52 protein-coding genes and 1 tRNA gene are annotated in these 55,865 nt (G+C 56.3%); 13 read left to right on the top strand and 40 right to left on the bottom strand.

Annotated features, from left to right (window positions below):
* Nucleotides 1-639: UDP-N-acetylmuramate dehydrogenase (murB, locus tag QZL71_RS01180; RefSeq protein WP_294647403.1), on the bottom strand; the 639-nt coding region annotated here is incomplete at its 3' end.
* A 28-nt stretch (nt 640-667) separates the two neighbouring features.
* Nucleotides 668-1,603, bottom strand: coding sequence for an HPr(Ser) kinase/phosphatase (gene hprK, locus QZL71_RS01175; RefSeq protein ID WP_120079314.1), 936 nt, complete (start codon nt 1,601-1,603; stop codon nt 668-670).
* A gap of 297 nt (nt 1,604-1,900) precedes the next feature.
* Between hprK and QZL71_RS01170 the strand changes: the two genes are divergently transcribed.
* Genes QZL71_RS01170 through QZL71_RS01160 form a run of 3 tightly spaced genes read left to right on the top strand, consistent with a single transcriptional unit; the run spans nt 1,901 to nt 5,720 of the window.
* Nucleotides 1,901-3,688, top strand: a complete 1,788-nt coding sequence (locus tag QZL71_RS01170) for a Na/Pi cotransporter family protein (protein WP_294647401.1) — start codon at nt 1,901-1,903, stop codon at nt 3,686-3,688.
* Nucleotides 3,685-4,374, top strand: coding sequence for a response regulator transcription factor (locus QZL71_RS01165; protein ID WP_097775630.1), 690 nt, complete (start codon nt 3,685-3,687; stop codon nt 4,372-4,374). Before QZL71_RS01170 ends, QZL71_RS01165 begins: the two co-directional genes overlap by 4 nt.
* Nucleotides 4,371-5,720 carry a sensor histidine kinase gene (locus QZL71_RS01160; RefSeq protein ID WP_294647399.1) on the top strand — a complete coding sequence of 450 codons (1,350 nt, stop codon included), beginning with the start codon at nt 4,371-4,373 and terminating at the stop codon, nt 5,718-5,720. The genes QZL71_RS01165 and QZL71_RS01160 overlap by 4 nt, the downstream gene beginning before the upstream one ends.
* A gap of 1 nt (nt 5,721) precedes the next feature.
* Here QZL71_RS01160 and QZL71_RS01155 read toward each other — a convergent pair whose 3' ends face one another.
* From QZL71_RS01155 to QZL71_RS01145, 3 genes are read right to left on the bottom strand one after another with little or no spacing between them, the layout of a single operon-like run.
* Nucleotides 5,722-6,693, bottom strand: coding sequence for a hypothetical protein (locus tag QZL71_RS01155; protein ID WP_294647398.1), 972 nt, complete (start codon nt 6,691-6,693; stop codon nt 5,722-5,724).
* Nucleotides 6,690-7,490: a hypothetical protein gene (locus tag QZL71_RS01150; RefSeq protein WP_294647396.1), complete on the bottom strand. Its 801-nt coding sequence runs from the start codon at nt 7,488-7,490 to the stop codon at nt 6,690-6,692. Before QZL71_RS01150 ends, QZL71_RS01155 begins: the two co-directional genes overlap by 4 nt.
* On the bottom strand, nt 7,487-8,947 hold the full coding sequence (locus tag QZL71_RS01145) for a spore germination protein (RefSeq protein WP_294647394.1): 1,461 nt from the start codon (nt 8,945-8,947) through the stop codon (nt 7,487-7,489). Before QZL71_RS01145 ends, QZL71_RS01150 begins: the two co-directional genes overlap by 4 nt.
* Nucleotides 8,948-9,025: 78 nt before the next feature.
* On the opposite strand from QZL71_RS01145, the gene QZL71_RS01140 reads away from it, so the two are divergent.
* Entirely contained in the window at nt 9,026-9,718 is a 693-nt protein-coding gene (locus QZL71_RS01140) for a DUF421 domain-containing protein (protein WP_294647392.1), read from the top strand.
* Between the two features lie 9 nt (nt 9,719-9,727).
* Entirely contained in the window at nt 9,728-10,096 is a 369-nt protein-coding gene (locus QZL71_RS01135) for a DUF4363 family protein (protein WP_005941949.1), read from the top strand.
* A 52-nt stretch (nt 10,097-10,148) separates the two neighbouring features.
* On the opposite strand, the gene nrdR is transcribed toward QZL71_RS01135, so the two are convergent.
* The 34 genes from nrdR to QZL71_RS00965 form a co-directional block, all read right to left on the bottom strand.
* The gene (gene nrdR / locus QZL71_RS01130; protein ID WP_044953681.1) at nt 10,149-10,619 is read right to left on the bottom strand and encodes a transcriptional regulator NrdR; all 471 of its coding nucleotides are present in this window, start codon (nt 10,617-10,619) and stop codon (nt 10,149-10,151) included.
* 38 nt (nt 10,620-10,657) lie between these two features.
* On the bottom strand, nt 10,658-12,994 hold the full coding sequence (secF, locus tag QZL71_RS01125) for a protein translocase subunit SecF (RefSeq protein WP_294647391.1): 2,337 nt from the start codon (nt 12,992-12,994) through the stop codon (nt 10,658-10,660).
* A 180-nt stretch (nt 12,995-13,174) separates the two neighbouring features.
* Complete coding sequence (locus tag QZL71_RS01120; protein WP_223387563.1) at nt 13,175-14,458, bottom strand: aminotransferase class I/II-fold pyridoxal phosphate-dependent enzyme; 1,284 nt, start codon at nt 14,456-14,458, stop codon at nt 13,175-13,177.
* Nucleotides 14,459-14,688: 230 nt separating this feature from the next.
* A complete protein-coding gene (clpX, locus tag QZL71_RS01115) occupies nt 14,689-16,011 on the bottom strand; it encodes an ATP-dependent Clp protease ATP-binding subunit ClpX (RefSeq protein WP_120020215.1) in 1,323 nt (440 codons plus the stop codon).
* A 41-nt stretch (nt 16,012-16,052) separates the two neighbouring features.
* A complete protein-coding gene (gene clpP / locus QZL71_RS01110; RefSeq protein ID WP_294647389.1) occupies nt 16,053-16,649 on the bottom strand; it encodes an ATP-dependent Clp endopeptidase proteolytic subunit ClpP in 597 nt (198 codons plus the stop codon).
* 146 nt (nt 16,650-16,795) lie between these two features.
* A complete protein-coding gene (tig, locus tag QZL71_RS01105; protein ID WP_118527348.1) occupies nt 16,796-18,112 on the bottom strand; it encodes a trigger factor in 1,317 nt (438 codons plus the stop codon).
* A 209-nt stretch (nt 18,113-18,321) separates the two neighbouring features.
* A complete protein-coding gene (locus QZL71_RS01100) occupies nt 18,322-19,005 on the bottom strand; it encodes a metallophosphoesterase (RefSeq protein WP_005941928.1) in 684 nt (227 codons plus the stop codon).
* Nucleotides 19,006-19,039: 34 nt separating this feature from the next.
* Nucleotides 19,040-20,500 (bottom strand): threonine synthase, encoded by a 1,461-nt coding sequence (gene thrC / locus QZL71_RS01095; protein WP_294647388.1) that lies wholly within the window; start codon nt 20,498-20,500, stop codon nt 19,040-19,042.
* A gap of 99 nt (nt 20,501-20,599) precedes the next feature.
* The gene (locus tag QZL71_RS01090; protein WP_005941923.1) at nt 20,600-20,962 is read right to left on the bottom strand and encodes a YraN family protein; all 363 of its coding nucleotides are present in this window, start codon (nt 20,960-20,962) and stop codon (nt 20,600-20,602) included.
* Nucleotides 20,959-21,606 carry a ribonuclease HII gene (locus tag QZL71_RS01085; RefSeq protein WP_097782137.1) on the bottom strand — a complete coding sequence of 216 codons (648 nt, stop codon included), beginning with the start codon at nt 21,604-21,606 and terminating at the stop codon, nt 20,959-20,961. The genes QZL71_RS01090 and QZL71_RS01085 overlap by 4 nt, the downstream gene beginning before the upstream one ends.
* Nucleotides 21,603-22,526 carry a ribosome biogenesis GTPase YlqF gene (gene ylqF, locus QZL71_RS01080; protein WP_005941918.1) on the bottom strand — a complete coding sequence of 308 codons (924 nt, stop codon included), beginning with the start codon at nt 22,524-22,526 and terminating at the stop codon, nt 21,603-21,605. Before ylqF ends, QZL71_RS01085 begins: the two co-directional genes overlap by 4 nt.
* Nucleotides 22,523-23,071 carry a signal peptidase I gene (gene lepB / locus QZL71_RS01075; protein ID WP_097775640.1) on the bottom strand — a complete coding sequence of 183 codons (549 nt, stop codon included), beginning with the start codon at nt 23,069-23,071 and terminating at the stop codon, nt 22,523-22,525. The genes ylqF and lepB overlap by 4 nt, the downstream gene beginning before the upstream one ends.
* Before the next feature lie 170 nt (nt 23,072-23,241).
* On the bottom strand, nt 23,242-23,583 hold the full coding sequence (gene rplS, locus QZL71_RS01070) for a 50S ribosomal protein L19 (RefSeq protein ID WP_022257134.1): 342 nt from the start codon (nt 23,581-23,583) through the stop codon (nt 23,242-23,244).
* A 215-nt stretch (nt 23,584-23,798) separates the two neighbouring features.
* Nucleotides 23,799-24,443, bottom strand: coding sequence for a TIGR03936 family radical SAM-associated protein (locus QZL71_RS01065; RefSeq protein ID WP_294647387.1), 645 nt, complete (start codon nt 24,441-24,443; stop codon nt 23,799-23,801).
* The gene (locus tag QZL71_RS01060; RefSeq protein ID WP_294647385.1) at nt 24,418-26,280 is read right to left on the bottom strand and encodes a TIGR03960 family B12-binding radical SAM protein; all 1,863 of its coding nucleotides are present in this window, start codon (nt 26,278-26,280) and stop codon (nt 24,418-24,420) included. Before QZL71_RS01060 ends, QZL71_RS01065 begins: the two co-directional genes overlap by 26 nt.
* Before the next feature lie 65 nt (nt 26,281-26,345).
* Nucleotides 26,346-26,831, bottom strand: coding sequence for a peptidase (locus QZL71_RS01055; RefSeq protein WP_294647383.1), 486 nt, complete (start codon nt 26,829-26,831; stop codon nt 26,346-26,348).
* Entirely contained in the window at nt 26,828-27,250 is a 423-nt protein-coding gene (locus tag QZL71_RS01050; RefSeq protein ID WP_294647479.1) for a M23 family metallopeptidase, read from the bottom strand. Before QZL71_RS01050 ends, QZL71_RS01055 begins: the two co-directional genes overlap by 4 nt.
* A 202-nt stretch (nt 27,251-27,452) precedes the next feature.
* Nucleotides 27,453-29,840 (bottom strand): polyphosphate kinase 1, encoded by a 2,388-nt coding sequence (gene ppk1, locus QZL71_RS01045; RefSeq protein ID WP_044953673.1) that lies wholly within the window; start codon nt 29,838-29,840, stop codon nt 27,453-27,455.
* A 41-nt stretch (nt 29,841-29,881) separates the two neighbouring features.
* Nucleotides 29,882-30,241: a ComEA family DNA-binding protein gene (locus tag QZL71_RS01040; protein ID WP_005941875.1), complete on the bottom strand. Its 360-nt coding sequence runs from the start codon at nt 30,239-30,241 to the stop codon at nt 29,882-29,884.
* A gap of 66 nt (nt 30,242-30,307) precedes the next feature.
* Nucleotides 30,308-31,138 (bottom strand): HAD family hydrolase, encoded by an 831-nt coding sequence (locus QZL71_RS01035; RefSeq protein WP_294647382.1) that lies wholly within the window; start codon nt 31,136-31,138, stop codon nt 30,308-30,310.
* Nucleotides 31,135-32,067 (bottom strand): RluA family pseudouridine synthase, encoded by a 933-nt coding sequence (locus QZL71_RS01030; protein ID WP_005941869.1) that lies wholly within the window; start codon nt 32,065-32,067, stop codon nt 31,135-31,137. Before QZL71_RS01030 ends, QZL71_RS01035 begins: the two co-directional genes overlap by 4 nt.
* A gap of 3 nt (nt 32,068-32,070) precedes the next feature.
* A complete protein-coding gene (lspA, locus tag QZL71_RS01025) occupies nt 32,071-32,556 on the bottom strand; it encodes a signal peptidase II (RefSeq protein ID WP_294647380.1) in 486 nt (161 codons plus the stop codon).
* Nucleotides 32,557-32,646: 90 nt separating this feature from the next.
* Nucleotides 32,647-35,442 (bottom strand): isoleucine--tRNA ligase, encoded by a 2,796-nt coding sequence (ileS, locus tag QZL71_RS01020; RefSeq protein ID WP_294647379.1) that lies wholly within the window; start codon nt 35,440-35,442, stop codon nt 32,647-32,649.
* A 39-nt stretch (nt 35,443-35,481) separates the two neighbouring features.
* Nucleotides 35,482-36,315 carry a DivIVA domain-containing protein gene (locus QZL71_RS01015; protein WP_242959295.1) on the bottom strand — a complete coding sequence of 278 codons (834 nt, stop codon included), beginning with the start codon at nt 36,313-36,315 and terminating at the stop codon, nt 35,482-35,484.
* A 21-nt stretch (nt 36,316-36,336) separates the two neighbouring features.
* Entirely contained in the window at nt 36,337-37,155 is an 819-nt protein-coding gene (locus QZL71_RS01010) for a S4 domain-containing protein (protein ID WP_120020207.1), read from the bottom strand.
* The gene (locus QZL71_RS01005; protein WP_118527374.1) at nt 37,139-37,603 is read right to left on the bottom strand and encodes a cell division protein SepF; all 465 of its coding nucleotides are present in this window, start codon (nt 37,601-37,603) and stop codon (nt 37,139-37,141) included. The genes QZL71_RS01010 and QZL71_RS01005 overlap by 17 nt, the downstream gene beginning before the upstream one ends.
* 110 nt (nt 37,604-37,713) lie before the next feature.
* Nucleotides 37,714-39,027: an HlyD family efflux transporter periplasmic adaptor subunit gene (locus QZL71_RS01000; RefSeq protein ID WP_242961906.1), complete on the bottom strand. Its 1,314-nt coding sequence runs from the start codon at nt 39,025-39,027 to the stop codon at nt 37,714-37,716.
* A gap of 5 nt (nt 39,028-39,032) precedes the next feature.
* Entirely contained in the window at nt 39,033-39,977 is a 945-nt protein-coding gene (gene miaA, locus QZL71_RS00995) for a tRNA (adenosine(37)-N6)-dimethylallyltransferase MiaA (protein WP_223387553.1), read from the bottom strand.
* Nucleotides 39,961-42,102 (bottom strand): DNA mismatch repair endonuclease MutL, encoded by a 2,142-nt coding sequence (gene mutL / locus QZL71_RS00990; protein ID WP_294647377.1) that lies wholly within the window; start codon nt 42,100-42,102, stop codon nt 39,961-39,963. The genes miaA and mutL overlap by 17 nt, the downstream gene beginning before the upstream one ends.
* 43 nt (nt 42,103-42,145) lie before the next feature.
* The gene (gene mutS, locus QZL71_RS00985; protein WP_154255719.1) at nt 42,146-44,761 is read right to left on the bottom strand and encodes a DNA mismatch repair protein MutS; all 2,616 of its coding nucleotides are present in this window, start codon (nt 44,759-44,761) and stop codon (nt 42,146-42,148) included.
* Nucleotides 44,762-44,873: 112 nt separating this feature from the next.
* The gene (locus QZL71_RS00980; RefSeq protein WP_097775655.1) at nt 44,874-45,281 is read right to left on the bottom strand and encodes a YlbF family regulator; all 408 of its coding nucleotides are present in this window, start codon (nt 45,279-45,281) and stop codon (nt 44,874-44,876) included.
* Between the two features lie 53 nt (nt 45,282-45,334).
* A complete protein-coding gene (gene miaB, locus QZL71_RS00975) occupies nt 45,335-46,714 on the bottom strand; it encodes a tRNA (N6-isopentenyl adenosine(37)-C2)-methylthiotransferase MiaB (RefSeq protein ID WP_005941726.1) in 1,380 nt (459 codons plus the stop codon).
* Nucleotides 46,715-46,848: 134 nt separating this feature from the next.
* Nucleotides 46,849-47,241, bottom strand: coding sequence for a Fur family transcriptional regulator (locus QZL71_RS00970; RefSeq protein ID WP_097777727.1), 393 nt, complete (start codon nt 47,239-47,241; stop codon nt 46,849-46,851).
* A gap of 48 nt (nt 47,242-47,289) precedes the next feature.
* The gene (locus tag QZL71_RS00965; RefSeq protein WP_044953659.1) at nt 47,290-48,564 is read right to left on the bottom strand and encodes a replication-associated recombination protein A; all 1,275 of its coding nucleotides are present in this window, start codon (nt 48,562-48,564) and stop codon (nt 47,290-47,292) included.
* Between the two features lie 183 nt (nt 48,565-48,747).
* Here QZL71_RS00965 and nth point away from each other — a divergent pair, with 183 nt between their 5' ends.
* From nth to QZL71_RS00940, 5 genes are all read left to right on the top strand, one after another.
* On the top strand, nt 48,748-49,437 hold the full coding sequence (nth, locus tag QZL71_RS00960; protein ID WP_044953658.1) for an endonuclease III domain-containing protein: 690 nt from the start codon (nt 48,748-48,750) through the stop codon (nt 49,435-49,437).
* A 21-nt stretch (nt 49,438-49,458) separates the two neighbouring features.
* On the top strand, nt 49,459-49,698 hold the full coding sequence (locus QZL71_RS00955; protein WP_005941717.1) for a GlsB/YeaQ/YmgE family stress response membrane protein: 240 nt from the start codon (nt 49,459-49,461) through the stop codon (nt 49,696-49,698).
* Nucleotides 49,699-49,863: 165 nt separating this feature from the next.
* Nucleotides 49,864-49,939 (top strand) — tRNA-Thr (locus QZL71_RS00950).
* Nucleotides 49,940-50,495: 556 nt separating this feature from the next.
* On the top strand, nt 50,496-52,358 hold the full coding sequence (locus tag QZL71_RS00945) for an ABC transporter substrate-binding protein (RefSeq protein ID WP_294647375.1): 1,863 nt from the start codon (nt 50,496-50,498) through the stop codon (nt 52,356-52,358).
* A gap of 131 nt (nt 52,359-52,489) precedes the next feature.
* Complete coding sequence (locus QZL71_RS00940; protein ID WP_294647477.1) at nt 52,490-53,221, top strand: MBL fold metallo-hydrolase; 732 nt, start codon at nt 52,490-52,492, stop codon at nt 53,219-53,221.
* A gap of 46 nt (nt 53,222-53,267) precedes the next feature.
* Here the strand turns inward: QZL71_RS00940 and QZL71_RS00935 are convergent, their stop codons facing one another.
* Nucleotides 53,268-54,089 carry a helix-turn-helix domain-containing protein gene (locus tag QZL71_RS00935; RefSeq protein WP_294647373.1) on the bottom strand — a complete coding sequence of 274 codons (822 nt, stop codon included), beginning with the start codon at nt 54,087-54,089 and terminating at the stop codon, nt 53,268-53,270.
* Between the two features lie 532 nt (nt 54,090-54,621).
* On the opposite strand from QZL71_RS00935, the gene QZL71_RS00930 reads away from it, so the two are divergent.
* The 3 genes from QZL71_RS00930 to QZL71_RS00920 are packed head-to-tail and all read left to right on the top strand — an operon-like array spanning nt 54,622 to nt 55,441.
* Nucleotides 54,622-54,807, top strand: a complete 186-nt coding sequence (locus QZL71_RS00930; protein ID WP_044930770.1) for a hypothetical protein — start codon at nt 54,622-54,624, stop codon at nt 54,805-54,807.
* On the top strand, nt 54,808-55,149 hold the full coding sequence (locus QZL71_RS00925) for a DeoR family transcriptional regulator (RefSeq protein ID WP_055262365.1): 342 nt from the start codon (nt 54,808-54,810) through the stop codon (nt 55,147-55,149). It abuts the gene before it with no gap.
* Nucleotides 55,142-55,441 (top strand): DUF3847 domain-containing protein, encoded by a 300-nt coding sequence (locus QZL71_RS00920; RefSeq protein WP_294647371.1) that lies wholly within the window; start codon nt 55,142-55,144, stop codon nt 55,439-55,441. The genes QZL71_RS00925 and QZL71_RS00920 overlap by 8 nt, the downstream gene beginning before the upstream one ends.
* Nucleotides 55,442-55,865: the final 424 nt, after the last annotated feature.

The raw sequence follows: 55,865 nt of genomic DNA, 5'->3' as shown, positions 1-55,865 counted from the left end.
CTTTTCCACACGCTTGGCCATCAATTCATCCATTTTTGCACGGATGTCCGCTGCGTTTCCGGGCTGCAGATGGAACTGTGCCGAGAGGATGCAGCCGCTGTTCTCTTCAAAAATGCTGTGGCGATAGCGGAGATCCAGCTCTGCGGCAGGCACTTCTCTGACCTCGCCTTCTGCCGCCAGATACCGCACTGTGGTGAGCACATCCTTCATCTCGCCGCCGTAGGCACCCGCATTCATATACACTGCACCGCCCACCGTGCCGGGGATACCGTAGGCAAATTCCAGCCCGGACAAGCCATGCTTCAGTGCCGCCTTACACAGTGCCGCAAGGCGGACACCTGCGCCTGCGGTCAGGACTGTATCTTCCACCGCGATCTCTGCGTCCAGTGCCGAAACATCGATCACCACGCCGGAAAAGCCTTCGTCCGCAAACAGGATGTTGCTGCCGTTGCCCAGCAGGTAATAGCGGACAGCCAGCTCTTTGCAAAGCGCAACTGCACTGCAGAGCTGCTGCTCGTTTTCCGGCATGACAAACAGCTGTGCCGGGCCTCCGATTTTAAAGGTACAGTGCGCCGCAAGCGGTTCGTTCTCCCTGAACGGGATTGCCGCTGCCTGCAGTTTCTGCTTGAATCGTTCCATGATAACTTGCTCCTTTTGCGGTGTGGGATCAATCCATTTTATCGTCCAGCCCCAGACGGATCAGCAGTTCACGCGCTGCGTTGTAACCCATCTTCTTCTGGCGGTTGTTGATGGCTGCAGTTTCCAGCACGACAGCCAGATTGCGGCCCGGTGAAACCGGAATGCTGGTGCTGGGAATGCTGACGCCCAGAATGTCGTAGTATTCGTTTTCCAGACCGGTGCGCTGGTAGTTCTTAGTGGGGTCCCATGCTTCCAGCTGAACCACAAGGTCAAGGCTTTCGCTCAGCTTGACCGCGCCCACGCCGTACACACGGGCCACATTGATGATGCCAATGCCGCGCAGCTCAATGAAGTGGCGGATATTCTCCGGGGCAGTACCCATGATCTGGCGGTTGGACACCTTGCGCAGCTCCACCGCATCATCTGCCACAAGGCGGTGGCCGCGCTTGACCAGCTCGATGGCAAGCTCGCTTTTGCCAATGCCGCTGTCGCCCAGGATCAGGATGCCTTCGCCGTACACTTCCACCAGCACACCATGGCGGGTGATACGCGGTGCCAGTTCCAGATTCAGCACACTGATCAGGCTGCCCATCAGAGTGCAGGTGGTCTCATTGGAGCGCAGCAGTGCAACACCATGCTTCTGGGCCAGCTCCTGCATCTCCGGGAAAGGAGTCAGTTCTTCGCTGCGGCAGACGATAACAGCCGGCGGCTGCTGACGGAACAGCTGATCCAGCGCCTCGTAGCGTTTTTCCGGTGAAAGGCCGGACAGAAAGTTCATCTCGGCCAGACCCATGATCTGCAGACGCAGCTTATCAAAATAATCATAATAGCCCGCCAGAAACAGACCCGGGCGGTTCACTTCGGCGATCTCCACACAGATCTGATCCAGTTCCTTCGGCGTATAGACAACTTCCATACTGACACGGTCGGTCAGCGTTTTGAGCGAGACATTGAATGTGCCCATTCTTGTTCCTCCTGTGCTCCCTTTTGCTGCACAGCCCTGCCTGCTGTCAGGTACCGTGCAGGATTCCTTCTTATTATTATAATAGAACGATCGGTAAAAAACAATATTGTGCGGGCGGCTTTTTCGCAGCCCGGCAAGAATGCACGCAGCAGCGCAGCCATGTACTGATTTTTTACATTTTTCTTACCTTTACACGGATTTTACATTCCCTCGATTTTGGATTTTACATTGCATCTGTATACTCAAAATCAGGAGAAACACATCAAAAACACGTCAAACAAAAGTGAGGAAATCTTTATGACCATCTTCAATGTCTTTTCCCTGCTTGGAGGTCTTGCCCTGTTCCTGTTCGGCATGGACATCATGGGCAAAGCACTGGAAAAGCAGGCCGGCGGCCAGCTGCAGAAGATCCTGAGCAAGCTGACTGACAACCCCCTTAAAGGCTTTTTCCTTGGCCTGTGCGTCACCGCTGTGATCCAGAGTTCCAGCGCTACCACGGTCATGGTGGTCGGCTTTGTCAACAGCGGCATCATGGAGCTGCATCAGGCCATCGGCGTGATCATGGGCAGCAATGTGGGCACCACTGTCACCAGCTGGATCCTGAGCCTTTCCGGCCTGCAGGGCGACAGCCTCCTCATCAATCTGCTCAAACCCACTTCTTTCAGTCCTTTGCTTGCATTTATCGGCATTTTGCTGTATATGTGTAAGAGTGAGAAGAAAAAAGGCGTGGGCACCATCCTCATCGGCTTTGCCGTGCTGATGACTGGCATGACCACCATGTCTAACGCCGTCCTGCCCCTGCAGAACGAGGCATGGTTCACCAGCCTGTTCACCCGCTTTTCCAACCCCCTTCTGGGCGTTCTGGTGGGTGCCCTTGTTACCGGCATCATCCAGAGCTCCAGCGCCAGCGTGGGTATTCTGCAGGCGCTGAGCGCCACCGGCGTGATCACCTACGGCAGTGCCATTCCCATTATCATGGGTCAGAACATCGGCACCTGCGTTACCGCGTTGATCTCCTCTGTGGGTGCCAACAAGAATGCACGCCGTGCTGCCATGGTCCATCTGTACTTCAACATCATCGGTGTGACCATCTTCCTTGTCGGCTTTTACGGCCTGAATACGGTCTGCCACTTTGCTTTTGTGAACACCACCATCGAGGCATGGGGCATCGCTGTGGTGCACTCGGTGTTCAATATCGTGGCAACGCTGGTGCTGCTGCCCTTTGCAAACCTGCTGGAAAAGCTTGCCATCCTCACCATTCCGGATTCGCCGGAAAAGGAAAGCTTTGCGCTGCTGGATGACCGCCTGCTGAACACCCCTGCCGTGGCCGTAGAGCGTGCACGCTCTGCAACTGCTGAAATGGCAGAGCTTGCCCGTGTGGGCGTGATGCAGGCCATGAGCCTGACTCATGATTGGAACGACATACTTGCGCAGAAAGTCCGCGAGGAAGAGACGCAGGTAGACCGTTACGAGGACGCTCTCGGCACCTATCTCGTCAAGCTTTCCAGCCGTGAGTTGAACCATGCCGACAGCCAGAGCGTAAATACCCTGCTGCACACCATCAGCGATTTTGAGCGCATCAGCGACCATTCCGTAAACCTGATGGAATCTGCCGAGGAGATGCACACCAAAGAAATCCAGTTCTCGCAGGATGCCCGCGACGAGCTGCAGGTGCTGGAGGATGCGGTGCAGGATATTCTGAACCGCACCACTGATGCTTTCCGCAAGGGTGATCTGCATCTTGCCAGCAAGGTGGAACCGCTGGAAGCCGTGGTCAACGAGCTGGTACGTGCCATCAAGGCCCACCACATTGCCCGCCTGCAGGCCGGCAGCTGCTCCATTGAATATGGCTTTGTGCTGGACGACCTGCTGACTAACTATGAGCGTGTGTGCGACCACTGCAGCAACGTAGCCGTTGCACAGATCGAGGTTGCACAGGACAGCTTTGATACCCACGCATACCTCAACGAGCTGCGTCACGGCAATGACACCAAGGAAAGTGAGGAATTCCATCGCCGTCTTGACCGTTACCGTGAACGCTATCTCTTCCCTGAAAATCAATCTGCGGAGGATTTTGACAAATGATCTATATTGTTGAAGACGATGCCGCCATCCGGGAGCTGGAACAGTATGCCCTGCAGTCCAGCGGATACGAAGTGACCAGCTTTGAAAGCTCTGAGCCGTTCTGGCAGGCCATGCACGCTGCAGAGCCGGAACTGGTGATCTTAGACGTGATGCTGCCCGGTGAGGACGGTTTTTCCATCCTGAAAAAGCTGCGCAACACCCCTTCCCTGCGCAGGCTGCCCATCATTATGGTCACGGCTAAGTCCAGTGAGCTGGACACCGTGCGCGGGCTGGACTGCGGTGCCGATGATTACATCTCAAAGCCTTTTGGCATCATGGAATTTTTGAGCCGGGTGCGCGCCGCCTTGCGCCGCTCGGCTCCGGAAGCACGTCCCAACGTACTCAGCTTTCACGAGATCCTGCTGGACAATGCCCGTCACAACGTGACTGTGAGCGGAACGCCGGTGGAGCTGACCTACAAGGAGTACAGTCTGCTGCGTTTGCTGCTGGAGAACACCAATCTGGTGGTGACACGCGAGACCATTCTGCAGGTGGTGTGGGGCACCGACATTTCGGTGGAGAGCCGCACTGTGGATATGCATATCCGCACCCTGCGCAAAAAGCTGGGGGATGCCGGCAAATACATTTGCACTGTGCGCAAGGTGGGTTACAAGCTGACCGATGAAGAGGAGGCCGGTGAAGAATGAAGCTGCGCAGCATGGAAGAAAAGATCAGCTACCGCCTGTTCCTGATGGGCTTCCTTGGTCTGCTGTTCACGGCGGCGCTTTGCATCTTTGTTTTTCACAAGGCATTCACGGCTCAGGCATGGACCAGCCTTGAGCGGGAAGCCGATCTGGTAAGCGCCGGTTATGATCTGGTGCAGGACCCGCAGCAGCTTTCGTCCTTTGTTACCAATGATCTGCGCATCACCCTGATCTCGCAGGACGGCAGCGTGCTGTTTGAATCTGCTACCGATCAGCCCATGGAGAACCATCTCTCCCGCCCGGAGATCCGTCAGGCCATGACCGAAGGTGTGGGCCGGGACATCCGCGATTCCCAGACCATGGGCTACGAGACCTATTACTATGCCGTACTGTTACCCAACGGTGAGATTTTGCGCATGGCACAGGATGCAGAAACGGTCTGGTCTATTTATGATTCGACCCTGCCTGCCATCGTGCTGAGCTGCGTTGCACTCATGCTGGCCGCCGCTGTGCTGGCAGCTCTGCTCACCCGTGCATTGGTCTTCCCTGTGCTGAGCATGACCGAAGATCTGGATCATATTCAGGACAATGTTCCCTATAAGGAGCTTGTCCCCTTTGCCGAAAGCATCCACTCTGACCGCATCCTCCGTGAGAACAATGAAAAGATGCGGCAGGAGTTTACTGCCAATGTCAGCCATGAGCTGAAGACCCCGCTGACCAGTATTTCCGGCTATGCGGAGCTGATCGAGACCGGCATTGCAAAGCCTGAGGATGTGCCGGGCTTTGCCCAGAAGATCCATGTGGAGGCCAGCCGTATGATCCAGCTGGTGAACGATATCCTGCAGCTTTCCAGTCTGGACAACGCCAGCGAAGCCGGTTCTGAGCCAGAGATGGAGACAGTGGATCTGCTTACCGTTGCCAAGGACTGCGTAGAGCGCCAGAAGCTGAATGCCCGCCGGGCTTACATCTCGCTGAACTGTCTGGGCGAAAGTGCTCTTGTGCACGGCAACCGTGCCCTGCTGGACGAGCTATGCCAGAACCTGTGCGATAATGCGATCCGTTATAATCGTCCCGGCGGTAAGGTACAGATCACCACAGCCTGCAGCCGCGACGGACACTGCACCCTGACTGTGGCCGATAACGGCATCGGCATCCCGAAAGAAGCACAGTCCAGCGTATTTGAGCGCTTCTATCGTGTGGATAAGAGCCGCAGCAAGGCTACCGGCGGTACCGGTCTGGGCCTTGCCATCGTCAAGCATATCGCACGCATCCACAACGCACGCATCAAGCTGGAAAGTCAGGTGGATGTGGGCACTACCATTACTGTCACCTTCCCCACTGCCAACTGAATCACATCGGTAAAAATCTCACGTCTGCCTGCAATTGCGGGCAGGCGTTTTTTATTGTGATCTTTTCTCTGCCCACACCGTTCTGCAATGCACTGCGCTGCTGCAGATGCACAAGGTCGATGCCCTGCTGCCAGAAAGACTGCACCGTCTGCGTGCACAGTTCTGCCAGCTGTTTGCACTGTGCGGCGCTGGGCTGCGGCGTATCATAGCTGCGCTGACAGTCCAGCCGCAGACTGGCAGTTTCTTCCCGCAGGGTGACAGACACGCTGCATCGGCGGACCGTTACCGGCTCACCTTCCAGCCAGAAAGTATGCACGCCGCCCATTTTCATCAAAAGCCGCGCTGTTTCCGCCTGCCGGGCCTCCAGCTCAATGCTGTTTTCCACTCGCCAGAGGATGCTTGTATCTGCAAGTGCCACTTCCTGTTTCTCTGCCCGCAGCTGCGGCAGAAGCATTCCGTCCTGATACTGGTAAAGCCTCGGCATCTGGTCTGCGCACTGCTTGAGCTGCTCAAGCAGTTTGTTCGGAAATTCCTGCTTTTCCGCTGGAAGTTCCTCCAAAAATCCATCGTCCATTTCCAGCACAGAAACTTTTGCCGATACCCTGCCCTGCCTGTTTTCCAGCACCGTACGCTCATACGCTGCAAGCAGCTCTGCCGATGCATCTTGATCGATCAGCAGATAATCGCACAGGCGGTAATCCGCTTTTTGCGGCAGTTGCTTTTGCGCCGCCGCCAGCGCTTTTGCCAGCGTGTCCGCCTGCGCCAACTGCAGCTGCACAGCCCCAGAAGCCTCGGATGCATCGGCGGCAGCTTCCGGAGCCTGATACAGCAGCCCTACGGTGATGGACTGTTCCTTCTGAGCAAGATACAGCGCACGAACCATGCTTTTTTCGGTGGTCTCGCAGCGCAGAAAAATCAGGCACCACCCGATCAAAAGCATCGCACTGAGAGAGCGCAGTTTCTTCTGCTTCATTTTGCCGCTCCTTTCCCGCACTGCACCGCGCGCTGCCACACGGTACGCACTGCCGCGCAGAGAAAGCCGGTGCGGAAGATCGCGCAGGTGAGCCAGATGAGCAAAAGCAGCGCATCCATGCGGGAGAAAACATCTGCACTCCATGCCCGCAGCAGTTCCTGTTCCGGGTAATCCGCTGCGCCAAATACGAGGCACATCCCGGCAGTAAGACCCGCCTGTGCCAGAAAGGTGAGCCATGGCAGCCAAGACATGCTGCGCGGCTCTTCATAACCTGCAAGAAGCGGCCAGAACAAATACTCCGCATACAGCGGAACACGCGGCCAGCGGGCCAGTTGCACAGCATCTGCCGTCAGCAGGTGCGCCCAGTCCATCTGCCCGGCAAGCCCTGTCAGACAGACCAGCCCACCCAGCAGCACGAACCACCATAGCACCCGTGCCGGAGCATCCCAGCCGGAAGGCGGAATACACCACCCTGCCCAGAGCAAAAGCGGCAGCAGGCCGATCAGCGCCATGGAGCGGAACTCCTGCTGGCAGATGTTCTGGGCCTGCATTACGGTTCCAAACAACTCTGCCAGAAACCATGCTCCTGCGGAAAACAGCCAGACCCCCTGCATGGCTGCCCGCTGCCAGCAGGCAGAGAACACCCCACTGATGCATGTGAGCAAAAGAGCCTGAACCGCCCCATGAATGATCATCCCACGCGGAGAGATACCGGTCTGCATTTCTTCTGCCAGCGCAGCTGTCCACACGCTCAGTGCCAGCACGGGAGCAGAAAAGCCTTTCTGTTTTTGCATCATTTTCCCTCCCGTTTCTGCCAGATATTAAAGTCGTGCGCTGAAAGGCGGCGGTAGTTGCGGCGGATGATGCCATCCTCTTCCATGGGCCGCTGCGGGAACGGATGCGCCGCCAGATATGGCACCTGCAGGCAGGCTGTGCCGGAAAGACTGAGCAGAACTGCAAAAAAAGCCCCCGCAAGGCCCACCGGCCCGGCAAGACCTGCAGCCAGCACCACACCCAGACGCAGCAGCGTAGCAGGCTCGTACAAAGAGGGCGTGACGAACACCGCGATGGCCGTGATGCTTGCCACAAAGATCACCGGCGTGCTCATAAGCCCGGTGGCAATGGCAGCATCGCCGATGATCAACGCGGACACCAGACTGACCGAATGCCCCAGCGACTGCGGCATCCGCAGACCTGCTTCCCGGATGACCTCCAAAATGAGTATGACCAGCAGCATTTCCGCAAACAGCGGCAGCGGTGTGGCCTTCTCCGCCGCTTCGATCTTGTACAGAAGCTGCGGTGGAATCAGCTCCGGCAGGTAAACCGCCAGACAGACGAACACACCCGGCAGAAATACTGTGAGGTAGAACGAAACATATTTGAGGATGCGCAGAAAAGAGGAAAACACGGCGGTGGATGCATAATCGTCCAAGCACTCAAAATTTTCGCAGAAAAGAGCCGGAAGCACCATGGCAGAGGGACTTCCGTTGACCAGCACCACGATCTTGCCCTCACAGATCTTTGCCGCCGCCACGGCAGGCCGCTCGGTGTAGCTTACCGGCGTGAACAGCCGCGCCTTGCCCGGCAGAAGCCACGGCACAAAGTAACTGGAATCCAGCAAAAGCTCCGGCTTTGCAGCGGCAAGCGCTTTGCGCACACGGATCACCATGGCGGAGTCCGCCCTGTTTTTGCAGTAGCAGATGGCGTATTCCGTTTGCATTTCGGTATCGGCCTGCGCCACCTCCTGCACCAGATGTTCGGTACGGATGAGCCGCCGCAGCAGGCTCAGATTGACCCGCAGCAGGTCGGCAAAGCCTTCGCGGGAGCCGCGCAGATTGCCCTCCCCGGAAGGCTCGTCTACCGAGCGGAACTTCAGTCCCTGCACTGAGAAGGCAATGCCCTTTGCGCAGCCGTCCAGCAGTAAGACCGCCATGCCTGCCGTCATTCGTTTGATCAGATCAGCCAGATCTGTTACCGGCTCACTTTCTGCCGGAAAGGCTGAGCCGTGCAGGATCAGCTCAAAGACCTGCGGCCCGGTGCAACGCTGGCCTGCCTGCTGCGGCGGTGCCTGACGGCTGGCCGCATCCAGTAAAAGCTCCCACAAAGAATCCAAGCTTGCCATGCCGTCAAACAGCAGGATGCTTCCCCTGCAATGATAAATCGTGATCTCCTTGGCATAATAATCCGCAGAGGTGCCAAACATTTTGTCCAGCACCGCAAGATTTGCCGCAAGGCTCTGTGATAACTGCCGCATCCAACCACTCCTTTGCACAGCAGTATGCCCGGCTGCAGCGGCATCCATTCCGCCAGAAACGACAGGAGGTCTTGTTACTTGAAGCTTCTGATCTGCCGCACTATCATCATTTATCTGTGCGTTCTGTTTGCCATGCGGCTGATGGGCAAGCGCCAGCTGGGCGAACTGCAGCCCGAAGAACTGGTGTCTACCATTCTCATTTCCAATCTGGCATCCATCTCCATTGAATCGGAAGAGGTGCCCATCACATCCAGCCTGATCCCGCTGTTTCTCATTGCAGCGCTGGAACTGCTGGGCTCCGTGCTGAGCTTCCGCAGCCAGAAATTCTTCAACTTTCTTTCCGGCAGACCAAAGACGGTGATCTTGGACGGGCAGATCGATCAGAATGCATTGCGGATGCTACGGCTGACCACAGCTGACCTGATGGAAGCGCTGCGCGGTAAAAATATTTTTGACCCACGGGAGGTCTCCTACGCGGTGATCGAGACGAACGGCACCCTTTCGGCAGCACTGCGGCCAGAAAAAGAGCCAGCCCGTCTTGCTGACCTGCAGCTGAAGGTGACCCATACCAACGCCACCATTCCCTTTGTGCTGGACGGACAGGTGCTGGAAGACAACCTGCGCTGGTGCGGCAAGGACCGCGCGTGGCTGGAACGCACGGCGCAGGCCAACACCCTGCTGCCGGAAGAAATTTTGCTGCTGATCGGCAACGAGACCGAGGATTATTTTTTGCTAAAAAAAGAGAACCGCCGTGCCGGCGGCTCCCATTGAGGTGAGCGGATGAAGCGGATCTATGCATGTATCGCCATTGTGGCCGTACTGCTGAGCGTGGCCTTTTACAGCAGCTGGAAGGTGCAGAGCTTTGCGGATGTGATCTCGGCAGACCTTGACACCGCCGCCGAAGCCATCCGCAATGCCGACTACCCTGCCGCCCGGCAGGCGCTTGCTGATGGTGCCGACCGGTGCGACCAAATGCGCACCAAAATGAACCACCTGCTGCGCACAGCAGATTTTACCGAGCTGGAAGCTGCGCTGCGGGCGGCGGACGGACACCTGGAAATGGGTGCCCCAGAGGAAGCCTTTGGTGAGCTGCGCCGCGCACAGGTACAGGTGGAAACACTGGAATGGCTCTCGCACCGGCTGGTATAAACAAAACCACCGGCCCTGCCCCATTGGGCGAAAGCCGGTGGTCTGATGCAAATTATTTCTGTGGTTCCTTGCGGTCGCCCATCAGCTTTTTCAGCTCATTGAAAAAACTTTCCACGTCTGCAAACTGACGGTAGACCGATGCAAAGCGAACATATGCCACTTCGTCGATCTTTTTCAGTTCCTGCATGGTCAGCTCACCGATGCGCACGCTGGGGATCTCACGGTCGTAGGAGCTGAGCAGCGTCTGCTCAATGCTGCTTACCGCACGCTCCAGCGATTCGTAGCTGACTGGCCGCTTGGCGCAGGCACGCACCATGGCGTTGAGCAGCTTCTGCCGGTCGAACGGCTCACGGGAGCTGTCCTTTTTGATGACCACAAGCGGAACAGTCTCCACGACCTCATAGGTCGTAAAGCGCATATGGCAGCTCAGGCATTCGCGGCGGCGGCGGATGCGCTCACTGTCTTCGGTGGGGCGGGAATCGATCACTTTGGATTCCTCGGCTCCGCAATAGGGACACTTCATGTTCTGTTCCTCCTGTCCGGTCTGACCGGGCTGTGTTTTTAGGCTTTGGTCTTGGGCTTGCGCTCACTCCACAGCACCCACGCAGAGGTGGAAACGCACAGCGAAGTGTACACGCCGCTGATCATGCCCATCATCAGCGGGAACGCAAAGGTAAAGATGCTGTCCAGACCATACAGCTTTGCCACGATGCACATAACGCCCAGCGCCATCACCGTGGTAATGGTGGTGATCAGGGTGCGGCGGGCGGACTGGTTCACCGAATGGTTCACCAGCTCTTCAAAGGATGCCTTTTTGCCCATCAGGGTGCGGTTCTCGCGGATACGGTCGTAGACCACAACGGTATCGTTGATGGAGTAGCCAAGGATGGTAAGCATGGCGGCAATGAAGTTGCCATCCAGCGCAGTGCGCAGCAGCACGAAGGTGCCAAACACCACCATCAGGTCGTTCACAAGCGCCAGCACTGCCATCATGCCGCCGGTCAGGCCGCCGATGTTCTTGAAGCGCAGGGCGATGTACAGCAGAATCAGCATCAGTGCAAACACCACGGCAACCAGACTCTTCTGCAGGAACTTGGTGCCCATGGCAGCGCTGACGTTGCTCAGCGACAGCTGTTCAAAATTGTTGTCCGGGCAGCTTTCGTTCAGGCTGTCCAGCAGCTTGGCCACCTGCTCGGTAGTCACTGTTTCGGTACCGGGCATCGAGATTTTCAGGGTCTGGCCACCGGTAGCAACATTCTCGCCGGTCTGCAGGGTCAGGCCGTTATTCTCCAATGCAGAGGATGCAACCTTCTGCACATCCGACATGGTAAAGCTGCCCTCGTAGCTCAGGGTGATCATGGCACCGCCGGTGAACTCGGTATCCAGATGGACACCCAAAACCACAGCGCACAGCACGATGGCTGCCATCAGGCAGGAGGAGATCGTCAGGAAGCGCTTGCGCAGGACCACAAAGTCGATGGGCTTCTTCTCGGTTTTTTCCTTGCCGGGCTTTTCTGCACCGTAGAGCCAAGGGTTGCGCAGAGCCTTGATGGATGCCGCACCGCGGATCATCACACGGGTTGCGAACACGCCGAACACAAAGTTCAGCAGCACGCCGGTGAGCAGCGTGTAACCGAAGGCATAAATAGTGCCTGCGGTGGAGGGACCAAAGGCAAAGAACACAAAGTGGAGTGCCTTTGCAAACATGCCGTCCGAGGGGCCAAAGGCACCCATCAGCACGATGGCCACGATGACGATGGTCACGTTGCCGTCAACGATGGGGGTCAGGCCGCGGGCAAAACCGCTCTTGAGCGCGCCATCCAGAGACTTGCCGTTTTTCAGCTCTTCCTTGATGCGTTCTGCCGTGATAACATTGGCATCCACGCCCATGCCGATGGCAAGGATGATGCCTGCGATGCCGGGCAGGGTCATGGTAAAGCTTTCAAACACCGGGAAGTAGCCGGAAACGAACGCCAGCGTTGCTGCCACCTGACCAGCCAGTGCAATACATGCAAGGAAGCCCGGCAGACGGTACAGCATCGTCATGAACACCACGATCAGTGCAAAGGCGATCAGGCCGGCCAGAACCATGGCGCTCAGGCTGTTCTCGCCCAGACTGGGGCTGACGGTGGAATAGCTGTCCACCGTCAGTGCAAAGGGCAGTGCGCCGGAGTTGATCTGGCGGGCCATCTTGACGACCTGCTCCTGCGTGAAAGGATTGGAAGCCGAGCTTGTAATGATGGCAGAGCCATCGGTAATAGCGGTGTTGACCGTGGCCGTGCTCACGTTTTCATCGTCCAGCCAGATGCTGATGGTGCCGCCCGATGCAGCCAGCTTTGTGGTAGCATCGCCAAATGCCTTGGCACCGTCATCGGTGAACTTCAAGGAGACGAAATATTCCGAAGCACCGCCATTACTGACGGGGCCATACTGAGCTGCGGCGCTCTCGATCATGGAGCCGTCCAGGATCAGCTCACCGTCCGCACTGCTTCCCTCGCGGAAGGTCAGATAGGCAGTGGTGCCGATCTCATCGATCGCCGCTTCCGGGTCAAAATCTGTCTCACCGGACTGCCACGGGAATTCCAGGATCAGGCTGTCGGAATTGTTGTCCACATACAGCTCATAGTCGGTCACGTTCAGCGCCACGAGACGGTTCTCAATGACGAGCTGGGCTGCTTCCAGCTGTTCTTCGGTAGCATCGTAGCCATCCGACGGCACAAAGGTGACGTTGACACCGCCCTTAATATCCACACCGAAGCGGATATCCTTTGCACCTTTGATATAGGTCGTGGTCGTATCGCCATACTTGGCATACACACCGAAGAACGCAGTATACACAAATACCACGATCAACAGCACTGTGGCGATCAGATGCCATGCTTTTCCTTTTGTTTTCATAAAATTCAGGGAACCTCCAAAAGCAGCAGTTCTTGCAGCTGCCGCCCGTATTCTAGTGCGGACCGCCTGCTCCGGCGGGCCTTATCATTTCCGCAAGGGGGCCGTCGTGCCGGCTTTCTTGCGACAAAACTCCCCTGACGGCCCAGACGGGCCGCACAGAGGAGATAAAATCAAAAAATGTTAGTCTGCCTTGTCAGCCAGCAGTTTTTCTGCCACAGCCAGACGCACACAGATGCACAGCAGTTCGGAAGCGGTTTCCACCTCGTCCAGACTGGGATAGGTGGGCGCAATGCGCAGGTGAGAATCCTCGGGGTCCTTGTGATAGGGATATGCAGAACCGGCACCGGTCAGGGTCAGGCCCGCATCCTTGCACAGACCCGCCACGCGCTTTGCACAGCCGGGCATCACATACAGGCTGATGAAGTAGCCGCCCTTGGGGTCCGTCCAGTGGGCAATATCCCCGCAGGGGATGAGGTTGTTCTTGAATGCGGTCTTGACGGCATCAAAGCAGGGCACCAGACGACGACGGTGCTTTGCCATGTGGGCCAGCACACCTTCTTTGTTCTTCAGGAAGCGGACGTGGCGCAGCTGGTTCATCTTGTCGTAGCTGATGATCATGACCGAGAAGCGCTTGCAGATATACTTCATGCTGCTCTCGCTGCAGGCAATGGCAGAGACACCTGCGCCCGGGAAGGTGATCTTGCTGGTGGAAGTGAACATGAACACACGGTTTTCGTTGCCGTACTTCTTGCTCTCGTTCAGCAGCACCGGAGTCTCGATGATCTCATCGGTCAGGTGATGGACGATATAGGCTTCATCCCAGAAGATTTTGAAATCAGGCGCAGCGGTCTTCATCTTGGCAAAACGCTCGATGGTCTCATCGCTGTAGGTGTAGCCATCGGGGTTGGAATACTGCGGCACACACCAGATGCCCTTGATGTCAGGATCCTCGGCCACCAGCTTTTCCACAATGTCCATATCCGGGCCATTGGGGGTCATAGGCACGCTGACCAGCTCAAAGCCAAACTCCTCGGTAATAGCAAAGTGACGGTCATAGCCGGGCACCGGGCAGAGGAACTTGCGCTTCTCCACCTGAGACCAGGGGCACGGAGACTCCGGGAAACCGAACACATAGCCGATATTGACGAGGTTATACATCAGCTGCAGGCTGGAGTTGCCGCCCACGAACACTTCCTCCGGCTTTACGCCAAAGACATCCGCAAACAGCACGCGGGCCTCCTGCAGGCCTTCCAGCTCGCCATAGTTGCGGGCATCCGTGCCAGCATCGGTGGTATAGTCATTCATCTTCAGCAGGTCCATAGCCAGATCCATCTGGTGAGGGCCGGGCTTGCCGCGGGCCATATTCAGCTTGAGGCCCTTGGCCTGAAATTCTTTGTACTTTGCCTCAAGCGCTGCCTTTTCGGCAGTGAGTTCATCACGATTCATTGCAAGATAATTTGCCATTGAAAACACACTCCTTTATCGTACTTCCTGTTACCCATAGCGCCAGAGCGGCATTTTGCGGAGCATTCCTGCCAGGGAGCGTTCCCCATGCCATTCCAGACCTTAATATTATAGTACATTTTGCCCTCGGAAACAAGAATAATAAAGCAAAAAGCCCTGCCAAAAGCAAAAAGCTTTTGAAACAGAGCTTGAATGCCGGGTCTTTGCTCCCCTGCTGTACGCTAAAAGCGTCAGCTCAGAGCGACCTGATTTTTATAGCGCTTGCGCACCGCGCCGTATTCCAGATGTGCTTCGCCGCCTTCCACGGTATCTTCATCCACAGTTACGCGGATGATGGTAGTATCGGTGGGCACCTCGTACATGATGGGCAGCAGAATGCTTTCCATCACGCTGCGCAGGCCGCGGGCACCGGTCTTGCGCTCGATCGTCTTGCGGGCAATGGCGTGGAGTGCTTCATCAGTGAAGTTCAGTTCCACATTATCCATGCTCAGAAGTTCCTTATACTGCTTCACAAGGCTGTTGCGCGGCTCCTTGAGTACGCGAACCAGAGCGTCCTCGTCCAGATCGTCCAGCACGGTAATGACCGGCAGACGGCCGATCAGTTCCGGGATCAGGCCGAACTTGACCAGATCGTGGGGTTCCACCTTGCGCAGCAGAGCCTTCTCCGCTTCGCTGGAATTATCCTTCAGGCTGCTGCCGAAGCCCAGTGCGGACTTATCGGTGCGGCGCAGGATATACTTATCCAAGCCATCAAATGCACCGCCGCAGATGAACAGGATGTTGGTGGTGTCGATCTGGATGAACTCCTGCTGCGGGTGCTTGCGGCCGCCCTGCGGAGGAACATTGCTCACAGTGCCCTCCAAAATCTTCAGCAGGGCCTGCTGCACGCCCTCGCCGCCCACATCGCGGGTGATGGAGGGGTTCTCACTCTTGCGGGTGATCTTGTCGATCTCGTCGATATAGATAATACCGATCTGTGCCTTCTGCACATCAAAATCCGCTGCTTGGATCAACTTGAGCAGAATGTTCTCCACATCCTCGCCCACATAACCGGCTTCGGTCAGGGTGGTGGCATCGGCAATGGCGAAGGGAACGCCCAGCATTTTTGCCAGAGTCTGTGCCAGCAGGGTCTTGCCCACGCCGGAAGGACCCAGCAGCAGCACGTTGGACTTCTGCAGCTCCACATCGCTGCCCTTGCCGCTGAGGATGCGCTTGTAGTGGTTGTAGACCGAGACGGCCAGCACACGCTTTGCCTCGTCCTGACCGATCACGTACTGATCCAGACCTTCCTTGATCTCGGCCGGGGTCAGGATGTTGATATCCAGATCGTCCGCAGGCTGGATGTGTGCACGGTTTGCACCGCGGGCCGGTCGGGCGCTTTTGGGCTGATCCGGCTTGTCGGAAAGCAGGTCGTGGCACAGGCCGATGCATTCGCTGCAGATATTGACACCGGGGCCGATGATCATACGCTCCACTTCGTCCTGATGCTTTCCGCAGAAGCTGCAGACCAGATCCTTTTCGTTTTTGTCTCTGCCGGAATTGTTATTTGCCATAGCTGTTTTTCCTTATCCTGGGTAAATTAAATGTCGGCGGCTCAGCGGTGGGCAATGACCTCATCGATCAGGCCGTATTCCTTTGCCTGCAGTGCGGACATATAGTTGTCGCGCTCGGTATCCAGCTGGATCTTTTCCAGCGGCTGACCGGTGTACTCGCTGAGCATGTGGTTCATCTTATCGCGGATATACACCATGTGCTCGGCATGGATCTTGATATCGGTGGTCTGGCCGGAAAGGCCGCCACCCTGCCCGCCGATCAGCGGCTGATGGATCAGAATTTCCGAGTTGGGCAGTGCAAAACGCTTCCCCTTGGTGCCGCTTGCCAGCAGGAAGGCACCCATGGAAGCTGCCATGCCCATGCAGATGGTGGAAACATCGCACTTGATATACTGCATGGTATCGTGGATAGCCATGCCGGCGCTGATGGAGCCGCCGGGGCTGTTGATATACAGGCTGATGTCCTTGTCCGGGTCCTGCCCTTCCAGATACAGCAGCTGTGCCACAACAAGGCTGGCGGAGGTATCGTTGACATCCTCGCTCAGAACGATGATGCGATCGTTCAAAAGACGGGAGAAAATATCATAGGAACGCTCGCCATGGGACGACTGTTCCACAACGTAAGGAACAAAACTCATAAAGTTCGCCTCCTGAAATGGAATATAGTATTTGCAAAATTGACCGATACGGTTTCCCTGCCGGTTCTGCCGTATCGGTCAATTTTTACAACCTTTGATTGAAACCGTGCAGCATACTGCCCGCTTCAAAGGAACACAGGAACTGATTACTCAGCGTCTGCAGCCTTCTCTTCCTCAGCAGCCTTCTCCACGATGTTTGCGTGGCTCTTGATGAAGTCGATGGCCTTGTTGATGGCCAGATCCTTCTTCAGGTCGTCAACATTGACCAGCTCACGAACCTTGTCCTCTTCCATCTTATACTGGTCAGCGATGCGCTTGATCTCAGCGGAAACTTCCTCCTCGGAAGCCTCGATGTTCTCAGCAGCAGCAACAGCCTCCAGAGCCAGACGGATCTTGACCTGTTTCTCAGCCTGCGGCATGAAGGAAGCGCGGAACTGCTCCATAGTCTGGCCCATATACTTCAGGTAGTCCTCGAGGCGCAGGCCCTGCTGCTCCACGCGGAATGCAAAGTCGTTGACCATCTCGTCCATGCGGGCATCATACATTGCCTGGGGGATCTCACCCTCCATGCTCTCGATGACCTGATCCACCAGAGCGTTCTCAACAGCCAGATCGTCCTGCTTGTCCAGCTGCTCCTGATTGTTCTTGCGGATGGAAGCCTTGAACTCGTCCAGAGTGTCGTACTCAGAGCAATCCTTAGCCAGCTCGTCATCCAGAGCAGGCAGCTCCTTGTACTTCACTTCGTGCAGCTTGATCTTGAACACAGCAGCCTTGCCAGCCAGTTCGGCAGCCTGATACTCGGTGGGGAAGGTAACGTTCACGTCGAACTCTTCGCCAGCGGAGTGGCCCACGATCTGATCCTCAAAGCCGGGGATGAAGCTGCCGCTGCCCAGAGTCAGGCTGTAGTGCTCAGCCTTGCCGCCCTCGAAAGCCACGCCATCGACGAAGCCCTCGAAGTCGATATCAGCGATGTCGCCGTTCTCAGCAGCGCCCTCACGGGTCAGCTCACGGGCATTGCGCTCCTGCACACGCTTCAGCTCAGCTTCAACAGCCTCGTCAGAAACAGTATGGACAGTCTTTTCAACCGTCAGACCATTGTAGCTGCCAACCTTGACTTCGGGCTTGACAGCGACCTTGACGGTCAGGGTGACACCGTTGGTCTCATCAGCAGAGTCAACAGTGACCTCCGGACGACCGACCGGCTCAACGCCAGCTTCCTTAACAGCAGCCTCAAAAGCCTCGGGGAACAGCTCATTGATGGCATCATAGGTAAAGACATCAGCGCCGTACATCTTCTCGATCAGAGCGCGGGGAGCCTTGCCCTTACGGAAGCCGGGAACAGCGTACTTCTTGCCTTCCTTCTTGAAAACATCGGCAACAGCCTTCTTGAAAGCCTCTGCGTCGATGGAGAACTGCAGTTCTGCCATGCTCTTCTCGAGCTTTTCACACTTGATGAAATTCATTTGTTTTTCCTCCACTCAAAAATTCTATTGCGCAGGGCAGGAAGTTTTTGCCCTTTGCAACCGCGCACTGCGTCCTGGATGAACTTGCTTTTGCAATATGCGGGGACGCGCGCGCTCAATTGGGTGCAACAATCGCGTCAAAAACTATTATAGCACGCTCCTGACACAATTGCCAGCCCAAATTGTTAATTTTTATTGGTTTTAACGGTTCAATTGATGCGGTACGGGCAAAAACGCAGCCCATCGGCACTGACCAGCTTGTAGTGGATGCCATCCACATCACCCTGCACCGCATAGCGGATGGCATTGCCGTGCAGATGGCCATAGTAGCAGGTCCTGATGCTGTATTCCTTTAAGGTGGCCACGATCTCCGGCGCACTGGTGCCGGTATACACCGGCGGATAGTGCAGGAACACCAGCTTTTCCAGACCGGGTTCGGCGGCATCCAGACTCATGCGCAGCCGTCCGATCTCGCGGTTCATCACCTTTTCGTCGTGGGCCTCGCCTGCATCAAACAGCCAGCCGCGGGTACCGCACAGTGCATACCCCTCTACACTGTAGGAGTTGTTGTGCAGAATGTGCAGGGTATCAAAGCCTTCTGCTTTGAGGTAGGCATTCATCTTGTTCACGGTAGACCACCAGTAATCGTGGTTGCCCTTCATGATGATCTTCTGCCCGGGCAGGCTCTGCAGAAATTCAAAATCCTTACGGGTATCGGTCAGGCGCATGGCCCAGCTGATATCGCCCGCCAATACAATGGTATCCTCTGGTTTGATGAGCTTGCGCCAGTTTTTCTCAAGGCGCTCCACATAATCATTCCAGCCGGGAAAAATATCCATCGGCTTGGAAGCACCCAGAGAAAGGTGGGTATCGCCAAGCACAAAAAGTGCCATGTTTTTTCTCCTGTTCTAAATGCAGCAGGATGTGTTATTCCTGATAGCCCAGCGCCACCTCGGCGATCTGCGCAGGATCGATCACGGTGTTAAAGCGCTCCGGCTTCTGGCGCAGCGCGGCAAGGCTTGCCGGTGCGGTATGCGCGGTAGCTGCTTCCAGCTGCTGCATTGCTTCAAAATCATTTTCCGGGGCGGTGCGGCCCAGTGCTTCCAGCACACTGCGCGGGAACTTGAAGGGAGACGCGGTGGACAGCACCACCATGGGCACGCCCTCGCGCTTTTTCTGCGCTGCCACATGGAACGCAACGGCGGTGTGGGTATCACACAGGTAATTGTCCTTCTCGTAGCGGACACGGATCTCCCCTGCCACTTCTTCCTCACTGCTCCAGCCGCAGGAGAAGTTCTCCTGAATGGCAGCCAGCGTCTCCGGACGCACAGTATAGCTGCCGGTCTCGGCAAGGCTCTTCATCAGGCCCGCCACCTCGGCATCACTGCCGGTGACATGGTACAGAAGGCGCTCGAGGTTCGAGGACACGAGAATGTCCATGCTGGGCGAGGTGGTCTTGAAGAACTCCCGCTTTGCGGCGTAGGTGCCAGTGGTGAGGAAATCGGTCAGCACGTTGTTCTCATTGGAAGCGCAGACCAGCTTGCCCACGGGCAGGCCCATGCGCTTTGCATAGTAGCCTGCCAGAATGTCGCCGAAGTTGCCGGTGGGTACGCAGAAGTCCACTTCATCGCCGAAGGTGATCCTGCCCGCCTTGAGCAGCTGGGCATAGGCGGCAAAGTAATAGACGATCTGCGGCACCAGACGGCCCCAGTTGATGGAGTTGGCGCTGGACAGGCGGATGTTCCGCTTGGCAAGCTCTGCTGCAATGGCAGTGTCACCAAAGACCTTCTTCACACCGGTCTGTGCATCATCAAAGTTGCCGCGCACAGCGTACACTGCCACGTTGGCACCCTCCTGCGTTGCCATCTGCAGGCGCTGGATCTCGCTGGTGCCGCCCGTGGGATAGAACACTGCGATCTCCACGCCCGGGATATCATGGTAGCCGTCCAGAGCTGCCTTGCCGGTATCGCCGCTGGTCGCCACAAGGATCAGGGTCTTTTCCGTGCGGCCCAGATTCTTTTTGGCTTCCACCAGAAGCTTCGGCATCAGCTGCAGAGCATAATCCTTGAATGCACAGGTAGGGCCATGCCACAGCTCTAAGGCATAGGTGTCCCCTTCCACCGGGGCAAGATAGCCTGCCTTGCCGCCAAAGGTCTCTCCGTAGGTCTTGTGGGCAGCTTCGGTCAGGAAATCCTGCGAGTAGTCGGTCAGATATTCTTTGATGACGGCAGCTGCCATGGCCGGGTAGTCCAGCTCGCACAGTGCCTTCACATCCACCTGCGGAAAGCTTTCCGGTACAAACAGACCGCCCTCGTTGGACAGGCCCTGTGCGATCGCTTCCGAGGAAGTCACTTTGCGGTTTTGGTCTCTGGTACTAAAAAACTGCATTGTTGTCGCTCCTTTTTCGCCGTAGAACGTGCAAAGCACGCTCTTCTGCTGTGGCAGAGAAGCCCTCTGCCCGTACATTTTCCCACCGGGGCCGTTGCTTTACGTGAGAAAAGCGCCCCTTATAATATGTACCATCCAGCGCCCGCTGTCAAGAGGGAACACTTCTGCCACGTCAAATCGCACCGGTGCATCGCTCAGGCCGTTCTGCTGCAGATAATACTGTGCTGCACGGATCAGGCGGCGCTGTTTGGGCCGGTCCACCGCTTCTGCCGGGCTGGCCAGAGAGCCTTCCGCACGGGTCTTGACCTCACAGATGACAATGGTCCCATCCGGCTCCTGCACCACAACATCCAGCTCACCCATCCGGGTGTGGAAGTTGTGTGCCAGCAGCCTGCAGCCCTGCTTCTGATACCAGCGGGCCGCAGCAGCTTCTCCCCTGCGCCCTGTCTCGGCGCGGTTCACTTTCCGTTCTCCGGCCAGTAGCCCTGCTTTTTGAGGAAGCTGCGGCGGTAGAACGGCTGGATGCCGTACTGGGCAATCAGCTCATAGTGGAGCTTGGTCGGGTAACCCTTGTGCTTTGCCAGCTGATACTGCGGATACTGTCTGTCCAGTTCCAGCATATAGCGGTCACGGCTGACCTTGGCAAGGACGGATGCTGCGCCGATGCTGGCACTGGTGGCATCGCCCTTGACCACCGGCTGTGCCGGGATCTGCAAACCCGCCGGAGTGCGGTTGCCGTCCACCAGCACGAGGTTCGGCGCGATGTCCAGCTCTTCCACGGCCTGCTTCATGCCGCCCATGGTGGCGTTGAGGATGTTGTTCCGGTCGATGATCTCCGGCCCCACAAAAACAATTTTGTAGGCCAACGCCTTTTCAATGATCTCATCAAACAGAGCTTCCCGCTTTTTCTCGGTAAGCTTTTTGGAGTCGTTGATGCCAAAGACCGGATTCTCCGGGTCCAGAATACAGGCCGCTACGCACACCGGGCCGCACAGAGGGCCGCGTCCGGCTTCGTCCACGCCTGCAAAGCAGCCGTACTGACTGCGTACAGCGGCATCGTACTCATACAACGGAGCCGAGATCTCCTCGTCGGAACGGCGCTTCATTCGTCATCCTCCTCGGCAAAATCAGCCAGATCATCCCGCTGCGGCGGACGCTCCAGCGAGATGCGGCCCCACTTGCAGGCGCGGAACTCGTCCACCAGCATAATGGCGCAGCGCTCGGTGTTCACCTCGCCGCCGCGCACCAGCAGACCGCGCTTGCGGCCGATGGCTTCCATCAGCTCGTAGGGCGGCAGGGCCAGCGTTTCGGCATCCAGCTTGTAGCGCTGGGCCACAAGGTCGGGGTAGTTGCGGCGCACCTCGTCCAGCAGGTTCATGGCCAGCTCTTCCACATCCAGAATATCATCCTTGATGGAGCCGATAAAGGCCAGATTGGACGCAATGGTCTTGGAGTCAAACTTCTTCCACAGTACGCCTGGCATATCCAGCAGATCAAATTTGTCGGTGCTGACCCACTGCTTGCCCTTGGTCACGCCCGGGCGGTCTGCCGCTTTGGCGCGGGCAGAGCCTGCAAAGGTGTTGATGAAGGTGGATTTGCCCACATTGGGGATGCCGCACAGCATCACCTGCGTCTTGGCACCGCCCATGCCGCGGTTCTGGCGGCGTTCCAGCAGGCCCGCCAGTTCTTTTTCAATGGCAGCCTTTACCGCATTGGCACCGCCCTTCTGCTTGGCGCTGATGGCCACACAGCCGGCATCTGCCGCACGGAAATACTTGATCCACTCTTCCGTTACAGCCGGGTCTGCCAGATCGGCCTTGTTCAGCGCGTATAGTTTCGGCTTGCGGGCCGTGATGCGCTCGATCTCCGGGTTCAGGCTGGAAAGCGGGATGCGGGCATCCAGCAGCACAAGGCTGGCATCCACGTGCTGGATCTCCTGCTCCATCATGCGCAGAGTCTTGGTCATGTGGCCCGGGAACCACTGAATATTGTACTGGTTTGCAAAGCGAGTATCCATTTCGTTCATTTTACCACCCCAAAATCTGTAAAGGGCATAAAGCACACAAGCACCTTGCCCAGAATATCCCGTTCGTCGATGCAGCCGACATAGGTGGAGCGGCTGTCCAGCGACTGGTTGCGGTTGTCGCCCATCACGAACACCGTGCCCTCCGGCACAGTATACGGGAAAGTTACATCATAGCCAAGATAAGTAGGCTCTGCAATGTAGTCCTCCTGCAAGACCTCGCCGTTCACCGCCACGGTGCCGGTCGCATAATCGATGGAGACCGTATCGCCACCTTTGGCGATGACACGCTTGACCAGCGGCTTTCCGTAGGAGGTATAGCTGTCCACAATGACCACGTCACCACGCTGCGGTGTATAGCCTGCTCCCCACACGATGAGCTTATCACCGTTCACCAGTGTGGGCACCATGGAGCTGCCGTCCACCTGAATGATGCGGAAGAAAAACGAAAAGATCAGCACCAGCACCAGCGCTGCCGAGATCAATGCCTCGTACCATTCCAGCAGGTTCTGCCCACGCACGGGCTTTGCCTGTTCCTGTTTTTCCATATCCGGTACACCTCACCTTCTGGTTTTACACTGCTGACCCGATTATACCGCAGCCGACAGGCTCTTCGCAAGAACGGTGCCTGCAAAAAGCCGCATTTTTTCCGAAATTTTGATAAAGAAAAAAGGGACAACAAGGTTGTCCCTTTTCTCCCGTTTCAAATCGGGGATGATCAAATATCGCTCTTGACCTTGGCAGCCTTGCCCGTACGACCACGCAGGTAGAACAGCTTTGCGCGGCGGACCTTGCCCTTGCGGACAACGGTGACCTTCTCAACGAAGGGGCTGTTGATGGGGAAGACACGCTCGATGCCAACACCGTAAGCAACGCGGCGAACGGTGAAGGTCTCAGCAACGCCGCCGTGCTTCTTTGCGATCACAGTGCCCTCAAAGGCCTGAATGCGCTCACGGTCGCCTTCCTTGATACGAACATCAACGCGGACGGTATCGCCAACGTTGAACTGGGGCTTTTCAGCCTTGATGCTGCCTTCAGAAATAATCTTCAGTGCGTCCATTTTTGAATCCTCCATTTGTTTTTAGACGTTCATACACGGCACTTTGCCGTCAGAGGACCGCCCGTTTAATGATATTGTCATTAACCCCGCTGTGGTCTCAGCGGACACTAACGCCTAAATAGGATATCACAAAACCTGCGTAAATGCAAGCGTTCTGACCAAAATAAATGCAAAAATTTTCTGTTTTGCCCAACAGACAGTCTTTCACGCTCCGATCAGACAAACTGCTGCTTATCTGCCGTCAAAAACTTTTTGCGCAGGATGTTGGCGCTGACGGCAGGCAGGCCGAATTTTTCTTCCAGAAAGCCGGTGAGCAGCGAGGGGTTCAGGTTCAGCTCCTGCGCAGCGGGCAGGCACAGCTCAATGTGCAGGCTGTCCCCCTCCGTGGTGTACTCCACCTTGGGCAGATGTTCCTTCAGCTCAATGATCTTGTTGCCCTTTTTGCCGTGCTTTTCCACCGGGGCGCTTTCCAGCGCGTTGTACTGATCCAGCGCCGCAGCCGCTGCCGCCGGGTAGGTGACGCGATAGCATGCGTAGGCAATGAGGTCCGCCTTCATCTGCACCGGGCCAACGTGCGTGATCACGATGCCTGCGGGCATGATGGCATTGAGGGCCGCTTTCCACTGCTCAAAATCCGGAGCTTCCGCTTCGGTCTTGACGTCCACGCACTCGCACTCGCTCTCCTGCCCCAGAGAAAGCGGGCAGGCAAAGGTCATGTAGATATGGGGATTGAAACCCAGCGTATGCCACACCGGCAGGCCGCTGCGCTTGAGCACCCGCTGCATCACCCGCTGCAGGTCCAGCAGGGAGATGTAGGAGGCCTCATTCTTTTTCTCAAACGAGATTCTGACTGTAATCAAAGCAGGGACCTCCTAACAGGTGATTTGCACCGCAGCCGTGGCAGGCACGGTTGCAGGGCTGGGTGGTCTGGGCGGTAAGAGCCTTTTGGTACTCCCGTACCAGATATTCGTGGGTAACACCGTAGTCCATATGGGACCAGGGCGTTACCTCGTCCAGACCAATGGGGCGCTGACAGTAAAATGCCGGGTCGATGCCCAGATCAGCAAAGGTCTGCAGCCATGTGTCGTACTTGAAGCACTCCTCCCAGCCGTCGAAGTAGCAGCCGCGCTTGTAGGCTTCCACAATGACCGGGGCAAGGCGGCGGTCGCCCTTGGCGAACACGCCCTCCAGAAAGCTGGTGGTGCTGTCGTGGTAGTTGACCTTGATCTTGCGGCTGCGCACACTTTCCAGCAGGTGCTTCTGCTTGGCGCGCAGCATTTCTTCGGTGTCCATGGGCACGAACTCAAACGGCGTATGGGGCTTGGGCACAAAGCAGGCACAGCTGATGGTCACCTGTACACCCTTGCCCTTGCCGCGCTTGGGCAGCGAATAATAGAGGTCTACCACCTTCTGCGCCGTCTCTGCGATGCCCTCAATGTCCTCCATGGTCTCAGTGGGCAGGCCCATCATGAAGTAGAGCTTGACCGAGGTGTAGCCCGCGTTGAATGCAATGGTGCAGGTCTTTTCGATCTCATCCCATGTGACATTCTTGTTGATGACGTTGCGCAGGCGCTGGGTGCCGGCTTCGGCGGCGAAGGTCAGGCCGCTCTTGCGCACCTTGGTGGTCTTTTCAATGAGGCTCTGGGAGAAGTTGTCCACGCGCAGCGAAGGCAGCGACAGACTCACATGCTCCTTGGGTGCCCACTCGTTCAGATCGTCCAGCAGCTCTTCCAGCTGCCCGTGGTCAGAGGTGGACAGGCTGGAAAGGCTCAGTTCTTCATAGCCGGTGTTAGCGCACAGCTCCTGCGCCGCCCTGTTCAGAAGGCCCGCGTCACGCTGGCGCATGGGACGGTACAGAAAGCCCGCCTGACAGAAACGGCAGCCACGCACACAGCCGCGCAGCACCTCGATGCTGGCGCGGTCCTGAATGGCACCCACCATGGGCACCACGAAATTCGTGGGCGGGGCAAACTCGTTCAGGTCCTTGATGATGGCCTTGGTGATGCGCGCCGGGATGCCCGGCTCATTGGGGGTGATGGCCTTGACCCGGCCATCTTCGTAATACTCCACATCGTAGAACGCCGGGATATAGACGCCGGGGATCTTTGCAATGCGCTGCAGCAGTTCCTTTTTGGAAACGCCGCCCTCCTTCTTGGCCTTTTCGATCTCGGCGCAGATGCCGGGCAGCTGGTTTTCGCCCTCACCCAGCTGGACCACATCAAAAAAATCCGCAATGGGTTCCGCGTTGCAGGCGCAGGGGCCACCCGCCACGATCAGCGGCCAGCTTTCATCGCGATCCTTGGAATAGAACGGGATGCCCGCCAGATCCAGCATAGCCAGAATATTGGTATAGGAAAGCTCGTACTGCAGGGTGAAGCCCACTGCATCAAAAGCGGTGAGCGGATCCTTGCTCTCCATGGTGTAGAGCGGCAGACCAAGACGCTCCATCTCGGCCTTCATATCCAGCCACGGCATAAAAGCACGCTCGCACCACCAGTTTTCGTGGCTGTTGAGCAGCTCATACAGGATCTTTTCGCCGAGGAAGGACATACCTACCTCATAGGTGTCCGGAAAGCAGAACGCAAAGCGGACATCCACTTTTTCTTTGTCCTTATATACACTGCCGGGTTCTCCGCCGGTATAACGGCCGGGCTTCTGTACCCGTCCCAGTGCTTCTTTCAGTTTTGGATCAAACATCGAGTCCTCCAATAAACAGTCCATTTTTACACGTCATTTTATTGTACCCGAAATGAGCTGTTTTTTCAATCATTTCCCTTAAACTTTTTGCCTGCACGCCGCATTTCGCACAGGCAGGATGCCAGCTGCGCCCCATCCAGCGGTGGAACAGGCAGCAGATTGAATCCCCCGGTCAGCAGATTTGCCGCCCAGAAGGCACTGCCGCGGATGGTCAGTTCCTGTTCCAGCCGCAGTGCCCAGATGCCTGCCAGCATGAAATTGACCGCCGGGCCTACAGCAGCCAGCCAGAAGAGCTGCCCCGGTGAAAGGCCCCGGGCCGGAGCGTCCATCCGCATACAAAAGCCAGTCATGGTCACCTCAATGACCGGAAATCGGCGCAGCAGCGCACAATACACCAGAATGTGCCCGCACTCGTGCAGGAACGCCGCCAGCAGCCCCAGCCGCAGAAAGCCGCTTGCATCAAAGTAGAGCAGAAAATACAGTGCGCTACACAAAAGCAGCGGGTCGCGGAACACCAGCGGCCCCAGCTGCCGGGAATCATGCAGCTTCATGAGGAAAGGCCCAGCGCATCCGCTGGGTCACAGGCTGTTCCCTTCCGGTACAGTTCAAAATGCAGGTGTGCTCCCGTAGCGCGCCCGCTGCGCCCTGCTGCGCCCAGCAGCTGCCCTGTTTCCACCACCTCGCCCGGGCGGACATAGGCGTACTGCAAATGGGCATAAAGTGACTCGCTGCCATCTGTATGGAGAACACGCAGACAGGTGCCATAGCTTGTGCTGCAGTATGCCTGCACCACCGCACCGCCTTCCGCAGCAATCACGTCTGTTCCCTCTGCACAGGCAAGATCAATGCCCTTATGGAACGTCCTTTCCCCGGTAAAAGGATCCTGCCGCCAGCCGTATCCGTCCGAAACACGGTACTGTGTGGTGTCCAGCGGGAAACAGAGCTTCCCCGTTTTTTTCTGCGCCCTCACCGGAAGCACCACGCACACCAACAGTCCGGCTAAAACTGCCAGAAAAATCACCCTCCGTCTGGGCTGCTCCCTGCCGTGCCCGGCTCGTCCCCATCGCTTTGCCCGCACCTTCTGCCTCCCGCCTTCCGTTTGCTTTTTATTTATGCAGGCAAACACGCAAAAAGACCCGGCAGAGGGTTTGCTCTGTCGGGTCTTGCAAATATTATCTGCGTAACCTGAAGAAATCCAAAATCCGTTTCAGGCGGCTTCTGGGGGCGGGTGTCTCCACCACCACCGGCTTTATCGGCTTGGCTGCAGGGGCAGGCTGCGGCTCTGTACGCTTTTTATGATTGACCATCTGTTCCAGCTGGTCAAAGCGGTCGCCGCTTTCCGGTGCCGCAGCAGATTCCGGGTGAGAAGCTTCTGCCTGTTTTGCAGCGGGAGCTACTTCCGTTTTCGCAGGTTCTGGCTTTCCTGCTTCGGCAGAAGGTTCAGGCTGTTTTTCCTGCGCAGCGGCAGAAAGCCTCCAAGGCTCCGGCTGCGTCCAGTCATTTTTCAACAGCTCATACATGCCCATCTGGCCGTTCACCAGTGCTTCGCCCTCAGCGGGCTTTACCTTCTGGTAGCTGCCGTCCGGGCGCATCTCGCGGGCATTGACGTTATCCCGCAGCTGCAGCTGCAGAATGTCGGTAAGCTTCCGCACCAGCACGGGATCCTCCACGCGCACGCCCACCTCCACGCGGCACTCGGTGTTGCGGGTGAGGAAATCGCCGGATGCAATATAGATGCGGGTATGTGCACCATCGAAGAAGCTGTAAATGCGGCCATGCTCCAGATAACGACCCACAAGGCTGCGGATATGCAGGTTCTCCGTCTTGCCGGGCACGCCGGCGCGCACACAACAGATGCCGCGCACGATCATATCAATGCGCACACCGGCACAGCTGGCTTCCTGCAGCTTCAGGATGATATCCCGGTCGCTGATGGAATTGTTTTTCAGGATCATGGATGCCGGACGGCCCATGTGGGCGGCAGCAATGACACGATCCATCTCTTCCAGCAATACGCTCTTGAAGCGTAGCGGTGCTACCAGCATCCGGTCGCTCTCCTCAGTCAGCTTCTGCACGGCAAGGTTCTGGAACACATTGGAAGCTTCCTCGCCAATGCCATGGTCTGCCGTAATGAAGGAGTAGTCCGTGTAAAGCTCACTGGTCTTTTCGTTGTAGTTGCCGGTGCCAATCTGGGTGATATAAGAGTAGCCCTCTTTGCTCTTTTTGGTGATAAGGGTCAGCTTGGAGTGCACTTTGTAATCATCAAAGCCATAAATGACCGTACAGCCTGCGCTTTCCAGCTGCTTCGACCAGTCGATATTGTTCTGCTCGTCAAAGCGGGCGCGCAGCTCCACCAGCGCCACCACCTCTTTGCCGTTCTCAGCGGCTTCCATCAGCGCCTGCACGATCTGGGACTCCCGCGCCATACGGTACAGTGTCATTTTGATGGAAATGACCTCAGGATCATGGGCAGCCTTTTTGAGCATGGCAATGAAGGGCCGGATGGACTGGTACGGGTAGCTGAGCAGCACATCGTGCTTCTGCACCTCAGCGGCAAGGTCGTAGTCCGGCGGCGGCAGCATGGGCCGTGCAGCCGGGTAGAACAGTTCCGGCCGCCCCTCCGCTTCCATGCGGCCGGTGAGCTTGTAGAAAAAGCTCAGATCCAGCGGGCTTTTCTGCTCGAACACCCGTTTATGGGTGAGCAGCAGACGGTTGCACAGCAGGCGTTCTACCTCCGGGGCCGGGGCAGGCGTGATCTGCAGACGCACCGCAGCCAGCTTGCGGCGGCGCTTGAGCAGCTCGGTCATGATCTCGCGGTAGTCGATATCATGATCCATCATGCCCTCTTTTACGTCGATATCCGCATTGCGGGTAACGCGGAAAAGGCATTTTTCCTGAATCGTCTCTTTGCCAAAGATGCTGGCCGCAAAGTGCAGCACCAGCTCTTCGGTAAGTGCAAACTGCGTTTCGCCGTCTTTTTTTACAACGTGCATCCGTTCCATCTGGCTGGAAATGGGAATGATGCCAAGGCTCTGCCCTGCCGGGTGTTTTTCCTTGAGCAGAACGCCAAGGTAAATCTCCTTATTGCGCAGGAATGGGAACGGATGGCGGTTATCCACGATCTGCGGGCTGAGGATGGGGAACAGCTCCGTTTGGAAGTACTTCTTCCAGAAGTGCTCGTCCTCCTTGGACAAGTGGTCAAGATCCACCTTGCGCCAGCCGCACTCCGCCAGTGCTTCCAGCGCCTTTGCGTAGTATTTATCGCACTCCTCCTGCAGCTGTGCCGTTTTGGGCATGATGGCAGTCAGCTGTTCCGCCGCGGACATGTTGGTCTTGTTTTCCCTCTTGACCTTTTTGCCCTGTTCCTGTTCCAGATTGGCGCGCTCCTGCAGAGAACCCACACGCACCATAAAAAACTCGTCCAAATTGGAGCCGTAGATTGCAAGAAATTTGACCCGCTCTGCAAGCGGAACATTTTTATCTTTGCCCAGCGCAAGAACGCGCCGGTTGAAATCCAGCCAGCTCAGTTCCCGGTTGATAAAAATGGTATCGTCACTCATAATCATTCCCCTTTTTGCTGCGCCGGGCCGCCGGCTGCGGCTCAGCTCACGGTTGCCATTCCTGCCCAGGAATCCACAATGGTCTGTGTCAGGCCCGGAACATTGGCTGCATCTTCTACCCGTTCAAACGGGCCATTCTGCGTCCGGTAATCCAGAATCGTCTGTGCGCGCTTTTCCCCTACGCCCGGCAGTGTGCACAGCGCAGAGAGATCAGCAGTGTTCAGATCCACCAGCACATACTGTTCCAGCCCGGTCGTATCCGGCAGGACCTGCGGTTCGGCAGCCTGCAGCGGCACGGCAAAGCCAAAGGCCAGCACTGTGCACAAAACCACCGCCGCCAGCGACAGCGCAAGAAAGAGTTTTTCCTTCTTTTGCAGGACCAGAAGATGCGTTTCTCTCATTGTACCTGACTTTCCTCCAAAAAGAAAGGCTTCTGCGAAAGAATTTGCAGAAGCCTTGCACAAATTTTACGCCAAATTTTCAGCATCCCGCACCATACGGTACAGCACTTCCACTGCAGAACCTGCCGCAGCATCGGTCAAAGTGACCTTTTGGGCAGCAAGACGCAGCTCAGCCGGGGCATCCGCAGCTGCGGTGCTCTGGCTGGAAGCGCGCACCATGTCCAGCATAGACAGCCCTCCGGCAAGTACCAGCACATCTTCCGGGTCGATGCCCACCGGCATACACACGGCATCCAGCATTTCACGGCCGGAGACGGTTCTGGGGGTCAGGATCAGCGTATCCGCTGCGGCACGCTCGCCCAGCAGCACCGCTGTGCGGTCGCCCAGAGATTTTTCCAGTAGCGAGATCATGGGCACTGCCTTGCTGTCCTGATACAGCAGCACCCGCAGCACTTCTTCCCCCTTGATATCTGCCGCGTTTGCCAGCAGATAAGGGGTCCATTCCTGCCGCAGATGACGCTCCAATGCCTCGCTCATGCGCAGCACGCGGGTAGTACCGTCGGTCATCTGCAGGGCAATGCCCACGCCCTCTGCCACCGGCAGGCGGGCGAACAGGTCGGCATCCTGCCCGGCAAAGGTGCACAGCGGCTGGCGGGTGCCATCGGCAAAATGGTAGGCCATGGCACCGCCGCACACCAGCGCAGGAGCGCTGAGCCGCACACTGCCCAGAATGGACCGCACTGCCCGCGGCGTGCGCTGGGAAAACACCGTAAAACGTCCGCCGCGGCGGACGAACAGCTGCAGCACATCCCGCACCACCTGCGTCAGGTTGCCGTCGGCACCCAAAAGCAGATGGTCCAGATCACACAGTACAAGCGTTGAAGAAAGATGGTTCATACCGTTCCCCTCCTGAGCGTTGCAAGAAAATGAGTGAAGTATTCCGGCAATTCCGAATCGAACCGCAGATGTTCGCCGGTGATCGGGTGCACAAAGCCCAGCGTTTTGGCGTGCAGGCACTGGCCGTGCAGGCTGGTGATGCAATTGTGCGGGCCATACACCGGGTCGCCCGCCACCGGGTGCTGGATGGATGCCATGTGCACGCGGATCTGATGGGTGCGGCCGGTCTTCAGGCGGCATTCCAGCATGGTAAAGTTGTTCAGCCGTTCCAGCACCTGATAGCCGGTATAGGCATATTTGGTGTGCGGCTCACTGGCCGGGTAGACCGCCATCTTTTTGCGGTCGGTCTTGCTGCGGCCCAGATTGCTTTCCACAAAGCCCTCATCTTGTGCAAAGCCGCCGTACACGATGGTGCGATACGCGCGCTCCACACTGTGCACCGCCATCTGCTGGGAAAGGCCGATGTGCGTTGCATCGTCCTTTGCCACCACCAGCAGTCCGCTGGTGTCCTTATCGATGCGGTGCACGATGCCGGGGCGAATCTCGCCGCCGATACCGGACAGACTTCCCTTGCAGTGCCACAGCAGCGCGTTCACCAGCGTGCCGTCCGGGTTGCCGGGAGCCGGGTGCACCACCATGCCTTTGGGCTTGTTGACCACCAGCAGATGCTCGTCCTCATAGACGATTTCCAGCGGGATGTCCTGCGGCACGGCCTCAATGGGCTTTGCGTCCGGAATTTCCAAAACGATGGTGTCGCCCGCCTTGAGCTTCAGGCTTTTGGCAACCAGCCTGCCGTTGCACAACACATGACCGTCGGCCACCAGCGCCTGCAGAGCAGACCGGGAAAGGCCGGTGTCCTCGCCGCTCAGGAAGCGGTCGATGCGCTGGCCTGCCGTCTCCTGCTCCACCACAAATTCACGCTGTTCCATGGCTCACTGCTCCTTCGGGGACTGCCCGTTCTCAGCGTGCAGCTCTTCCAGAAAAATTACCAGCACCCAAAGGCCCACGCCCACACACACGCAGATATCCGCAAAATTGAACACCGCAAACTGCATGAACAGCAGATTGATGTAGTCCACCACCTCGCCGTTGAGCACACGGTCGATCAGGTTGCCGATGCCGCCGGCAAGGATCAGCAGCAGCGCAGCCTGCTGCAGGTATTTGCCGCGGCTGCGGAAGAACAGCCCATAGGCCACAAAGATCAGCGCTATGCTGGTAGCGATGATGAGGAACAGCTGCTTGCCGCTGAGCAGGCTGAACGCCATGCCCGGGTTGAGCACGAACCGCAGCTCCACCACATGGGGGATCAGCGGCATTGCACCAATGGGCTGCAGCACATTGGTGGCCCACAGCTTGATGGCCTGATCGATGCCAATGAGTGCCGCAGCCGCGAGCAGATTAAAAACAACAAATGCCATAGGATACTCCCAAAATCATTCAGTATAAAAAACGGCGCTCCCCGGTATAAGGGAGCGCCGCCCTTTAAAACATTGTTTTATGCGGAACGCTTAGGCTTCCACAACGCTGGCGCAGCGTGCGCACAGGGTGGGATGTGCGGCATGGCTGCCGATGGAAGAAGAATACTTCCAGCAGCGCTCGCACTTTTCGCCGGTGGCATGTGCAGCAGCAACGCCCAGGCCCTCGACAGCACTTGCAGCGCCGCCTTCGCCCTTGACCAGCTCTACCTGAGAGACAATCATCAGGTCGGCCAACTCGTCCATGGGGATGCTGTTGAGCAGGCCGTACACAGCATCATTGCAGTACAGGGTGACGGCAGCCTCCAGAGAAGCACCGATGACCTTTTCGGCACGGGCCTGCTCCAGAACCTTCTTCACCTCATCACGGACGGCGATCAGCTGTGCCCACTTTGCCTTGAAGGCATCATCGGCGGCATACTGGCCGGCCTTGGGCATCTCCTCAAAGACAACATACTTGTTCATGCCCTCGGTCTTGGGCATGAAGTCCCAGATCTCCTGACTGGTGAAGCACAGGATAGGAGCAATGATCTTGTCCAGAGCCACAAGGATCTTGTACATAGTGGTCTGAGCAGCCTTGCGGCCTGCGCCGTTGGTGCAGTACAGGCGATCCTTGGTCACATCCAGATAGAAGTTGGACATTGCAACAACGCAGAAGTTGTACACTGCATGATAGACCTTGTTGAAGTCATACACAGCGTAGCCTGCGCTGGTATTGACCATCAGGTCATCCAGAGCAGCCAGTGCCCAGCGGTCGATCTCCTGCAGCTGATCATCAGCCACACAGTCGGTGTTGGGATCAAAGCCATCCAGATTGCCCAGAATGAAGCGGGCGGTGTTGCGGATCTTGCGGTAAGCCTCACTCAGCTGCTTGAAGATGTTCTTGCCGGCACGCACATCCACGGTGTAGTCGGAAGAAGCCACCCACAGACGGATGATATCAGCGCCGTAGTCCTTGATGATCTCGCTGGGCTCCACGCCGTTGCCGGCGCTCTTGTGCATCTGCTTGCCCTGCTCATCCACGACCCAGCCGTGGCACAGAACAGACTTATAGGGTGCGCAGCCCTTGCTTGCAACGCTGGTCAGCAGGCTGGACTGGAACCAGCCGCGGAACTGGTCGCCGCCTTCCATATACATATCAGCCGGGAAGCGCAGCTCGGGGCGCTCCTCCAGCACAGCGGCGTGGGTGGAGCCGGAGTCGAACCAGACGTCCATGATGTCGGTGTCCTTGGTCCACTCAGAAGCACCGCACTTTTCGCACACTTCGCCTGCAGGGATGATCTGCTCGGCTTCGTACTTATACCATGCATCGGAACCTTCCTTGCGGAACAGGTCGCTGACAGCCTTGATGGTGGCATCGGTGATGTGGTAGGTGCCGCACTTCTTGCAATAGAATGCGGGGATGGGCACGCCCCAGGTGCGCTGGCGGCTGATGCACCAGTCGTTGCGGTCGCGCACCATGCCCTTCATGCGGTCATGGCCCCAATCCGGCATCCAGGTAACGGTGTCGATGGCCTTGTAGACATCCTCGCGGAACTTTGCGATGGAGCAGAACCACTGTTCCGTTGCACGGAAGATGATGGGGTGATGGCAACGCCAGCAGTGCGGGTACTGATGCTTGATGTGCACCTGACCCATGACAGCACCGGACTCGGTCAAATCGGCCAGAATGGTCTTGTTGGCAGCCCACACGCGCTGACCTGCATACTTACCGGCCAGTTCGGTCAGATAGCCGCCATCGTCCACGGGGACGGTGATGGGCACCTGCGGATACTTCTGGCAGACGTTGAAGTCGTCCACGCCGTGGCCGCCTGCGGTATGGACACAGCCGGAACCGCTTTCCAGCGTGACGTGATCGCCCAGAATGACCCAGCCCTCCTTGGGCAGGTAGACGTGGTTGTAGCGCATCAGCTCGAACTCGGTACCGGGGACCGGCTCACCCACGATCTCGTAGTTCTCGATGTGGCAGGCATCCATGACGCTCTTGACCAGTTCGGTGGCCATGATGTGGAACTCATCGCCGATCTTGACGAAGGAGTACTCGAACTGGCCGTTCAGGCAGATCGCCTCGTTAGCGGGCAGAGTCCAAGTGGTGGTGGTCCAGATGACGAAGTAGGTCTTGTCCATCGGGATGCCGTGCTTTGCCAGCACACCGTTGGGGTCCTGAGAGACGTGGAAACGCACGAAGATGGAATCGCAGTCGTCCTCGCCGTACTCGATCTCGGCCTCTGCCAGAGCCGTGCGGCAGTCCGGGCACCAGTACACGGGCTTCAGGCCCTTGTAGATGTAGCCCTTCTTTGCCATCTCGCCAAAAATCTCGATCTGGCGTGCCTCGAACTCAGGCTTCAGGGTCAGATACGGATGCTCGAAATCGCCGATAACGCCCAGACGCTTGAACTGGTCGCTCATGATATCGATGTGCTCAGTAGCAAACTTTTCGCAGATCTGGCGCAGTTCCAGCTTGGAAATGTCCTTCTTCTTATCACCGACGGAGGACAGAGCCTTCAGCTCGATTGGCAGGCCGTGGGTATCAAAGCCGGGCACATAGGGAGCCTGGAAACCCTCCATGTTTTTATCGCGGATAATGATATCCTTGATGATCTTGTTCAGGGCAGTACCCATGTGGATATTACCGTTTGCGTACGGAGGGCCGTCGTGCAGGATGAACTGCGGCTTGCCCTCGTTGTGCTTCATGAGCTGATTGTACAGGTCGTTGTCGTCCCAATCCTTCAGCATGACCGGCTCCTTCTTGGGCAGGCCGGCACGCATTTCAAACAGGGTCTTGGGCAGGTTCAGAGTACTATCGTACTGCGATTTGTTCTTAGCCAATGGTTTACACTCTCCTCTATATTTCCTTATGGGGTTGCCTTACTCGCTGAACTTGACGCCCTGAAAAGCATCGTAGTCCGGCTCGTCCGGCTTAAAATCAGCAGGAGGCGCGGGCGGCGGGTCCAGCTTGAGCTGGCTCTCATCCTTTGCCCAGAAATCCTCGCTGCTGTCAGCTGCCTTGTCGTCGTCATTTTCAACAACGGCAGCAGGTTCTGCATCTTCCTGTGCGGGCTGTGCAGGCTCTGCTTCCGGCTCCTGCACGTCCGCTGCCTGCGGCTGGGCTGCAGCGGCAGGCTCACTTTCCTCTGCAGCAGGCTCTGCCTGTTCGGCATCCTGTGCAGCCGTTTCCTTCTGGAACTCCGGCAGACGGCTCAGCGACTCCACATGGCTGCGGTACAGGTTGAGCACATCAGACTTGAAGCGGGTCACTTCCAAACGCACGCGGTCATACTCGCGTTCCTCTGCAAGGCGCTTCTCGTTTGCTTCGTTCTCGATCTCGTCTGCACGGTCGTTTGCCTTCTGCAGCAGTTCGTTGGCATCGCGGATGATATCATCACCGCGCAGATTTGCACGATGGATGATCTCTTCTGCTTTCTGGTTTGCTTCGCGGATGACATTTTCGCCCATGCGCTGTGCATTGATCAGCGCGCTCTTGAGCATTTCACCATCTGCCTCAAAGCTCTTCAGTTCATCGTGCAGCTTCTGGTTTTCAGCAGTCAGGTCCGCAATCTGCTTGCGAAGCTGTTCCGCCTGCGCATCGTCTTCCCGCAGCTGTTCTTCCACCTTATCCAGAAAACGGTCTACGTCCTCTGTGCGGTAGCCGCGGAGGTTTTTCTCAAATTGCACAGAACGGACATCCTGCGGAGTCAGCATAGTCATTTCCTCCCGTTGCTTTTAATATTGAAAAAATTCGATGATCGACCGATCTTTTCTGCTTTTGCCGGGCAGTGCAGTCAGGTTGAAGCGGCCCTTGCCGCGCACCGTGAACACATCGCCCTCATATACCTGCGCATGAGGTTTATCCGCCGGCAGGTGGTTGATCTCCACCCTGCCCGCCTCAATCAGTTCCGAAGCCTGTCCTCGGCTGCAGTGCAGCATAGCTGCCAGCACAGCGTCCAGCCGCAGGGACGATACCGTTGCACTGTGCATCTCACGCTCCGCCTGCGGAAACTGCGGCACCTCATCCAGCGTCAGCAGTTCCGTGGTCAGCTCCGTGTGTCCAGCCTGAAACAGTTCCCGGCAGATCAGCTGTGCTGCCGGTTCCAGCGCAAACACATAAGCTGTGCCCGGCTGATCCTCCGGCAGAACGATATCTCCCAGCGCCTCGCGCCGCAGCTCAAGGCCCATCAGACTGCCCAGATAATCCTTGTGGGCGGGCAGCGCAGCCCCCGCCTGTGCATGGCATTGCAGCCGCACACAGCAGATGGGTGCTTCGCCGCAGCTGTACTCCGGCTCGATACAGAGCACCCTGCGCTCCGCATTCAGCCAGCCGCCCTCAAACCGGAAGCCCTCCTGCACACCGGCACGGCCCAGTGCCGCGCGGGCCAAGTCCTGCTCGCGGTCACTCAGGAAAGCCGAATACCGCGCAATGTCCCGGGAAAAGGCCGTGTGGGCCAAGTCCTCGATATGGCGCATGAGATAGCGTTCTTCATCGGTACGCGCAGGGATGAACCCGCGCGCCGCCTTGGGCTGCGGATCAATAGAACGCGCCATTGTTCTCCAGCTCGTCCAGCAGATCACCCATGATATCCACGTTGTACGGAGTGATGATGAAGGTGCTGTTGGCCACGCGCTTGATCTGGCCATTGTTTGCATATGCAACACCGGACAGAAAATCCACCAGACGGCGGGACACTTCCTTATTGGTGGACTCCAGATTGAGCACCACGGTGCGCTTGTTGTTCAGGTGGTCAGCAATGGTACTGGCATCCTCAAAACGCTCAGGCTTGACCAGAACGACCTTGAGCTGAGTGGTGGCATTGATGTTGACCACCTTGCCGTTCTTCTTGGCACCCTCAACAGGCTCTTCATTTTCGTCGTCAGCACCAAGGCCGGTGCCATTGTTATTGTTTACCATCTGGGGGCCATCGTCAATGTACTGATCCTCGTAATCGTCTTCCTGGTCAAACAGACCTTTCTTAATGCTGTCAAGCAAAGACATACAATCTGCTCCTTTCATTCGGGCAGCATGGCGCTGCCTGGCGTTCTTTGCAAATAGATGCAAATAATAGCTTTATCTATTATCGGATTTTTTGCCTCAGATGTCAATAACTACAAAAGCTTTCCATCATACAAATTTTGTCCGGAAACGATTATTTCGTCATAAAGCCTCACCTTGCTGACCGAGCCCTCGGTCCCTTCGGGCAGAACAAGGATGTAATCGCCGTCCGTGATGAGGGGATGGTCTGCGTCCACCGGGTCGATCGGGCAGAAGCGGGCAATATTGCCAAGTTTCACGTACACACCGGGAATGTAGTTTTCGCCCTGCGTTTGTGCCTCGGTGCCATCCTCTTTTAAATAGTGCACAGCCGCAGCAGGCACCCGCAGGCCGCTGCGCTCTCCTACCGAGATGCGTGCTGCAGCCCGGTTCAGGCAAAGCACATCGCCGTTGATGGAGTTGCAGGCAAGCACAAAGCGGGCAAGGCCGCTGTCCTGATCGATCTCCACCTCGGTGACGGTGGCCTTGAGGCTGTTCTCCACCTGACCCGGGAAGCTGATCTCCACCGCTGTGCTCAGCGGCTTGCCGTTCTGACCCAGCAGCTTTTCGCCCTGCTTTGCAGTGCACACGCCCACATAGCGCCATGTGAACCCTGCCACGATCTTACCGGCGCAGCCGTCCAGTGCCAACACTGGGTCGGACTGCAGATAGCCCTGCAGCTCCTGTGCGTTCAGTGCAAGGATATCATCGGCACTGGCATTGAGCCGTCCGCTGCTGGAAGAGCGCACAAAATAGCCGGTCTGCGGTGCAGTGATCTGCGCCGGGCTGCCCAGCTGCGCCTGCACGCTCTGGGACTGCTGGACCAGCGCAGTGATCTGATCGGTAAAGTTTGCAGCTTCGCCCGTTACCACCCAGAGCTTGTTCTGGGCCAGCAGGTAGGCATTGGCATCATCATCCACCGCTTCATAATCGCTGTCGTCCAGCGTATCCAGCAGGTCATACAGCGCAGAAGAACGTTCTTTTAAAAGGGTATCCAGCTGCAGCGCAGAAGTGTTCTGCGATTTCTGCAGCAGGTCGATCTGATCATTCAGCTGGTTCAGCTGCAGGCGCAGCGAAGCCTGCGAAGCGTTGCTGTACACCTCTGCCACTGCGGTGCCCGCTGAAACGCGCTCGCCGTCGGCAGCAAGATATCCAAGGTTTCCACTGCCTGCCACATAGCTTTCGTCGAACAGCAGAACTCCGTCGGCTTCCACCGTATCCGAAATGACCGCAGGCAGCGCAGTCTCATAAACATTCTGCGGGAACAGGATATGTGCGGCCTGATACACCACATAAATTGCTGCCAGCAGCAGAAACGCGATCAGCACGCCTGCCAGAGTGGTAAGCACATGCGGCGCATGGCGTTCCTTCTGGGTCTCATCCGGCATATCGATCATCCTTTCGCTAAAAATTCGCTAGTTTTGCGGATGGCAGTCTGCACTGCATCCGGTGCACCGGCATCCAGCCAAACCACACCGTCCATATGGCGGAACCAGGTCAACTGGCGCTTGGCATAGTTGCGGGACGCCTGCTTGAGCTTTTCCGTGCAGGCTTCCAGTGGAGCCGTCTGCTCAAAATACGGAAAGAACTCCTTGTATCCGATGGCCTGCGCTGCCGTGCGGAAGCTTTCCCGGTTCTGCCAGACATGCTCCGCTTCCTTTATAAGGCCCGCTTCCAGCATTTTGTCCACACGCAGGTCAATGCGGCGGTAAAGTACCGCGCGCTCTGGGAAATCCAGACCGAGGATCAGGCTGCGGTAGGGTCGCTCCGGTGGGAGAGACTCCGCCTTCTGTTCGCTCAGCTTTTTGCCGGTGGCACGATAATGTTCGAGTGCGCGCAGCACCCGCACCTGATTGTTCGGGTGGATAGCCGCAGCAGCTTCCGGGTCGGCCTGCTTCAGTTCTTCGTACATGGCAGCACCGCCTTTTGCAGCCAGTTCCGCCGCCAGCTGCTCCCGCAGACCGGCAGGTGCTTTTTCCTCTGTAAAGCGCACCCCATACAGAAAGCTCTGAACATACAGCCCTGTGCCGCCCACAAGGATGGGCAGCTTCTTCCGGGCAGAGATCTCTTCTTCCAGCTTTCCGGCCATGGCGGTAAAGTCTGCCACGCTGAAAGCCTTGTCCGGCGTAAGGATATCCACGCCGTGATGCGGGATACCGCAGGTCTCCTCCGGTGTCACCTTTGCCGTGCCTATGTCCAGACCTTTATAAATCTGCATGGAATCACAGCTGATGACCTCGCCGGAAAAATGTTTTGCAAGTTCTACGCCCAGCGCTGTCTTCCCGGTTGCGGTAGGGCCGACGACGGCCACCACGGGATGTTTATACGATGCGTCCAAACTGCTTTTCCAGCTCCTTCCGGGTCAATTTGAGTACGCAGGGGCGGCCATGCGGGCAGAACGGCGGCACCTCGCCGGAAAGGATCTTTTCGGCCAGCGCCAGCAGTTCCTGCGGCGAGGACTTGTCCCCCGCCTTGATGGCTGCACGGCAGGAGATAGAATGCAGCACCCACTCGGTGTGCTCGTTCAGCGCATCATGGCCGCCCTTGAGCAGCTTATTTGCGATCTCCACCAGCAGGCTTTCCGCATTCTGCGGCTCCACATCTGCGGGCACCGCGCGCAGCACCACGGTATTGCCGCCAAAGTCCGCGATCTCAAGGCCCGCATTTTCCAGCAGAGGAATGTTATCCAGCAGGGCCTGCTTTTCCTCCGCAGCAAGGTCGATGGCAGCAGGCTCCAGCAGCATCTGGCTGGGCACATTGCCATAGTTCGCGGCTAGTTTTTCGTACAGCTGGCGCTCGTGGGCAGCGTGTTTATCGATCAGGCACAGCTCGTCGCCGCGTTCTGCAAGGATATATGTTCTGAACACCTCGCCCACATAGCGCAGCGGTTCCGGCTGATCCGCCGTCGGATCAAAGTTCATCTGTTCCGGCTCGGCCAGTACAGTTTCCTGTTCTGCCGCTTCCGGCGCATCCGGTTCTGTTTCTGCACAGGGTGCACTCTCAGGTTCTTCCTTTGGTGCTTCCTGCGCAGGGTTCCACGCTGCCATATGGTCCTGAGACGAATGCAGTTTTGTCTCACCAAATTCCGGTTCCACATCCAGCTGCGTTTCACTTGCCGCCGCACGGAACGGCTCTGGTGCCTTTGTCGTTTCCAGCTTCGGGCTGTGAAGGGTCACGAATGGATCCAGCATATCCTCGTTCTGAGCACTGCCTTTCCAGCGCGGCACACTGGGTGCTGTCGGTATTTGCATTGCAGCAGCCGGGGCAGGCTGCTGCGGTGCTGCGGCGGGTTTTGCCGGTTCCCAATGCTGCTGTGGCAGAACGCCCGGGTCTGCCTGTCCCCGAATGATCGCAGAAAGGCCTGTAAAGTTATTGTTCTTTACATCATTTTTGATTATATCAGCGTCTTTTTTTGAATTTTCAGCTTTTTCTTCTTCTTTGTCCGCTTCAAAGGTAAAAAGCCGTTCACCAGTGCCGGGCTGAGCCAATGCCAGCTTGACGGCATGATACACCACATCAAAAACATCATTTTCGCGGGCAAAGCGGGCTTCGATCTTGGCCGGATGCACATTGACATCCACAAGGTCGGCCGGCATTTCCAGCAGCAGAATGCCGCCCGGGAACTTGCCCTGCATCATGGTACCCTTGAACGCCATCTCCATACCGGCCATCATGGTGCGGTTGCGCACATAGCGGCCATTGATGTAAAAATGCTGCATGCTTCGGCTGGCGCGGCAGCTTTTGGGCGGGGTAATCAGACCGGTGATGCGGTACACGCCCTCCTGATTTTTCAGCTCAATGAGGTCCCGGCTGAACTCCCGGCCCAGCACCGCATAGGCTGCACCGCGCAGCTGGCCGTCGCCGGGCGTGACATACTGCAGCTTGCCCTCACGGATGAACTTGACGCTGACTTCCGGGTGGCTGAGCGCTACATGGGTAACTGTATCCGACACAAAGGTGCCCTCGGAGGAGTCCTTTTTGAGGAACTTCATGCGGGCAGGCGTGTTGTAAAACAGATCCTTTACCCGGATGGTGGTGCCCACAGCTCTGGCACCCGGCTCACGGGAGACCTCTTCCCCGCCCTCAATGCGGTAGACCGTGGCAAACTCGTCCACCTCTGTTCGGGTGGTCAGCTCTACACGGGCCACGCTGGCAATGGATGCCAGTGCTTCACCGCGGAAGCCAAGCGTATGGATGTTGGTCAGATCGTCCGGTGTTTCAATTTTGCTGGTGGCGTGGCGGATAAACGCCGTGGAGATATATTCTGCCTCGATGCCGGTGCCGTTATCGCTGATCTCGATCAGCTTGACGCCGCCGGATTCAATGCTGACGGTCACCTGCGTGGCACCGGCATCAATGGAGTTTTCCAGCAGCTCCTTAACAACGGATGCCGGACGCTCGACCACCTCACCGGCTGCGATCAGCTCGGCTGTGTGCTTATCCAGAACATGGATCACTGCCATGGTGTTTTCCCTCCTTGTATGGTCAGGGTCAGGTAGAGCAGTTTCATCTGTTCAGGCTGCCCTTCAGGGTCTTTTTCAGCTCGTAGAGGAAGTTCAAAGCCTCAATGGGGGTGAGTGTTTCCACATCCAGAGCTTCCAGCTTGTCCATCATCTCGCTGGGCACAGCCGGAGAGTTATACTCCTGCAGGGCATCAAAATCCATCTGCTCTACTTTATTTTTAGGTGCAGTTGCTTCCAGCGCGCGCAGCACCTCATGAGCGCGGCGGGTCACACTGCCGGGCAGGCCTGCCAGCTTTGCCACCTCGATGCCGTAGCTGTCATCCGCCGGGCCGCGCACGATGCGGCGCAGGAAGGTGATGTCCTCGCCGCGTTTTTTTACTGCAATATTGTAGTTTTTTACGCCGTCCACGCCGCCTTCCAGCTCGGTCAGCTCGTGGTAGTGGGTGGCAAACAGAGTCTTGCAGCCAAGGCCCTTGGCGGGGTCTGCAATGTGCTCCACTACGGCGCGGGCAATGCTCATACCGTCAAAGGTGGAAGTGCCGCGGCCGATCTCGTCCAGCACCACAAGGCTTTTGGCGGTGGCATTTTTCAGGATCTCCGCTACCTCGGTCATCTCCACCATAAAGGTGGACTGACCGGCAGACAGGTCGTCCGACGCACCGATGCGAGTGAAAATGGCATCCACCACACCCACATGGCAGCTGGAAGCCGGTACAAAGGAGCCGATCTGCGCCATCAGCGCAATCAGTGCATTCTGGCGCATGTACGTAGATTTACCTGCCATGTTGGGGCCGGTGATGATCAGGCAGCGGTCTGCACCACAGTTCAGGGTGGTATCATTGGGTACAAACAGGCTGCCTTTCAGCATCTGCTCCACCACAGGGTGACGGCCCTCGGTGATGGTCAGCTCGTCACTGTCGTCCACGATGGGACGGCAGTAGTTGTTTTCCGCTGCCACCTGCGCCAGCGCCGTGAGCACATCCAGCTGGGCCACCGCATTGGCCGTGCGCTGGATGCGGTCCAGCTGAGCGCTGATGCTTTCCAGCAGTTCGCTGAACAGGCGGTGCTCCAGCGTGATGAGCCGTTCGTGGGCACCTAAGATCTTGCTTTCCAGCTCTTTCAGTTCCTGCGTGATGTAGCGTTCGCCGGAAGTCAGGGTCTGCTTGCGGATGTAGGTCTCCGGCACCATGCTCTTATAGGAGTTGCTTACCTCGATGAAGTAGCCAAACACATGGTTATAGCCGATCTTCAGCTTGGGGATGCCGGTCTCCTGCCGCAGGCGGGCTTCCAGCTGCGCCAGAACGCCCTTGGTATTGTCGCGAATGGAACGCAGCTCGTCCACCTCGGCATGGTAACCTTTGGCAATGACACCGCCATCCTTGAGGGTAGAGGGCGCTTCCGGGTCCACCGCCGCATAAATACGGGCCTTGATGTCCTCCAACGGATCGATCTGTACTGCCAGTTCAGCAAGCTCCGGGCAGCCGCAGGCCTCAGCCAGCCTGCGCAGGCCGGGCAGCCGGTCGCAGGTCTGGGCCAGCGTATAGATCTCCTTGGGTGTGGCAGAGCCGTAAACCGTGCGGGTCATCAGGCGTTCCATATCCGCAATGTAACCCAGCTCTTCGGTCAGGTCGCCGCGGGCCATGGTCTGCTTAACAAGGCTCTCCACAGCGTTCAGGCGGTGGTTGATGAGTGCACTGGAAATAAGCGGCTGCTCGATCCAGCTGCGCAGCATACGCTTGCCCATGGATGTACTGGTCTTATCCAGCACCCAGAGCAGCGTGCCCCGCTTTTCGCGGCCGCGCAGCGTCTCGGTCAGCTCCAGATTGGCGCGGGTCACGGGCGAAAGACGCATGAACTGGGCCTTATTATAGGTTATGACCGTTTTCAGACGTTCCACGCCCTTGATCTGGGTATCGTGCAGATATTCCAGCAGTGCCGCCATGGCAAAGCGCACAAGGCCGTCCGCTGCAATGCCGGTGGTCTGCGCCCAGTCGCGGCCAAACTGGTTTTCCAGCGATGCCGCCACAAGGCCCGGTGCATAGCGCTCCTCTTCGATCAGCTCCACCGAACAAGTCATATTCTTTTTGATGTACGCCGTCACCTCGCGGCAGTCCAGCAGACCCGGATTCATCAGTACTTCGCTGGGATGGTAGCGGCACAGCTCCGTAATGACCGCCGGGGCGATTTTGTCTGCATTCAGCTCTGTGATATGGGCCGTACCGGTAGAGACATCCGCAAAGCACAAACCTGCTTTCTTTCCTTTGAGGAAGATACTGGCAATGTAGTTATTGCGGTCATCCTGCAGCATACTGCTCTCAATGACCGTGCCGGGTGTGACCACGCGGATGATGTCCCGCTTGACAAGGCCCTTGGCCTTGGCCGGGTCTTCCACCTGCTCACAGATGGCTACTTTGTAGCCCTTGGCGATCAGCCGCGCCACATATCCCTCGTAGCTGTGGAAGGGCACGCCGCACATGGGCGCTCGCTCTTCCATGCCGCACTGCTTGCCGGTCAGGGTCAGGTCCAGTTCCTTGGATGCCGTCAGGGCATCGTCAAAGAACATCTCATAAAAATCGCCGATGCGGTAAAACAGAATTTCGTCCTTATGTTGTTTTTTGATCTCAAGATATTGCTGCATCATGGGCGACAGCTCTGCCATGGTTTACCCTCTCTCCCGTTCTATGGTTCTGTGCACAAGTTTGCGGCTTGTAACCGCTTTTGCAAACAAAACGCGGTCTGTTTTGCACAGCCGCGTTTTGTTTTTGCCGGTTTTAGTGGCAGCCGCCGCAGGTGGAGCAGCTGCCGGTGCAGGAAGCAGAAGGCTCCTGTACCGTCATGGGGTCGCCGCCATTCATGGCAGTGTTGATGATGGCATCGATATAGTTCACGAGGTTCTCGCAGTCACGCTTAGCCTCGTTGTAAGCCACCATGCCCTCGTTGCCCATGATCTGGCCGTACAGGCTGTTCACCTTTTCGTTCAGTTCGGCGATGCGGGCATCGTTGCGCTCGCTCTTGCCGATCTCATTGTTCAGATCCATGCGGGCGAGGTTGAACTCGCCGATCAGGTTCTGCAGCTCTTCGTCCTTATCGTTTGCCTTGCGGGTCTGATCCAGAACGAGGTAGCGGCTATCGGTCTGCAGCGCAACGGCTGCGCGCTTGAAAAGATCAATGCAATCCATTTGAATGGTCTCCTTCTTATTTTATACGTTCAGGGGCACTGCCCCGGAATCACTCAGGCAAGCTCACCCAGCAGCACAGTCGCCCGTGCGCCCGTGAGATGTACGTTGGCATAGCTGCCCATCAGGGAAGCGTCTGCCGTGAACTCCACCGTCAGGTTGTTGTCCAGACGGCCGGAGAGGGTGCCCTCATTGCGGCCAAAGCCCTCTACCAGTACCTTCACAGTCTGACCAACCTGCGCCTTGACCAGTGCCATGGCGATCTCGTCCTGCACCTTGAGCAGGCGGGTCATGCGGTCGGTCTTTTCCTTACGGGGGGTGGGGTCCGGCATTTCGGCAGCCTTGGTGCCGGTGCGCTTGGAATAGATAAAGGTGAACAGCTGCATATAGCCCACCTTCTGCACCAGTTCCAGCGTCTTTACAAAGTCCGCTTCGGTCTCGCCGGGGAAGCCAACGATGATGTCACTGGAAAAGGTGATGCCGGGCACCGTTTTGCGAGCGTATTCGATCAGCTCCATGTACTGCTCCACCGTGTAGTGGCGGTTCATCTTCTTCAGCAGTTCATCGGAGCCGCACTGCACCGGCAGGTGCAGGTGCTTGCACAGCTTCGGCTGGGCGGCAATGGTGTCGATCAGCTTGTGGCTGGCATCCTTGGGGTGGCTGGTCATAAAGCGGATGTGATAATCGCCGGGCACCGTGCACAGCAGGTTGAGCAGATCAGAAAAGTCCACCTTTTCTTCCAGACCCTTGCCGTAGCTGTTGACGTTCTGTCCCAGCAATGTGATCTCCTTATAGCCTGCCTCCACAAGACCGCGGAATTCAGCAAGGATATCACCGGGCTTGCGGCTCTTCTCGCGGCCGCGCACATAAGGCACGATGCAGTAGGTGCAGAAGTTGTCGCAGCCGTACATGATGGGCAGCCATGCGCGGAACTCGCTCTCACGCCGGATGGGGATATTCTCCACGATGACCGGGCGCTGGGCGGGCTCCATCAGCACACGCTTATGCTTCTGCAGCTTCTGGGCAATGAGCTGCGGCAGGGTGTCGATGCCGTCCACGCCAAACACCAGGTCAACGTAAGGATAGCTCTGGCGCAGCTTTTCTACCACGTGCTTCTGGTTGGCCATGCATCCGCACAGGCCGATGATGAGATCATGCTTTTTTTCCTTGAGTCCCTTCAGGGCACCTACGTTGCCGAACACACGCTGCTCAGCATGCTCACGCACGGCGCAGGTGTTGAAGAGGATCAGGTCTGCATCCTCGGGCTTATCGCACAGGCCATAGCCGATGTCCATCAGCACACCCTTGATCCGCTCGCCGTCGTTCACGTTCTGCTGACAGCCATAGCTGTGCACAAAGGCCAGCGGCGGCGTATCATAGGCCTGCTTTACCAGCTCAGCGGCAATGTTATTATGTTCAAAACTAATGTATTCCAATCAAACCATCCTTCTCCGCCGGGCCGAAGCGCCCTGTGCGGCGAAAATCTACTTGCACTTTCTGAAAAGAGCCTTCTCTATAGTATACCCTGTTTATACGCTCCGGGCAAGAGGTTCCGTGCAAATTTTATGGTTCAGTGGGCGTTTTCCTGCGCCTGCTTCTCGCAGCAGGCCTCGCATACGCCGATCAGCACAACAGCGCAGTCCTGCACATGGCCCTTCTGGTTTTTCACCAGTTTCATTACCTGCTTTTCGTCCACCTCGGCATCGGTCACGCTGCCGCACACGGTGCAGTACAGATGGCTGTGCCAGGGCAGCGTGTGGTCAAAGCGGTCAGCCTTGCCTGGAATGGACACCCGGCGCACCCGGCCCGCATCCACCAGACTATTCAGGTTACGGTATACGGTGCCAAGGCTCAGGCCCGGGCATTCCTTGACCGCAGCATCATAAATTTCCTCGGCGGTGGGGTGGTCGCACAGGTTCTGCACCGTCTGCATGACCAGCTCACGCTGTTTGGAATATCGCATATCGTTCTCCTTTTTCTTTGTTTTTGGGCTTTGGGTGTAAGGCGTGGCTCAGACGTTCTCTTCGCCCTTGATCTTTGCCCAGTAGGCACGGGCCGCCTGCTCATTTTTGTTATCGCCAAAGGTATAATATTTTACGTCCTTGATGGCATCTGGCAGGTACTGCTGCTCCACCCAGTGGTGGGCGTAATCATGGGCGTATTTGTAATTCTGTCCCTTTACCAGCGCATCCTCACCGTCGTAGTGCTTGTTCTGCAGTTGGCGCGGGATCGGCCCGGTACGGCCCGCCTGCACATCCGCAATGGCCGCGTTGATGGCATCATGGGCACTGTTGGACTTGGGACTGGTGGCCACCAGAATGACGGCATCTGCCAGCGGGAGCCGTGCTTCCGGCAAGCCCACCATGTTGGCGGCATCAATTGCCGCCTTCACAATGGGGATGATTTGTGGATAGGCAAGGCCCACGTCCTCGCAGGCACATACCATCAGGCGACGGCAGGCCGAAGGCAGATCTCCTGCTTCCAGCAGACGGGCCAGATAATGCAGCGCCGCATCCGGGTCGGAGCCGCGCATGGACTTCTGGTAGGCTGACACGATGTCGTAGTGGTCATCGCCCTCCCGGTCATACCGCATGGCAGTGCGGCGGGTGACCTGCTGGATCATTTCCAGCGTAATGTGCTTTTCCCCATCCTCAATGGGAGCTGCCGTCACCGCAAAATCAAGACAGCCCAGCGCCTTGCGCAGGTCGCCGCCTGCGCTCTCGGCAAGGTAGGCACAGGCATCCTCGTCCATGCAGACCTTTGTGCTCTCCCCTTCCGAAAGCTTTTTCAGTGCATTGTGCACCCCACGCTCCACATCCGCTGCCGAAAGTGATTTGAACTCAAACACCGTACAGCGGGACAGCAGCGCATTATAAATGTAGAAGTATGGATTTTCGGTGGTGGATGCAATGAGCGTCACCGAGCCGTCCTCAATGCATTCCAGCAGGCTCTGCTGCTGTTTTTTGTTCAGGTACTGGATCTCGTCCAGATACAGCAGGATGCCTCCCGCACCTGCCAGCGTGCCGATATCCTTGAGCACCGCCTTGATGTCCCCGGTGCCGCAGGAAGTGCCATTGAGCTTATGCAGCGTCATACCGCTGTTTTCCGCAATGATGCGTGCCACCGTCGTTTTTCCGGTACCGGACGGGCCGTAGAAGATCATGTTCGGGATGCGTCCGCTCTCGATGGTACGGCGGAACACCCTGCCCGGTGCCAACAGATGCTGCTGACCGCAGACATCTGCCAGTGTTTTGGGCCGCAGACGCTGTGCCAGTGGTTCGTTCATCGTGTTTTCCTCCTCCCGTACCGAGGCGCGATTCCCCCAGCATTTTTCTATAGTATATCGCATTTTGGCAGTAAGAGCAAGGTTTTATCTGAAAATCATTCTCAGATAATTTTTACCCGCAGTTTACAAAAAACGCAAAACATGGTATTATCGTATCAGCTTTTGTCGATGGGAGTGGATGAAATGCCTGTTCGTAAAAAAGCACCAGAAGACCTTACTGCAAAAAAGGCGCTGGCGCTGGAAGTGATCGACCGGTTAAAAAAAGAATACCCAGATGCCGGCTGTACATTGGATTATGACCATGCCTGGCAGCTTCTGGTCAGCGTGCGTCTGGCAGCCCAGTGCACCGATGCCCGCGTGAACATTGTGGTGGAAGACCTGTTTGCCAAATATCCCAATGTTGCTGCGCTGGCTGCTGCAGAACCCGAAGACATTGAAGCCATCGTCAAGCCCTGCGGGTTGGGACACTCCAAAGCGCGGGATATCTCCGCCTGTATGCGGGTGCTGCGCGATAAATACGGTTGTCAGGTGCCCACCACCTTTGAAGAGCTGCTCGCCCTGCCCGGCGTAGGCCGCAAGAGCGCAAACCTTATCATGGGCGATGTGTTTGGCAAGCCTGCTATCGTAACAGACACCCACTGCATCCGGCTGTGCAACAAGATCGGCCTTGTGGACGGCATCAAGGAACCGCAGAAGGTGGAAATGGCCCTGTGGAAGATCGTTCCTCCGGAAGAAGGCAGCGACCTGTGCCACCGCTTTGTGATGCATGGTCGGGCAGTGTGCAATGCGCGCAAACCAGAATGCGAAAAATGTTGTTTGAAGGATATTTGCCGCTTTGCCCGGGAAACCGCCGGGCAGAGCGCAGAGCTTTAAAATTCAGGAGGTAGAATTATTATGTTTGGTTTTATTTTCAGTCTGCTGATCGGCGCTCTGGCTGGTTACATCGCCGGCCGCATTATGGGCAGCGAAACTTCCACCGTGCGCAATATCGTGCTGGGCATTCTGGGCGGTTTTGTAGGCAGCATCGTGTTCGGCCTGATCGGTCTGAGCGCTACCGGCATCGTGGGTGAGATCCTCGTTTCCGTTGTGGGTGCCTGCATCTGCATCTGGATCGGCCGTAAGCTGTTCAACTGATTTTTCTTGTGTGCAAGGCTGCTCTTCGAGTTTTTCTCGGAGAGCAGTTATATTTTTGCGTCACAGACTATTTGCACCTGTTCTGCCGCAAAATCAAATCTTGACAGCGCACAGGAAGTATGATAGAATATTTCTCGTTGCAGAACATGCAAGAAAATTTTATCTGCTACTGTGGCTCAGCTGGTAGAGCAGCTCACTCGTAATGAGCAGGTCGCCTGTTCGAATCAGGTCAGTAGCTCCAAAAATCCTACGAATTTACGTTTAGAATCGTAATTTCGTGGGATTTTTTATTTAGTCTCGCAAGTTTTCGCAAAACCGCAACATCGCCCACAAAACAAGACAAAATAAAACGCCCCGTGGCACCATTTCATAGGGCGTTATACGCATTTTTATGCTTTCTTTTGGACAGGCTTCTTGAGTTCACAATGTAGGTTTGTCAATGATGTGTTTCTGTGATGTTTGGTGTAGCAATTTAACTGTACCACAGAACGACTCATTCGTCTTTTTTCACTTTGTGACACATCTATTGTAATCCTACACAGCTTTTATTGTTCAATATATGAAATTTTATTGAAAATTTTTCATGGTAGTGGTAAAATATTTTTATGTCTTTGTCATTCTGTGCCCCTTCGCGGTAGAGGGAGAGCGCAAAACAGAAAAGACTCAAAAATTGCGGCATCCTTTCCGTGGGTGGGTTTTACAGCACACACTCTTGCGGGCGGTGATGTATGATCAGTAAGCAAAAGCAGCCAACCGCAAAACGATGGCTGTCCAAGAAGTGTGAGGAGGAGGATCGGATGAAAACAAAAACATTGCGCCGCCTATTTTCCATGCTTGTGGCACTGGTGATGGGGCTATCCCTGCTCACCGGATGCAGCGAAAAAAATGCGGAACGAACACAGGAGCAGGAAGACGCTCAGACTATTCAGGTGTATCTGTGGAGCACCAGCCTGTACGAAAACTATGCGCCCTATGTTCAGGCGCAGCTGCCGGACGTGAACATTGAATTCATCGTCGGCAACAACGATCTGGATTTTTACAAGTTTTTGCAGCAAAACGGCGGTCTGCCGGATATCATCACCTGCTGCCGGTTCTCGCTGCACGATGCGGCACCGTTGAAGGACAGCCTGATGAACCTTGCCATGACCAATGAGGCGGGCGCTGTGTACAACACCTACCTCAACAGCTTCAAAAACGAGGATGGCAGCGTGAACTGGCTGCCGGTGTGCGCGGATGCCCACGGCTTTGTGGTCAACCGCAGCCTTTTTGAGCAGTACGATATTCCCCTGCCCACCGATTACGCAAGCTTTGTAGCGGCCTGTCAGGCTTTTGAAAAGGTAGGCATCCGCGGCTTTACCTCCGATTATACCTACGACTACACCTGCATGGAAACCCTGCAGGGGCTTTCTGCTGCCGAGCTTACCACCACCGCGGGGCGCAAGTGGCGCACTACCTACAGCGACCCCGCCAGCACCGCGCGGGTGGGTCTGGACGACACCGTATGGCCGGGGGCGTTTGAGCGGATGGAGCAGTTCATTCAGGATACCCACCTTACAGCAGATGATCTTGCATTGAATTACGACGATGTGACCGGAATGTTCCGGAACGGAGAAGTTGCCATGTACTTTGGCAGCTCTGCCGGCGTGAAGATGTTTCAGGATGAGGGCATCGACACGATCTTTCTGCCCTTCTTCAGCCAGAACAGCGAACCGTGGATCATGACCACCCCCTATTTCCAAGTTGCCCTGAACCGGGATCTGGAGCAGGACATCGCGCGCCGCGAAAAAGCCATGAAGGTGCTGAACGTCATGCTCTCCGAACAGGCGCAGAACCGCATCGTCTCAGAGGGGCAGGACATACTGAGCTACAGCCAGAACGTTCCCCTGCGCCTGACCGAGTATCTGAAGGACGTCCGCAGCGTGGTGGAAGAAAACCACATGTATATCCGCATCGCCTCCAACGATTTCTTTGCCGTTTCCAAGGATGTGGTCTCCAAAATGATCGCAGGCGAGCTTACCGCTGAGCAGGCGTATCAGGCCTTCAATGCCCAGCTCCTTGCCGATGAGGAGCCTGCCGACAACGAGACCGTGCTGACCTCCGGGAAGGCCTATTCCAACGTATTCCACGCAAACGGCGGCAGCGCTGCCTTCTCCGTGATGGCAAACACGCTGCGCGGTGTGTATGGCACCGATGTGCTGCTTGCCACCGCAAACAGCTTTACCGGCAGTGTGCTGCAGGCGGATTATAATCAGAAAATGGCTGCTTCCATGATCATGCCGAACGGTCTGATGTCCCGCCAGCGCACCATGACCGGCGCAGAGCTGAAAGAGACCGTCCGCGCCTTTGTGGAAGGCTGCGAGGGCGGGTTTGTGCCCTTCAACCGCGGTTCTCTGCCAGTGGTCAGCGGCATTGCTGTGGAGGTAAAAGAGAATAACGGCAGCTATACCCTGACCGGCATCACCCGGAACGGGCAGCCGCTGGGAGATAACGACACCGTTACCGTGACCTGCCTTGCAACGGAAAAGCAGATGGAAGCGCTGCTTGCGAGCGACAGCGGCACGTCTGCGGGCGAAGATACGTGGGTAAAAAACACATGGCGTGATTATATCTCCGGCGGCGCAGCGCTTGCAGAGCCGGAAAACTACATGACACTGAGGTGAGCGGAATGGCAGACGAAAAGCACGAATCCAAACGCAGCTGCTATTCCCGGCACAAGTGGCTGCCTGCCGCCGCTGCCATCCTTCTTTTGGTCTTTCTGGCAGCCGGTTTCAGCTTCCGGTACATCTCGTTTATGTCGCAGACCATCTATCAGGAAAGCACCTCGCATCTGGAAGAGGTACTGTATCTATTATGTGGAGAAAAATGCGCTATTCTCATTGATACAGGCTTAGGCGTTTCCAACATCAGAAAAATTGTGGACAGTCTAACAGAGCTGCCTGTTATGGCAATTACTACTCATGTTCATTGGGATCACATCGGCGGGCATAAGTATTTTGATAATATCGCTGTATATGAAGCGGAAAAGGACTGGTTATCAGTCAGGTTTCCGATACCGTTGCAAGTTGTAAAGAACAATTTAACAAGACTTCCTTGTAATTTTCCAAGAGATTTTGATATTAACGCCTATCAGATATTTCAAGGTATGCCACAAAGAATCTTGCAGGATGGAGATTTTCTGAATTTAGGCGGACGGGAAATTCAGGTTATTCACACGCCGGGACATTCTCCCGGACATTGTTGCTTTTACGAGCCAGAAAGAAATTACTTGTATTCCGGGGATTTGATATACAAAGGAAGCCTTGACGCATTTTACCCAACTACTGATCCGCAACTATTTTATCAATCCATAAGGCGGATACAGAAATACAAAATAAAAAAAGTTCTGCCCGGACACCACCAGTTGGATATTCCTGTTTCTTTGATAGGTGACATTGAAGCCGGATTTGCACAATTATCGAGAGCCGGAAAACTCAAACAGGGAAATGGATTGTTTGAGTTTCGAGACTTCCAAATTCATATATGATTCAAAACTGCCGTTGCAGGAACACCCGTTCCCACAACGGCAGTTTTCATTTCCACGGCCTGCGCCGGAAGTTGATCCCGGAATTTTTAATCAGTGGCGATCTTTTGAACAGTCTTTTCAGGGTCACTCTTTCCTCGTCTGTGAGCCGCTTGTATTTTAGCTGGAACGCCTTGCAGAAGATTTCCAGAAATTCCTGCACCCTGTCGCCGGTGGATTGCATGGCCTTTCGGACTTCCTTTATCAGTTCATCGGCGGGCGTGGTATCCGGCGCACTCTCCATGTCGTTCTCATGGACTTTGCGTATATCGTGAAGGATAGCGTCCCATGTTTTGTGTGTCACATGACAGAAAAAATCTTCTTCCTCTATCTGACCGGCTTCCAGAATTTTCAGGGAACGGTCTGCGGCAGCTTCGGGATTTTCTTCCAGTATCATTGCCCGGACAGCAGCCAGCGCACTGTTGATGTCATGGAACCGCATGGTAACCATTCCATCCACATAGATTTCTGCGTCAGCCATCAGCTCTGCAAATTTTTCGTGGGACATCATCTCGCACAGCAGCCGGGTATTGATCCGTCCGCTTTTCAGAAGCGCCACAGCTTCATCGGTCAAATGCAGTTCGGACAGCGGGGTATTTATCTGCTCCCGGTTTTCTGTCCGGCAGAACAGATAGTCAATGGACACCTCATAAAAGTCTGCCAGTGCGATAAGGTTGCCGTGATTGATTTCCTTATTTCGGTTTTCTTCATTTTCATAGCTGGCTAAAGCAGATTTTGAAATGCCGGTCTTTTCCGCCAGTTCTTCCAGCTTCACGCCCTTTTCCACCCGTAAATCTTTTAAGCGTTCCTGCAAGGAAACATGGTCTTTCATTGGTTTGCCACTCCCTTCCCATGTGGTTTTCGGGCATATATAACCATTATACCATACCGTTCCGAAATCGTGGAAATTTTCGATTTTGGGGCGGTATTCCTACTTTCTGGACATACGGGAAAGGGTTCAAAAATGAGCTATGATTAAGTCAGTTCATCGATGGATTATTCCAATCGAATGACCGGCCTGATGGGATATGCTCCCCGGCGATGTAGCGCAACGACCTGCGGCAAGGAGTTGGAGGAACCTTGACCGCAGCGAGCGTACCAACGGGAACAAAACGCTGCTGTGAGATTCAGGGGCAGGAACGACATCAGGGAAACCCGGCAGAACTGACACCAAAACGCTACCCAAACATGACGAATCGACGGGGCGTAGTCTGCCCTGTCCATGATACTATGGGGCTTTTTAGGGCGGCTCTATGGCCGCCTTTCCCTTGAAAATCGCCCCGAAACATGACACCAAAAACCGCTATCCGCCCATCTCTACCGTTACGGCTGAAATGGGCGGATTTTCCATGATAGGAGGCACCATGCCGAGAATGAGCAAGAAACGGAAGTTGGAGTTGTCCTTCTTCCTCAATGACCGGGGGCGTGTGGCCTACAATGACCTGTGCCGGAAGTGTCAGCATGAGTGCAAACAGAGCTTTCGGGCTGTCGTGATCGACTGCCCCCATTACCTGTCCAAACGAGCCAAGCGAAAGGAGAAAACCGACTAAATGGAATTTGAATTTATGACCGCAGACACCGTTCTGCCGCCCTGTATGCCACTTCCCACCGCCATACTGCGGCTGCCGGTCAGCAGCACCGCAAAGGTCATGTATGCCCGACTGCTGGACGCCACCCTTGCGGCGAGTACGGAGGATACCAACGGGATATTGTTTGTCCGCTTCCCCATTGTGGAGCTGGCGGCGGCCTTGTCCCGCAGCTCCGTGACCGTCAAGCGTTCCTTGAAAGAATTGGAGGACGCTGGACTAATCCTGCGGGTGCGCCGGGGCGTGGGAGAACCGAACCGCATTTACACGCTGCTCCCCAAGAAGGAGGGCTGCTGTGATGAATGAAAAGCTGAAAAAGTTCAACCAGCAGCTTGCCAAAAGCGAAGCCAGACTGCGGCGGGCACAGCACGAAGAAAAGATACTGGAACACCAGATGAAGCAGCTTACCCGGAAGGAACGGACGCATCGGCTCTGTACCAGAGGGGCTATGCTGGAAAGTTTCCTGATAAGGCCGGAAGTGCTGACGGACGATGATGTGATGGACATTCTGAAACAGGCATTTTCCCAAACAGGCATGAAAGAAGCTGTTGCAGAAAGTGTGAAACAGAGGGTAGCTGGGGAACCCCTTACGAAGTAAGGGCGCAACTATACACCGGTCGAGCCGGTGCGTTGCGTCCTGCCGGAAGCCCCTTGCAGGGAGCAGATGATTTCCGCAGATTTTCAATCTGTTCCAATCATCACAGGGGAAGCTATACTTCCCCTGCGCTGGCTGCCGCCAGCTACCCCTTTGTGGACTTGCCGCCCAGAAACACCTTGCGCTACAAGCTGTTCCCGTCCAGCAAGTTTTATCAGTCAAGCTATCCTTATCTACGGTAATTTAGTATAATAAGGTTAAAAAACAGAACGCTATCTTTGTGCAACCGATATGCAACTGATAATTGCTTGATAGTTGGTGGTAGCAACACGGTAATTCAGATAGAATAAAGCCAACAAAGAAAGGAGGTCGTCCAAATGTTAGTAAACATCATTATGATTGTAGTCGGAATAGTTTTCTCATGTAT

The sequence above is a fragment of the uncultured Faecalibacterium sp. genome (assembly GCF_900066275.1).
Lineage (GTDB): Bacteria > Bacillota > Clostridia > Oscillospirales > Ruminococcaceae > Faecalibacterium > Faecalibacterium taiwanense.
Note: the sequence above shows the minus strand (reverse complement) of the source record. Positions and strands in the feature narration are given on the sequence as shown.

Coding starts and splice junctions, on each gene's coding strand:
- lspA (WP_294647380.1), bottom strand. CDS start 32,556: ATGGCATTTGTTGTTTTTAATCTGCTCGCGGCTGCGGCACTCATTGGC.
- QZL71_RS01150 (WP_294647396.1), bottom strand. CDS start 7,490: ATGATGCAAAAACAGAAAGGCTTTTCTGCTCCCGTGCTGGCACTGAGC.
- QZL71_RS01085 (WP_097782137.1), bottom strand. CDS start 21,606: ATGAAGCGCCGTTCCGACGAGGAGATCTCGGCTCCGTTGTATGAGTAC.
- ppk1 (WP_044953673.1), bottom strand. CDS start 29,840: ATGAGTGACGATACCATTTTTATCAACCGGGAACTGAGCTGGCTGGAT.
- QZL71_RS01135 (WP_005941949.1), top strand. CDS start 9,728: ATGAAGCGGATCTATGCATGTATCGCCATTGTGGCCGTACTGCTGAGC.
- QZL71_RS01145 (WP_294647394.1), bottom strand. CDS start 8,947: ATGCGGCAGTTATCACAGAGCCTTGCGGCAAATCTTGCGGTGCTGGAC.
- QZL71_RS01155 (WP_294647398.1), bottom strand. CDS start 6,693: ATGAAGCAGAAGAAACTGCGCTCTCTCAGTGCGATGCTTTTGATCGGG.
- clpP (WP_294647389.1), bottom strand. CDS start 16,649: ATGAGTTTTGTTCCTTACGTTGTGGAACAGTCGTCCCATGGCGAGCGT.
- QZL71_RS01000 (WP_242961906.1), bottom strand. CDS start 39,027: ATGCCGGATGAGACCCAGAAGGAACGCCATGCGCCGCATGTGCTTACC.
- QZL71_RS00935 (WP_294647373.1), bottom strand. CDS start 54,089: ATGAAAGACCATGTTTCCTTGCAGGAACGCTTAAAAGATTTACGGGTG.
- QZL71_RS01035 (WP_294647382.1), bottom strand. CDS start 31,138: ATGAACCATCTTTCTTCAACGCTTGTACTGTGTGATCTGGACCATCTG.
- QZL71_RS01100 (WP_005941928.1), bottom strand. CDS start 19,005: ATGGCACTTTTTGTGCTTGGCGATACCCACCTTTCTCTGGGTGCTTCC.
- QZL71_RS00965 (WP_044953659.1), bottom strand. CDS start 48,564: ATGAACGAACCACTGGCACAGCGTCTGCGGCCCAAAACACTGGCAGAT.
- QZL71_RS00930 (WP_044930770.1), top strand. CDS start 54,622: ATGCCGAGAATGAGCAAGAAACGGAAGTTGGAGTTGTCCTTCTTCCTC.
- mutS (WP_154255719.1), bottom strand. CDS start 44,761: ATGGCAGAGCTGTCGCCCATGATGCAGCAATATCTTGAGATCAAAAAA.
- QZL71_RS01040 (WP_005941875.1), bottom strand. CDS start 30,241: ATGAGAGAAACGCATCTTCTGGTCCTGCAAAAGAAGGAAAAACTCTTT.
- lepB (WP_097775640.1), bottom strand. CDS start 23,071: ATGGAAAAACAGGAACAGGCAAAGCCCGTGCGTGGGCAGAACCTGCTG.
- secF (WP_294647391.1), bottom strand. CDS start 12,994: ATGAAAACAAAAGGAAAAGCATGGCATCTGATCGCCACAGTGCTGTTG.
- ylqF (WP_005941918.1), bottom strand. CDS start 22,526: ATGAACGAAATGGATACTCGCTTTGCAAACCAGTACAATATTCAGTGG.
- QZL71_RS00955 (WP_005941717.1), top strand. CDS start 49,459: ATGTTTGGTTTTATTTTCAGTCTGCTGATCGGCGCTCTGGCTGGTTAC.
- rplS (WP_022257134.1), bottom strand. CDS start 23,583: ATGGACGCACTGAAGATTATTTCTGAAGGCAGCATCAAGGCTGAAAAG.
- QZL71_RS01120 (WP_223387563.1), bottom strand. CDS start 14,458: ATGGCAAATTATCTTGCAATGAATCGTGATGAACTCACTGCCGAAAAG.
- QZL71_RS00945 (WP_294647375.1), top strand. CDS start 50,496: ATGAAAACAAAAACATTGCGCCGCCTATTTTCCATGCTTGTGGCACTG.
- QZL71_RS00970 (WP_097777727.1), bottom strand. CDS start 47,241: ATGCGATATTCCAAACAGCGTGAGCTGGTCATGCAGACGGTGCAGAAC.
- QZL71_RS01005 (WP_118527374.1), bottom strand. CDS start 37,603: ATGTCTTTGCTTGACAGCATTAAGAAAGGTCTGTTTGACCAGGAAGAC.
- clpX (WP_120020215.1), bottom strand. CDS start 16,011: ATGGCAAATAACAATTCCGGCAGAGACAAAAACGAAAAGGATCTGGTC.
- QZL71_RS01055 (WP_294647383.1), bottom strand. CDS start 26,831: ATGAAGCTGCATGATTCCCGGCAGCTGGGGCCGCTGGTGTTCCGCGAC.
- QZL71_RS01010 (WP_120020207.1), bottom strand. CDS start 37,155: ATGGCGCGTTCTATTGATCCGCAGCCCAAGGCGGCGCGCGGGTTCATC.
- QZL71_RS00980 (WP_097775655.1), bottom strand. CDS start 45,281: ATGGATTGCATTGATCTTTTCAAGCGCGCAGCCGTTGCGCTGCAGACC.
- QZL71_RS00925 (WP_055262365.1), top strand. CDS start 54,808: ATGGAATTTGAATTTATGACCGCAGACACCGTTCTGCCGCCCTGTATG.
- nth (WP_044953658.1), top strand. CDS start 48,748: ATGCCTGTTCGTAAAAAAGCACCAGAAGACCTTACTGCAAAAAAGGCG.
- QZL71_RS01165 (WP_097775630.1), top strand. CDS start 3,685: ATGATCTATATTGTTGAAGACGATGCCGCCATCCGGGAGCTGGAACAG.
- QZL71_RS01015 (WP_242959295.1), bottom strand. CDS start 36,315: ATGCTGACTCCGCAGGATGTCCGTTCTGTGCAATTTGAGAAAAACCTC.
- thrC (WP_294647388.1), bottom strand. CDS start 20,500: ATGCAGTTTTTTAGTACCAGAGACCAAAACCGCAAAGTGACTTCCTCG.
- QZL71_RS00940 (WP_294647477.1), top strand. CDS start 52,490: ATGTCGCAGACCATCTATCAGGAAAGCACCTCGCATCTGGAAGAGGTA.
- QZL71_RS01160 (WP_294647399.1), top strand. CDS start 4,371: ATGAAGCTGCGCAGCATGGAAGAAAAGATCAGCTACCGCCTGTTCCTG.
- mutL (WP_294647377.1), bottom strand. CDS start 42,102: ATGGCAGTGATCCATGTTCTGGATAAGCACACAGCCGAGCTGATCGCA.
- hprK (WP_120079314.1), bottom strand. CDS start 1,603: ATGGGCACATTCAATGTCTCGCTCAAAACGCTGACCGACCGTGTCAGT.
- QZL71_RS01060 (WP_294647385.1), bottom strand. CDS start 26,280: ATGTTTGATCCAAAACTGAAAGAAGCACTGGGACGGGTACAGAAGCCC.
- nrdR (WP_044953681.1), bottom strand. CDS start 10,619: ATGAAGTGTCCCTATTGCGGAGCCGAGGAATCCAAAGTGATCGATTCC.
- QZL71_RS01170 (WP_294647401.1), top strand. CDS start 1,901: ATGACCATCTTCAATGTCTTTTCCCTGCTTGGAGGTCTTGCCCTGTTC.
- QZL71_RS00920 (WP_294647371.1), top strand. CDS start 55,142: ATGAATGAAAAGCTGAAAAAGTTCAACCAGCAGCTTGCCAAAAGCGAA.
- tig (WP_118527348.1), bottom strand. CDS start 18,112: ATGAATTTCATCAAGTGTGAAAAGCTCGAGAAGAGCATGGCAGAACTG.
- QZL71_RS01030 (WP_005941869.1), bottom strand. CDS start 32,067: ATGGAACAGCGTGAATTTGTGGTGGAGCAGGAGACGGCAGGCCAGCGC.